At 36.4% G+C, this 57,671-nt stretch carries 54 protein-coding genes (2 of these 54 cut by a window edge); 19 read left to right on the top strand and 35 right to left on the bottom strand.

The features are described 5' to 3' along the window. The 12 genes from GWK10_RS02305 to GWK10_RS02255 all read right to left on the bottom strand — a co-directional run. Nucleotides 1-462 carry the 5' portion of a DUF4199 domain-containing protein gene (locus tag GWK10_RS02305; RefSeq protein WP_204263074.1) on the bottom strand. It extends 18 nt beyond the left edge of the window, so the window shows 462 of its 480 coding nt (coding positions 1-462); it begins with the start codon at nucleotides 460-462; the stop codon falls past the left edge of the window. A gap of 53 nt (nucleotides 463-515) precedes the next feature. After that, a complete protein-coding gene (locus GWK10_RS02300; protein WP_164029279.1) occupies nucleotides 516-947 on the bottom strand; it encodes a hypothetical protein in 432 nt (143 codons plus the stop codon). 40 nt (nucleotides 948-987) lie between these two features. Beyond that, entirely contained in the window at nucleotides 988-2,559 is a 1,572-nt protein-coding gene (locus GWK10_RS02295; RefSeq protein ID WP_164029278.1) for an amidohydrolase family protein, read from the bottom strand. Nucleotides 2,560-2,569: 10 nt separating this feature from the next. Further along, on the bottom strand, nucleotides 2,570-5,101 hold the full coding sequence (locus GWK10_RS02290) for a M14 metallopeptidase family protein (RefSeq protein ID WP_164029277.1): 2,532 nt from the start codon (nucleotides 5,099-5,101) through the stop codon (nucleotides 2,570-2,572). Between the two features lie 63 nt (nucleotides 5,102-5,164). Beyond that, entirely contained in the window at nucleotides 5,165-5,857 is a 693-nt protein-coding gene (locus GWK10_RS02285; RefSeq protein ID WP_164029276.1) for a hypothetical protein, read from the bottom strand. Nucleotides 5,858-5,960: 103 nt separating this feature from the next. Then, nucleotides 5,961-9,317: a preprotein translocase subunit SecA gene (secA, locus tag GWK10_RS02280; RefSeq protein ID WP_164029275.1), complete on the bottom strand. Its 3,357-nt coding sequence runs from the start codon at nucleotides 9,315-9,317 to the stop codon at nucleotides 5,961-5,963. A 103-nt stretch (nucleotides 9,318-9,420) separates the two neighbouring features. Further along, nucleotides 9,421-9,642: a DUF2795 domain-containing protein gene (locus GWK10_RS02275; protein ID WP_164029274.1), complete on the bottom strand. Its 222-nt coding sequence runs from the start codon at nucleotides 9,640-9,642 to the stop codon at nucleotides 9,421-9,423. 162 nt (nucleotides 9,643-9,804) lie between these two features. Beyond that, a complete protein-coding gene (locus GWK10_RS02270) occupies nucleotides 9,805-10,377 on the bottom strand; it encodes a cob(I)yrinic acid a,c-diamide adenosyltransferase (RefSeq protein ID WP_164029273.1) in 573 nt (190 codons plus the stop codon). A gap of 110 nt (nucleotides 10,378-10,487) precedes the next feature. Beyond that, nucleotides 10,488-10,622: a hypothetical protein gene (locus GWK10_RS18540; RefSeq protein WP_262886633.1), complete on the bottom strand. Its 135-nt coding sequence runs from the start codon at nucleotides 10,620-10,622 to the stop codon at nucleotides 10,488-10,490. A 216-nt stretch (nucleotides 10,623-10,838) separates the two neighbouring features. Beyond that, nucleotides 10,839-11,360, bottom strand: coding sequence for a hypothetical protein (locus GWK10_RS02265; protein ID WP_164029272.1), 522 nt, complete (start codon nucleotides 11,358-11,360; stop codon nucleotides 10,839-10,841). Then, nucleotides 11,353-12,126, bottom strand: a complete 774-nt coding sequence (locus GWK10_RS02260) for a glycosyltransferase family 2 protein (RefSeq protein WP_204263073.1) — start codon at nucleotides 12,124-12,126, stop codon at nucleotides 11,353-11,355. Before GWK10_RS02260 ends, GWK10_RS02265 begins: the two co-directional genes overlap by 8 nt. Nucleotides 12,127-12,195: 69 nt before the next feature. Beyond that, nucleotides 12,196-13,011, bottom strand: coding sequence for a 2,3,4,5-tetrahydropyridine-2,6-dicarboxylate N-succinyltransferase (locus tag GWK10_RS02255; RefSeq protein ID WP_164029271.1), 816 nt, complete (start codon nucleotides 13,009-13,011; stop codon nucleotides 12,196-12,198). A gap of 223 nt (nucleotides 13,012-13,234) precedes the next feature. Here GWK10_RS02255 and ruvX point away from each other — a divergent pair, with 223 nt between their 5' ends. The 4 genes from ruvX (at nucleotide 13,235) to mazG (ending at nucleotide 15,665) form a co-directional block, all read left to right on the top strand. Beyond that, entirely contained in the window at nucleotides 13,235-13,660 is a 426-nt protein-coding gene (ruvX, locus tag GWK10_RS02250) for a Holliday junction resolvase RuvX (protein WP_164029270.1), read from the top strand. 13 nt (nucleotides 13,661-13,673) lie between these two features. Then, nucleotides 13,674-14,264 (top strand): peptide deformylase, encoded by a 591-nt coding sequence (gene def, locus GWK10_RS02245; protein WP_164029269.1) that lies wholly within the window; start codon nucleotides 13,674-13,676, stop codon nucleotides 14,262-14,264. Nucleotides 14,265-14,292: 28 nt separating this feature from the next. Further along, complete coding sequence (locus GWK10_RS02240; RefSeq protein WP_164029268.1) at nucleotides 14,293-14,721, top strand: DUF5606 family protein; 429 nt, start codon at nucleotides 14,293-14,295, stop codon at nucleotides 14,719-14,721. A 170-nt stretch (nucleotides 14,722-14,891) separates the two neighbouring features. Next, nucleotides 14,892-15,665 carry a nucleoside triphosphate pyrophosphohydrolase gene (gene mazG / locus GWK10_RS02235; RefSeq protein ID WP_164029267.1) on the top strand — a complete coding sequence of 258 codons (774 nt, stop codon included), beginning with the start codon at nucleotides 14,892-14,894 and terminating at the stop codon, nucleotides 15,663-15,665. Nucleotides 15,666-15,691: 26 nt separating this feature from the next. Here mazG and GWK10_RS02230 read toward each other — a convergent pair whose 3' ends face one another. The 13 genes from GWK10_RS02230 to GWK10_RS02170 all read right to left on the bottom strand — a co-directional run bounded on the left by GWK10_RS02230 (nucleotide 15,692) and on the right by GWK10_RS02170 (nucleotide 32,026). Beyond that, nucleotides 15,692-17,668: a DUF349 domain-containing protein gene (locus tag GWK10_RS02230; protein WP_164029266.1), complete on the bottom strand. Its 1,977-nt coding sequence runs from the start codon at nucleotides 17,666-17,668 to the stop codon at nucleotides 15,692-15,694. A gap of 135 nt (nucleotides 17,669-17,803) precedes the next feature. After that, nucleotides 17,804-18,535 carry a shikimate dehydrogenase family protein gene (locus tag GWK10_RS02225; RefSeq protein ID WP_164029265.1) on the bottom strand — a complete coding sequence of 244 codons (732 nt, stop codon included), beginning with the start codon at nucleotides 18,533-18,535 and terminating at the stop codon, nucleotides 17,804-17,806. Nucleotides 18,536-18,550: 15 nt separating this feature from the next. Further along, nucleotides 18,551-19,576 carry a DUF368 domain-containing protein gene (locus GWK10_RS02220; RefSeq protein WP_164029264.1) on the bottom strand — a complete coding sequence of 342 codons (1,026 nt, stop codon included), beginning with the start codon at nucleotides 19,574-19,576 and terminating at the stop codon, nucleotides 18,551-18,553. 7 nt (nucleotides 19,577-19,583) lie between these two features. Next, nucleotides 19,584-20,549, bottom strand: a complete 966-nt coding sequence (locus GWK10_RS02215) for a DUF368 domain-containing protein (RefSeq protein ID WP_164029263.1) — start codon at nucleotides 20,547-20,549, stop codon at nucleotides 19,584-19,586. A 44-nt stretch (nucleotides 20,550-20,593) separates the two neighbouring features. After that, complete coding sequence (locus GWK10_RS02210) at nucleotides 20,594-21,994, bottom strand: tetratricopeptide repeat protein (protein ID WP_164029547.1); 1,401 nt, start codon at nucleotides 21,992-21,994, stop codon at nucleotides 20,594-20,596. A 152-nt stretch (nucleotides 21,995-22,146) separates the two neighbouring features. After that, entirely contained in the window at nucleotides 22,147-23,322 is a 1,176-nt protein-coding gene (locus GWK10_RS02205; protein ID WP_164029262.1) for an aspartate aminotransferase family protein, read from the bottom strand. Beyond that, nucleotides 23,312-23,845, bottom strand: a complete 534-nt coding sequence (locus tag GWK10_RS02200) for a hypothetical protein (protein ID WP_164029261.1) — start codon at nucleotides 23,843-23,845, stop codon at nucleotides 23,312-23,314. Before GWK10_RS02200 ends, GWK10_RS02205 begins: the two co-directional genes overlap by 11 nt. A gap of 11 nt (nucleotides 23,846-23,856) precedes the next feature. Next, entirely contained in the window at nucleotides 23,857-25,512 is a 1,656-nt protein-coding gene (locus GWK10_RS02195; RefSeq protein ID WP_164029260.1) for an OstA-like protein, read from the bottom strand. Nucleotides 25,513-25,602: 90 nt separating this feature from the next. Beyond that, nucleotides 25,603-26,874 (bottom strand): adenylosuccinate synthase, encoded by a 1,272-nt coding sequence (locus GWK10_RS02190; protein ID WP_164029259.1) that lies wholly within the window; start codon nucleotides 26,872-26,874, stop codon nucleotides 25,603-25,605. Then, nucleotides 26,874-27,329 carry a Fur family transcriptional regulator gene (locus GWK10_RS02185; RefSeq protein ID WP_164029258.1) on the bottom strand — a complete coding sequence of 152 codons (456 nt, stop codon included), beginning with the start codon at nucleotides 27,327-27,329 and terminating at the stop codon, nucleotides 26,874-26,876. Before GWK10_RS02185 ends, GWK10_RS02190 begins: the two co-directional genes overlap by 1 nt. A gap of 251 nt (nucleotides 27,330-27,580) precedes the next feature. Further along, nucleotides 27,581-29,785: a RelA/SpoT family protein gene (locus GWK10_RS02180; RefSeq protein ID WP_164029257.1), complete on the bottom strand. Its 2,205-nt coding sequence runs from the start codon at nucleotides 29,783-29,785 to the stop codon at nucleotides 27,581-27,583. A 156-nt stretch (nucleotides 29,786-29,941) separates the two neighbouring features. Then, the gene (locus tag GWK10_RS02175; RefSeq protein WP_164029256.1) at nucleotides 29,942-31,177 is read right to left on the bottom strand and encodes a M48 family metallopeptidase; all 1,236 of its coding nucleotides are present in this window, start codon (nucleotides 31,175-31,177) and stop codon (nucleotides 29,942-29,944) included. A 51-nt stretch (nucleotides 31,178-31,228) separates the two neighbouring features. Continuing rightward, entirely contained in the window at nucleotides 31,229-32,026 is a 798-nt protein-coding gene (locus GWK10_RS02170; protein ID WP_164029255.1) for a TrmH family RNA methyltransferase, read from the bottom strand. 112 nt (nucleotides 32,027-32,138) lie between these two features. On the opposite strand from GWK10_RS02170, the gene GWK10_RS02165 reads away from it, so the two are divergent. Further along, complete coding sequence (locus GWK10_RS02165; RefSeq protein WP_164029254.1) at nucleotides 32,139-32,939, top strand: DUF6503 family protein; 801 nt, start codon at nucleotides 32,139-32,141, stop codon at nucleotides 32,937-32,939. Nucleotides 32,940-33,013: 74 nt separating this feature from the next. Here the strand turns inward: GWK10_RS02165 and GWK10_RS02160 are convergent, their stop codons facing one another. After that, on the bottom strand, nucleotides 33,014-33,532 hold the full coding sequence (locus GWK10_RS02160) for a fasciclin domain-containing protein (protein WP_164029253.1): 519 nt from the start codon (nucleotides 33,530-33,532) through the stop codon (nucleotides 33,014-33,016). A gap of 203 nt (nucleotides 33,533-33,735) precedes the next feature. On the opposite strand from GWK10_RS02160, the gene GWK10_RS02155 reads away from it, so the two are divergent. The 3 genes from GWK10_RS02155 to GWK10_RS02145 all read left to right on the top strand — a co-directional run bounded on the left by GWK10_RS02155 (nucleotide 33,736) and on the right by GWK10_RS02145 (nucleotide 35,751). Next, nucleotides 33,736-34,293 (top strand): RNA polymerase sigma factor, encoded by a 558-nt coding sequence (locus tag GWK10_RS02155; RefSeq protein ID WP_164029252.1) that lies wholly within the window; start codon nucleotides 33,736-33,738, stop codon nucleotides 34,291-34,293. Then, nucleotides 34,290-35,066 (top strand): anti-sigma factor, encoded by a 777-nt coding sequence (locus tag GWK10_RS02150; RefSeq protein ID WP_164029251.1) that lies wholly within the window; start codon nucleotides 34,290-34,292, stop codon nucleotides 35,064-35,066. Before GWK10_RS02155 ends, GWK10_RS02150 begins: the two co-directional genes overlap by 4 nt. Nucleotides 35,067-35,151: 85 nt before the next feature. Then, nucleotides 35,152-35,751, top strand: a complete 600-nt coding sequence (locus GWK10_RS02145; RefSeq protein ID WP_164029250.1) for an LURP-one-related/scramblase family protein — start codon at nucleotides 35,152-35,154, stop codon at nucleotides 35,749-35,751. Between the two features lie 94 nt (nucleotides 35,752-35,845). Here the strand turns inward: GWK10_RS02145 and GWK10_RS02140 are convergent, their stop codons facing one another. Both GWK10_RS02140 and GWK10_RS02135 read right to left on the bottom strand, forming a co-directional pair. Next, nucleotides 35,846-36,979 carry a fasciclin domain-containing protein gene (locus tag GWK10_RS02140; RefSeq protein ID WP_164029249.1) on the bottom strand — a complete coding sequence of 378 codons (1,134 nt, stop codon included), beginning with the start codon at nucleotides 36,977-36,979 and terminating at the stop codon, nucleotides 35,846-35,848. 163 nt (nucleotides 36,980-37,142) lie between these two features. Next, nucleotides 37,143-38,129: a fasciclin domain-containing protein gene (locus GWK10_RS02135; protein WP_164029248.1), complete on the bottom strand. Its 987-nt coding sequence runs from the start codon at nucleotides 38,127-38,129 to the stop codon at nucleotides 37,143-37,145. A gap of 260 nt (nucleotides 38,130-38,389) precedes the next feature. Here GWK10_RS02135 and GWK10_RS02130 point away from each other — a divergent pair, with 260 nt between their 5' ends. Both GWK10_RS02130 and mnmA read left to right on the top strand, forming a co-directional pair. Further along, nucleotides 38,390-39,082: a toxin-antitoxin system YwqK family antitoxin gene (locus GWK10_RS02130; protein WP_164029247.1), complete on the top strand. Its 693-nt coding sequence runs from the start codon at nucleotides 38,390-38,392 to the stop codon at nucleotides 39,080-39,082. Between the two features lie 62 nt (nucleotides 39,083-39,144). After that, the gene (mnmA, locus tag GWK10_RS02125; protein WP_164029246.1) at nucleotides 39,145-40,332 is read left to right on the top strand and encodes a tRNA 2-thiouridine(34) synthase MnmA; all 1,188 of its coding nucleotides are present in this window, start codon (nucleotides 39,145-39,147) and stop codon (nucleotides 40,330-40,332) included. A 104-nt stretch (nucleotides 40,333-40,436) separates the two neighbouring features. Here mnmA and GWK10_RS02120 read toward each other — a convergent pair whose 3' ends face one another. Then, the gene (locus GWK10_RS02120; RefSeq protein WP_164029245.1) at nucleotides 40,437-41,507 is read right to left on the bottom strand and encodes a hypothetical protein; all 1,071 of its coding nucleotides are present in this window, start codon (nucleotides 41,505-41,507) and stop codon (nucleotides 40,437-40,439) included. A gap of 86 nt (nucleotides 41,508-41,593) precedes the next feature. Between GWK10_RS02120 and GWK10_RS02115 the strand changes: the two genes are divergently transcribed. The 4 genes from GWK10_RS02115 (at nucleotide 41,594) to uvrB (ending at nucleotide 47,559) form a co-directional block, all read left to right on the top strand. Further along, nucleotides 41,594-42,502 (top strand): ABC transporter ATP-binding protein, encoded by a 909-nt coding sequence (locus tag GWK10_RS02115; protein WP_164029244.1) that lies wholly within the window; start codon nucleotides 41,594-41,596, stop codon nucleotides 42,500-42,502. Nucleotides 42,503-42,517: 15 nt separating this feature from the next. Beyond that, on the top strand, nucleotides 42,518-43,351 hold the full coding sequence (locus tag GWK10_RS02110) for an ABC transporter permease (protein WP_164029243.1): 834 nt from the start codon (nucleotides 42,518-42,520) through the stop codon (nucleotides 43,349-43,351). A gap of 68 nt (nucleotides 43,352-43,419) precedes the next feature. After that, complete coding sequence (locus tag GWK10_RS02105) at nucleotides 43,420-45,429, top strand: T9SS type B sorting domain-containing protein (protein ID WP_164029242.1); 2,010 nt, start codon at nucleotides 43,420-43,422, stop codon at nucleotides 45,427-45,429. A gap of 126 nt (nucleotides 45,430-45,555) precedes the next feature. Then, nucleotides 45,556-47,559, top strand: a complete 2,004-nt coding sequence (gene uvrB, locus GWK10_RS02100) for an excinuclease ABC subunit UvrB (RefSeq protein ID WP_164029241.1) — start codon at nucleotides 45,556-45,558, stop codon at nucleotides 47,557-47,559. 4 nt (nucleotides 47,560-47,563) lie between these two features. Here the strand turns inward: uvrB and GWK10_RS02095 are convergent, their stop codons facing one another. From GWK10_RS02095 to GWK10_RS02080, 4 genes are all read right to left on the bottom strand, one after another. Further along, nucleotides 47,564-47,842: a hypothetical protein gene (locus GWK10_RS02095; RefSeq protein ID WP_204263072.1), complete on the bottom strand. Its 279-nt coding sequence runs from the start codon at nucleotides 47,840-47,842 to the stop codon at nucleotides 47,564-47,566. A gap of 244 nt (nucleotides 47,843-48,086) precedes the next feature. After that, a complete protein-coding gene (locus tag GWK10_RS02090) occupies nucleotides 48,087-49,061 on the bottom strand; it encodes a hypothetical protein (RefSeq protein WP_164029239.1) in 975 nt (324 codons plus the stop codon). Nucleotides 49,062-49,254: 193 nt separating this feature from the next. Further along, nucleotides 49,255-49,689 (bottom strand): Hsp20/alpha crystallin family protein, encoded by a 435-nt coding sequence (locus GWK10_RS02085; RefSeq protein ID WP_164029238.1) that lies wholly within the window; start codon nucleotides 49,687-49,689, stop codon nucleotides 49,255-49,257. Nucleotides 49,690-49,891: 202 nt separating this feature from the next. After that, nucleotides 49,892-50,233, bottom strand: a complete 342-nt coding sequence (locus tag GWK10_RS02080) for a hypothetical protein (protein WP_164029237.1) — start codon at nucleotides 50,231-50,233, stop codon at nucleotides 49,892-49,894. Nucleotides 50,234-50,377: 144 nt separating this feature from the next. Here GWK10_RS02080 and GWK10_RS02075 point away from each other — a divergent pair, with 144 nt between their 5' ends. Beyond that, complete coding sequence (locus GWK10_RS02075) at nucleotides 50,378-51,382, top strand: M64 family metallopeptidase (protein WP_164029236.1); 1,005 nt, start codon at nucleotides 50,378-50,380, stop codon at nucleotides 51,380-51,382. 56 nt (nucleotides 51,383-51,438) lie between these two features. Here GWK10_RS02075 and sucC read toward each other — a convergent pair whose 3' ends face one another. Together sucC and GWK10_RS02065 are read right to left on the bottom strand one after the other, a co-directional pair. Then, nucleotides 51,439-52,635 carry an ADP-forming succinate--CoA ligase subunit beta gene (gene sucC, locus GWK10_RS02070; protein ID WP_164029235.1) on the bottom strand — a complete coding sequence of 399 codons (1,197 nt, stop codon included), beginning with the start codon at nucleotides 52,633-52,635 and terminating at the stop codon, nucleotides 51,439-51,441. A gap of 94 nt (nucleotides 52,636-52,729) precedes the next feature. Next, complete coding sequence (locus tag GWK10_RS02065) at nucleotides 52,730-53,374, bottom strand: LON peptidase substrate-binding domain-containing protein (protein ID WP_164029234.1); 645 nt, start codon at nucleotides 53,372-53,374, stop codon at nucleotides 52,730-52,732. A 143-nt stretch (nucleotides 53,375-53,517) separates the two neighbouring features. On the opposite strand from GWK10_RS02065, the gene lysA reads away from it, so the two are divergent. The 4 genes from lysA to GWK10_RS02045 form a co-directional block, all read left to right on the top strand. Next, entirely contained in the window at nucleotides 53,518-54,756 is a 1,239-nt protein-coding gene (gene lysA, locus GWK10_RS02060; RefSeq protein ID WP_164029233.1) for a diaminopimelate decarboxylase, read from the top strand. A 78-nt stretch (nucleotides 54,757-54,834) separates the two neighbouring features. Next, complete coding sequence (locus tag GWK10_RS02055; protein WP_164029232.1) at nucleotides 54,835-55,992, top strand: serine hydrolase; 1,158 nt, start codon at nucleotides 54,835-54,837, stop codon at nucleotides 55,990-55,992. Beyond that, complete coding sequence (locus GWK10_RS02050; protein WP_164029231.1) at nucleotides 55,989-56,504, top strand: SRPBCC family protein; 516 nt, start codon at nucleotides 55,989-55,991, stop codon at nucleotides 56,502-56,504. Before GWK10_RS02055 ends, GWK10_RS02050 begins: the two co-directional genes overlap by 4 nt. A gap of 70 nt (nucleotides 56,505-56,574) precedes the next feature. Next, a protein-coding gene (locus GWK10_RS02045; protein ID WP_164029230.1) for an APC family permease crosses the window boundary here: on the top strand, nucleotides 56,575-57,671 show its 5' portion. It continues 235 nt past the right edge of the window; 1,097 of the gene's 1,332 nt are visible here — the first part of the coding sequence; it begins with the start codon at nucleotides 56,575-56,577; its stop codon lies off the right edge, out of view.

Genomic DNA, 57,671 nt, shown 5'->3' with positions numbered 1-57,671 from the left:
AATCAATCCAAAAATAGTACCAGCAACTACTCCCAATGGAATGGCCACCAATGCGGATTGCTTAATCGCTGATTCTAGTGTGTAAAAACTCTCAGCTGCCTCTTGTTTCATACCGCGTTCAATACCAGCTTTTATGGCATTGCTAAAATAATCTGGAGAGATAAAGTGAAATGTTACATATTGGACCAGCGGTGAAAAAGCTGCAACTACGGTTCCAATAATAGCTCCCGAAACAGCTAATTGTTTCCAATCCATTATACGATTGTAATCGAGGTCTCTTTTCTCTTTTAGAGCGAAGAAATAAACAAGCAGGGCAGGAACTCCAAAAGACATTGAATATATGAGATACATGCTTACTTTTTCATCATGCCAGCCCAGACTCTTTTCTAGGTAACCCCATAAAACAGCAATTACAGAAAGGATTGCTCCCCATTTTATTTCGGTTGATATTCTTTTGATCATTTGTATTTGGGTGAAGGGTTAAAGGTAAAAACTTAAAGTTTTAATGTGTTTTATTAATTATTAAAGAATAATAGGGTGCGTTCACATTCAACATCTTCTTGAAAATAATTCATTTTAAAATTATCATGTGACCATTCGATATCCCAAATAAAGACATCAAAATGTAGATAACCATAAAAAATTGAAATAAGGATAATACTATAAACAAGTATTGATTTGATGTTGTTTACAATTCTGTTGTTTGTTTTTTTGATGAAATATACAAGACTATAAACAAGTACAAACCAAAACGCAAGGTTTCCTAGAAATCCACTTAAGTAAAGGATACCAGAAAATGAAGATACCCAAGTTCCAGTTTCCTGCACAAAAGGGAAACCATAAAACTCAGGACCGTGCTCCTTAAAATCACACGCATACTTGAATCTTATTGGTTGGTAACAGATTAATCCAAATGCGGTAATTAAGGAAAAAAGAATCTTTTTCATACTTCGCGTTGACTCTGAACTCGAAACTCTAAACTCAGAACTAATTCCCAGGTTGTTTCAACTCAAATCCCTCTTTTGCTTTTGCCTCATCTACCATTTTCTTGACATCAGCTAATAAACGTTTTGCATCGTACACAATACCATCTTTAATGGTGTATTTGACACCACCAGCTCGAATGACTTTATTATCTTCTGTTAGTCTGATAGCGCCTGTGCCATATAAAACCTTAAAATTCCTTAGCGGATTTTCATCAACCACAACAAAGTCTGCCATTTTACCAATTTCTATAGATCCAATTTTGTCATCCATTTTCAAAGCCTCTGCACCATTAAGGGTTGCAGCTCGAATAACTTCTAACGGATGAAAACCTGCTTCGCGTAGTAATTCTAATTCACGTATAAATGCAAATCCGTATAATTGAAAGATGAATCCAGAATCGGAACCTGCAGTAACACGACCACCTCGATTCTTGTATTCGTTGATAAAGGTCATCCATAATTTGAAATTACGTTTCCAGGCAATTTCTTGTTCGGTACCCCAATCATGCCAATATGAACCGTGTGATATTTTACTAGGTTGATAGAACTTCCATAAGGAAGGCAATGTATAGTCTTCATGCCATTCCGCTCGTCTGGCTCGATGTAGATCTCTGCTGGCTTCGTAAATGTTGAAAGTAGGGTCTAAGGTAAAATCGAGCTCGATAAGCTCATTCATCACCTTATTCCAATGATCAGAATACGGTTTTGCTGCTTGTTCCCATAGTTTGCCAGCCTCTTCAAAACGATGTTGTTCATTTTGATAGTTATAATCTAAGGGATAGTGTTGAACGGTTCTGTCTTCGAATAGGGCTTCGGGAAGTCCATACCAATGTTCCATACTGGTGAGTCCAGCTCTGGCTGAATTTAAAACATTCCATCTCGCAACGCTCATTTGTGCATGATGACAGGCTGACCCTAATCCTAATTTTTTATTTTCATCCAAAGCGGCGGTCATTATCTCGGGCTCTGCTCCGAAGAATTTGATGCCATCAGCTCCTTTTTTTGCATTGTTTCTTACCCATTCTCTTGCTTGCTCAGCGGTGCTAATCGGATTTTTACTGCCTTGGCCAAATCCAGTGTATGCAATTAATCGAGGAGCGGCAATCTTATTTTGCGCACTTAACTTTTTCAGGTTTAAAGTCCAATCTAATCCGCGGCCACTGGGTTCTCGAACTGTGGTAACGCCATGTGCCATCCATAATTTAAATACATACTCTGAATCTGCTCCTTGGGAAGTCCCGCCAATATGACCGTGCATATCAATAAATCCAGGAAGTACATATTTACCAGTGCAATCTATTTCTTTGCTACCAGCTTTTAGTTGTGGTCTTTTTGAATCATCAATTTTTACACCTGGATATCCGACTGTTTTTATATTTACAATCTTATTTTTTTCAACTACAATATCGACAGGTCCAATGGGTGGTGCTCCGTTTCCGTTTATCAACATCGCTCCGCGGAGGATTAGTTGGTCAAAGGGGCCTTCACCTAAATAAGTGTCTTGAGCTTGTATAAAAGTGAATGATAGCAGTAATACAAGAAAGCTGCAAAATGAGATTTTTTTGGTTGACATAAACATCGAATTAGTTAGAAGGAACATTGATATGATCGCCTAAGAAAATGGCATTTAAAAACAGTCGATTCGTGCCATACCACGATCCTCTGAAATTAGGGTTGTCAGCAAACATTACGACACGTCCACCGCCTAATTTGCTTACGATTAGTGAAGCTGATTTGGCTACGAATTCATCCATATTCTTCTTGGTGATGAATCCATCGATATGGGCATTCTTGCTGTATTTTGACACGGTTCCGTATGCACTTTTACTAGGAGCGAGCCACACTGTATTGTTTTTATAAACCGGTAAGGTTCCACTGGTATATCCAAATCCCAGCGGATGGGTAACATCGATATCGGTATTTAAGATAATGCCACCTACTTGTTCTTTTCCGATGTTTTCACCTGCTTCCATATAAGGCTTTCGTTCTACAACTTTAGTGCTATCTTTTTTAATTTTTATTATACTTTCTTTTACTAATTTTTTATCAATAACCCATTTAGAAGCTCCTGCAATGGTAATTAATGTATTACCTTTTGATACCCAATTTTTAATTTTTTCCTGTTGTTTTTTTCCTAATGTGCTATACGAACCAGATACCATCACCAAAGTGTTATACTTATCTAGATTTCTGCGATTAAAATTGCGCATCGGAATTTTCGTAATTGGCATATGCATACGGGTATCGAGTAAATGCCAAACTTCTCCAGCTTCGTACGATCTTACACCATCACCAATTAGCATCGCTGCTTTCGGTTTCTGTACGGGAGCCATCCATCGGCTTCCTAAATCAACCCCTTTCGTGCTATAACCAGATGAAGCTGAAAACATAGGGACTTCAAATTTCTTCTGAGCTTGTTGTACCACTTTAAAAACGGAATCACTAGAAATGGCTTGTTTGCTAACTGCTACTACTAATGACCCTTGGTTAAATGACCTATTACCTTGATTGGTATTAATACTAAATGGCTTGAATGCAGCCGATACATTAACTCCTTTTTGTAATAAATGATTTAAGACCGCTGGGTTGTTGTAATCATTACCGTCAATAAGATATACGTACGATGACTTATTGATAGGTTGAATATCGATTAGATCATTGGTTGAGTTAATCTGGTTGCCAAGATTAGCAGCTCTCGTAGATGATCTATATTTCATATTATAAAAGTTCGCCACCGACCAAGCTGATGCGTCGTAATAAACGCTATCTCTATATTGTGAATAGGTTTCGAACATGGTTTGCACCATGCGATACTGATCTTGATTTGTGGGAACTATATATTCTCCTTTAGTATTCGATTTGAACACTTTAATGCGATGGAGTAGGAGCTTGTCAATAAAAGCCTTGGTTCTGTTGGCATCTTTTGCATCGCCAAAAGTATACGATCGCACTTTGGAGTTGGCAGCATTTTTAAGACCGCTTTTAAAGAAGTTTTGCTGATATTTATATAAGGTGGCTTTATTTTCTACTGCGGCTTTTACAGTAGTCATACTCGACGTATACTGATTTCTAATAGTGAAGGGAAAGGTTACCTTACCATGACTTGTTTCCTGTACATGACCACGTGAACTTGCTTGTTCAAATAGCAATCCTAATCCACCTTGTAAATCAGGATACGATGAACCGTAGCCAGGATAGGTGCCATCAAAAACCTCTTTGGTGAAGTATAAACTTCCAATTTCATCTAGTGACTTTGCAAAGTAGTTTCCAAACAATTCGTTTAGGTCTTCGTAATTTTCCCTTGGCATAATTGGATCTTTCGAAGCATTTATTTTCATTGGTTCAAAGAAATAACTACTGTTGGTTCCCATTTCATGAAAGTCGGTTACTACATTTGGATACCACTCGTGATACCAATTCAATTTGCCCCGGCTTTCAGGATTAATTCCTAAAAGCCAATCTCTGTTAAGATCAAACCAATAGTGGTTAGTTCTTCCTCCTGGCCAATATTCATTATGTTCTGCATCATAAGGATCGGAAACCAATGGATTTCCTTTATACATATTCGCCCACTGTGTGTGACGATCACGACCATCGGGATTAATTGTAGGATCTACAAAAATTACGGCATCGTCTCTGTATTTTTTAATCTCAGGGTGTTGTGATGCCACTAAAGTGTAAGCGGATAGCATTGCGGCTTCTGAACTCGATGGTTCGTTACCGTGTACATTATATCCTAAATTGACAAAAATAGGAACCGCATCGTAGTTAGTTACATTTTGTGAAGTACTCGTAAATGCTAAGTGTTGTTTTTTGAGTTCATCTAGATTTTGAAGATTGGCTTCGCTGGTAATTGTCAATATCACCAATGATCTTCCTTCATGAGTTTTACCATATTCGTAAATAGACGCTCGATTGCTTATTTCTGCCAACTTTTTCAGATAGCCAACAATCATATCATGTCGCGTATGTTGAAAACCGATGGGATATCCTAAAAATTCTTCAGGAGATGGGATTTCGCTATCAAAAGGAGCATATTTCTTAAAAAAATAATCTTGAGAAAATAGTGTTGTACTTACCAGTAAAAAGAAACTGGCCAAAAAAGTCTTTGACATTGGTGTGGTGGTGTTGATTAATTGGTAGCTTAAAAGTAACGATTTTGATTTTTCTAACTCGAATCAATCAAGTTTAAGTTGATCAAGCGATTCTTGATATCCTATTAGCAATAGCTCGTTATATTGTTTGTATAAGTTAATATCGGTGACAAATACATTCATTGTTTCAATAGCTTCTTTTTGAGAGGTTGACCTTAAAAGGACTTCCAGAAAACCATCAGTTAGTTTAGTGGCTTTGTCTTTAACCTTGTTTTGGAAAGAATATGTTTCTTCTAATGTTTGTACTTTTTTAATCGGAAATTTTTGAAGTTCTCCAATAGCCAGCGCACTATTCCACGCACTTTCCTTTAGCTGACTGTCAAGCATATTGAAATTATAAAATAACTGAATTTCACCTTTGTATTCATATTTGCCGTTTTCAAGGGGAATGGAATCAGAAATCCTAAATAAATCAGAGGTACTTCTCCTAAGAAGATTCATGTCTATTGGTGTGGCAATTATTTTGCTTTCTTCAGAATTGTAAACTCGGTTAAATTGAGTAAATGTGGTTAAATAGGTATCGAGTTTTTCAATAGATTCTTCAAGAATTTCTGCATTTGAACTTAATTCCGATTGAATGTTTTGAATTACCAATTCTTGTTGTTTATTGGATTGATAATCATTCCAAAGATTATTTAAAAGAAAGGCTGCTAAAACGCCAATCATCGATCCAATAGTGGAGCTAAACCAGTCAGATTTAAATATATTTTTTGCCATTATAGTGAGTAAAATACTAAAATAAAGAAAGCCGGCTTTAAACCGGCTTTTCATTTATTAATTAAATGTCTAAATAGGTTTCGACTGCGCTCAACCTGACATTTTACTCGTCGACCATAACCCATTCACCTTTATTGATGAGTGGTTCTGCTTGTTTGTATTTTACAGTTTTCTTTTCACCTGACATTACATGGGCAATTGTCACTCGATCGTTACGCCCAATTTTTGGCTTATCACGAACAATGGTTTCCACCACTTGACGCTGTTGACTTGCACCTTGCCCCGCTTGGCGATTTCTAGCCGCGATTTCATCACTGTTTAATACCTCTTCTTTAGAAGTTTGTACTTTTTCACGACGACGCGTTTGTCTCGCTTCTTGGATGTTATTTGCATCTTGAGTAGGTAATTCACCTTTAAATAAGAATGAAATTACATCTTTATTAACCTTATCAATCATGGCCTTAAACAACTCGAACGACTCGAACTTATATATCAACAATGGATCTTTTTGTTCGTGCACTGCAAGTTGAACTGACTGCTTCAGCTCATCCATTTTACGCAAATGGGTTTTCCAAGCATCATCAATAATAGCCAGCGTGATATTCTTTTCAAAATCAGCAATCAATTGCTTTCCTTTTGAATTGTATGCTTCTTCAAGATTGGTTACTACGTTTAAAGTCTTCACACCATCAGTAAAAGGAACTACAATTCGTTCGTATTTGCTGTTAGGATCCTCATATACATTTTGAATTACAGGAAAAGCTGTTAACGCATTACGCTCCATTTTTTCTTTGTAATGCTCGTAAGCCGCATCATATACTTTAGTGGCAATATCTTGAAGACTTAAATCCTTAAGTTCATCCTCAGTAATTGGAGAACTAATAGAGAAATATCGGATTAATTCGAATTCAAAATTCTTGAAATCGTTTGCTGCTTTGTTGGTATCGGTAATTAACTCTGCAGTATCGTAAGTCATATTTGCGATATCAACGCTCAAACGATCGCCAAATAATGCGTGATGACGACGTTTGTAAATCACTTCTCGTTGTGCATTCATTACATCATCATATTCTAACAATCGCTTACGAATACCAAAGTTATTTTCTTCAACTTTTTTCTGCGCGCGCTCAATAGACTTGGTCATCATTGAGTGCTGAATCACCTCACCATCTTCAAGACCCATGCGGTCCATCATTTTGGCAACACGCTCTGATCCAAAAAGACGCATTAAATTATCTTCTAAAGACACATAAAATTGCGAACTACCAGGATCTCCTTGTCGACCAGCACGACCGCGTAACTGACGGTCAACACGACGTGAATCATGACGTTCAGTACCAATAATGGCTAAACCACCTGCTTCTTTTACAGCATCTGATAATTTAATATCGGTACCACGACCAGCCATATTAGTTGCAATAGTTACCATTCCTGGGTTACCAGCATCGGCAACAATGTCGGCTTCTTTTTTATGCAATTTTGCATTCAGAACATTATGCGGAATTTTACGCATGGCTAGCATACGGCCTAATAATTCTGATATTTCGACGGAAGTTGTTCCAATCAAAACAGGTCTTCCTGCTTTTGAAAGCTCGGTTACTTCGTCGATTACTGCATTATATTTTTCTCGTTTCGTCTTGTAAATCAAGTCTTGACGATCATCTCGAGCAATCGGTCTATTTGTTGGAATTTCAACTACATCTAGCTTATAGATTTCGAAAAATTCTCCAGCTTCTGTTACAGCAGTACCCGTCATACCGGATAGTTTACTGTACATTCTAAAGTAATTTTGAAGCGTAACTGTTGCAAATGTTTGCGTTGCTGCTTCGATCTTTACATTTTCTTTTGCTTCAATCGCCTGGTGAAGTCCGTCACTATAACGACGGCCATCCATAATACGACCCGTAGATTCATCAACGATCTTTACCTTGTTATCCATTACCACATACTCTACATCTTTTTCGAATAGGGTATAGGCCTTTAATAACTGATTCATCGTATGAATACGCTCACTTTTTACAGAGAATTCTTTGAATAATTCTTCTTTAAGCTCGGCTTCTTTCTCAGCTTCTAAACCTTGGTTTTCAATAGCTGCGATTTCTGTACCGATATCTGGCATTACAAAAAAGTCACGATCGTCTTCGCCAGAAAGTACGTCGATTCCTTTATCAGTTAATTCAATTTGATTATTCTTTTCCTCAATCACAAAAAGCAAGGCCTCATCAACCTTTGGCATTTCGCGATTGTTATCTTGCATATAAAAGTTCTCGGTTTTTTGAAGTAGCTGCTTTACACCTTCTTCACTTAAAAACTTGATTAATGCTTTGTTTTTAGGAAGTCCGCGATACACACGAAGTAATTGAAATCCTCCTTCTTTGGTATCACCTTCCTTAATGAGTTTCTTCGCTTCTGCAAGAACGCCTGTTAAATATTGACGCTGTTCCGCTACAATTTTGGCAATACTCGGTTTTAGCTCGTTAAATTCATGGCGATCACCTTGCGGGATAGCACCAGAGATAATTAATGGTGTACGTGCATCATCAATTAATACGGAATCAACTTCATCAACTATTGCATAATTATGTTTGCGCTGCACCAAATCAGTCGGAGCGTGCGACATATTATCTCTTAAATAGTCAAAACCAAATTCATTATTGGTTCCATAGGTAATATCGGCATTATAGGCTTTTCTTCGTTCTTCTGAGTTTGGTTGGTAGTAATCAATACAATCAACACTTAAACCATGAAACTCGAATATAGGCGCCATCCATGCGCTATCACGTTTTGCTAAATAGTCGTTAACAGTTACTAAGTGAACACCATCACCGGTTAGTGCATTTAGATAAACAGGAAGGGTTGCTACTAAGGTCTTACCTTCACCAGTTTGCATCTCAGCGATTTTACCTTGGTGCATTGCAACACCACCAACAAGCTGCACATCGTAGTGCACCATATCCCAGGTAATTGCTTTACCAGCAGCATCCCAACTATTACTCCAAATGGCATTGTCACCATCGATAGTGACATTATCCTTTTTGCCAGAAACCTCACGGTCAAAAGCAGATGCGGTTACTACAAGCTCTTCATTATCCTTAAAGCGTTTTGCTGTTTCTTTTACTACGGCAAATCCTTCTGGTAGTATTTCAAGAAGAACAGCCTCTGAAGCTTCATATGAAAGCTCTTTTAGCTGATCGATCTCTGTATAGATTTCTTCTTTGCGATCAATACTTGCAGTTTCTGATTCTTTTTGAAGTGAATCGATCTGATCATTAAACTCTTTTCTTGCTTCGGTAATCCTGTTTTTAAATTCAGCTGTCTTAGCACGAAGCTCGTCGTGAGATAATGTGGCTATTTCAGATTCTACAGCCTTTATTTTATCAACCAATGGTTGAATTTCTTTTATGTCTTTTTTTGATTTGTCTCCAACAAATACCTTTAAAAGGTTGTTTACAAAACTCATGCTCCTTCGTGTTCTATATAAATAACAAAATGGTTTGTTATCAGGTTTAAAATTAAGCAAAAAAAAAGCCTCAAATGAGACTTTTTCAGCTTTTAGTGTTTATTTAATATTCATCCTCATTCCAAAGATAATCTTCTTCGGTGGGATAATCTGGCCAAATTTCTTGTATCGATTCATACGAATCGCCCTCATCTTCAATTGCCTGTAAATTTTCAACAACTTCTAAAGGAGCTCCTGTTCTAATTGCATAGTCAATTAGCTCGTCTTTAGTTGCCGGCCAAGGGGCATCACTTAAATAAGATGCCAGTTCTAGAGTCCAATACATATAGCGTATTTTTTAAAATTGTTGCAAAAATAAATTTTTATGCGAAAAAGTCAAGTAAAATATACTTAAACTCGTAATTATTTGAATGAACGTACAAAAGAGGTTAATTCAATGCGTATTTGATGCTTAAAATCATCAAAAACTACGAATATGATAATGGTTTTACAGTTTTTCTGGAATCCATTTTACCTCATTTGCGCCCAAATCGTTGGACAATTTCCGTGCCAACACAAATAAGTAGTCAGATAAGCGGTTGATGAATGACAAACTTGAGGTTTCAAATGGTGAAATTTCGTACAGTTGTGTCGCCATACGTTCTGCACGGCGGCATACACAGCGAGCAATATGACAGAATGACACCGTTTGATGCCCACCAGGCAAAATAAAATGTGTCATAGGCGGTAATGACTCATTCATTGAGTCGATTTGTTTTTCTAGGAACTGAATGTCTTCTTCTGTGATCTTAGGAATATTCAGCCGCTCTTTACCGCTTTTAAGGACTGCTTTTTCAGGATCGGTTGCCATAATGGCCCCTACAGTGAACAGTTTATCCTGTATAAACTCTAATACCTTCTTGTGACTTAGATCAATCTCTTGGTCTCTAATAAGTCCTAGGTGGCTGTTAAGTTCGTCTATGGTGCCGTAGGCTTCAATACGTATATGGTGTTTCGGTACGCGAGTTCCGCCGAAAAGTGCGGTTGTGCCTTTGTCACCTGTTTTGGTATATATCTTCATGAGTTGATTTACGTGTTTCGATTTACGATTGATGAGTTAGACTTGTAAGTTCAGAGCTCAGAGCTCAGAGCTCAGAGCTCAGAGTTATGAGTTGTCATTCTGGAAATTCCTTATTCCTGTTTTTTATTCTTGAAATAATCTTCTAAATTCTTTTTTACCTTTTTGTTGCTTCTAAAGACAAAGAACAGTCCGATTATAATGGCAATTAATGTCCAAGGAATATATACAGTTGACTGAAAATTCATAATTTAAAATTTTGGCACATTAACTTTCGACTTTCAACTTATTCTTCTTCGTTCGTTTCTTTTTTGCGTTGATAATAGCTTTTTCGAAAATTACGCCCTTTTCGATCATACAATCGTTTTTGGTTGTTTTTATTATTCTTGATAACCAATATAAAAAGCGGAATTATTAAAAGTGCCCACCACATAAGTCAAATCGTTTTAATAAATATAGGTTTTTTAAAGACGGATAACAAAATGCTGTTTTTGTTGTTCTTTTCTTTTGAATAGGAGGCTTATTTTGTAAAAATCAATACTAGCAGTGATGTCCTCATTTTTTTGATGTGTTTTCCATGCTCGAATCGATTTTCTTTTTCGATACACGTCGACCAACGCAATGCAAACATCGTTTTTTAAAGAGGGTAAAACTTCTTCAACAAGCGCCCGCATATTTTTCGGTTTAAAAATGATAATAAAGTCAGTCTCGTTTGAAATACTATCTAAATCTCCCCATTTATAGTCCTTTTCAATAAGAATAGGCATGCGCTTTAAATCACCATCTGTAGCAATTGTTTGCACATTGAAATATGAAGCTAGACTGCGTAACATTTGAACTTCAGTAGTTCGATAGATACGGCCTCTATTACAATCCCATTTAAAACATTTAGTAATTAGATCATACACAAAAGGGGAGTGTACACCGTGTTTATTTGTTGATCGTAATAAGAATTTATAGTATTGATAGGTACGCGAATTAAACATTAACAGGTTTTTTTCGCTGCAGCTTACTTAATTCTACATACCGTTCTTTAACCCCAAGCGCATTTAGATAACAAATAATATAACCTCTTTTTCCATCTAAAATTCCCAATCGAAATATGTAGTGATTTATAAACTTATAGGCTGGTTTTATAATCCTATGGAACAGTGTTGGCGTTTTTCCTTTGTTATAGAGTTCTTTTGCTCTTAATCGACCATAGCTTAACATCTTGTGTTTATAAGATTCATAATCAGAATAGGAATAATGAATAAGCTTATGTTTTAGTTTACCAATACTTCCATCTACTTTTAAAGTTTCATGCACTAAACGTTCTGCCACATAAGATGCTTTTTCTTTTTTAAAAAGCCTGAATATTTTATCGGTTTGCCAACCGCTAAAATGCAATGGTTTGTTGCAAAACATAAACTTTCTGTAAAAAAAGTAGGCATCATTGGCATCTGGCTTTGCAATCGTTTCGATGATTTCTTTTTCGAGTTTAGGTGTTACCCGTTCATCAGCATCGATAAACAATATCCAATCGTTTGCCGCTTGCTCTATTGCATAATTTCGTTGTGATGTATAATCATCAAAAACACGTTGATACAATTTAATTTCGGGTCGCTTTTTAATTTCTTCGACCGTTCCATCGGTACTAAACGAATCAACCACTACGATTTCATCAGCAAAAGATAAATTATCCAATACATCAGTAATATGGTCAATCTCATTATATACAATGAGTAATGCGGAAAGTTTCTGTTTACTCAATAAGGGATTATTAGTTGTTTGAAAAATAATACAGAATCCGGTCGTTTATTCTATAAAAATAAGAATTCCTTAAACAGCTACATCGTATTCGCGCAAAGCATCGTTTAATGATGTCTTTTTGTTAGTACTTTCTTTGCGTTTTCCGATGATCAATGCACAAGGCACATTATAATCTCCCGCTGGAAATTTCTTGGTATAGCTACCAGGAATAACGACAGATCGTGCAGGAACTAAGCCCTTTCTTTCAACAGGTTTATCACCCGTAACATCAATGATTTTGGTCGATGCGGTAAGCACAACATTCGCTCCTAGTACGGCTTCGGTTTCTATACGCACCCCCTCAACAACGATACAACGTGAACCGATAAATGCATTATCTTCAATAATAACAGGTGCAGCTTGTAAAGGTTCTAACACACCACCAATACCGACACCTCCACTAAGGTGAACATTCTTACCAATTTGAGCACAACTACCAACAGTCGCCCAAGTGTCTACCATAGTGCCTTCATCAACGTACGCACCAATATTGACATAACTAGGCATCATGATTACACCGCTAGAGATATAAGCACCATGTCTTGCAACGGCATTAGGCACTACTCGAATTCCTTTTTCTTGGTAACCTGATTTTAATGGAATTTTATCATGATATTCAAAAATACCCGCCTCCAAGGTTTCCATTTTTTGAATCGGAAAATAAAGCACAACAGCTTTCTTAACCCATTCGTTTACTTGCCAGCCATTGGCAGTAGGTTCTGCTACTCGAAGTGTTCCTGCGTCCAGCAGCGAAACGACTTCTCTAATAGCGTTAATTGTTGTAGTATCAGTAAGCATGCTGCGGTCGTCCCATGCTTTTTCTATGATTGATTGTAATTCGGTCATTAATTGGATATTTTGCGCAAATATAACTGCATTAGTTGGATTGTTAAAGTGGGAAAAAAGTTAGAATAATCTTAAAAGTGCCGTTTGTAACGTAGTTCTTTAGAACGGTGATTTTTATAACGAGCAAATCAGGAATTTGAATCTAGAATTTGTAATTCATAATTCTGAATTAATAAAAACGTATAATCGAAGCTAAAATCCTATTTTTGCCAAAATTTTTGGAATGTCCCGCATTTTGGCAATAGATTATGGAGTGAAGAGAACTGGTATTGCGGTAACAGATGAGTTACAGCTAATAGCTAGCGGGTTGACTACTGTAAACACCAAAGAATTATTGCCTTTTTTGAAACAGTATGTGCTTGACGAATCTGTTGAATTATTTGTGATAGGAGAGCCTAAGCAAATGAATAATACTGCTTCGGAAAGTGAGGTTCATATTCAGGAGTTTATTAAAAAACTAACTGAGGCATTACCCGAAATTAAAATTGCTAGAGTAGATGAGCGATTTACATCTAAAATGGCATTTCAAACCATGATTGATAGTGGTTTAAAAAAGAAACAAAGACAAAACAAGGCGTTGGTTGATGAGATTAGTGCAACGATAATTTTACAATCGTATTTAGAAAGCAACTCCTCATCAATTAACTGATAACTGTATAAGAATGATATTACCTATAGTAGCATACGGCGATCCTGTTTTAAGGAAAATGGCTGCTGATATTGATCAAGAATATCCAAAATTAAATGAGCTTATCGATAATATGTGGGAAACCATGTATGGAGCTTCCGGGGTAGGTTTGGCTGCACCTCAAATTGGGTTGGCTATAAGACTATTCGTAATAGATGCCTCTCCATTTGCTGATGATGAAGAATTGACGGAAGAAGATCGCAAACAACTAGCTGATTTTAAACAAGTATTTATCAATCCAGTGATCGAAGAAGAAACTGGCGATGAATGGCCTTTTAACGAAGGTTGTTTAAGCATTCCAGATGTGCGCGAAGACGTTTCAAGAAATGAGTATATCAAGATCACCTATCTGGACGAAAATTTTAAGGAGCATACCCAGGAGTATTCAGGTATTGCGGCTCGTGTTATTCAACATGAATACGATCATATTGAAGGTATTTTATTTACCGATAAACTTTCTGCTTTAAAGAAGCGTTTACTTAAAGGTAAATTGAGTAATATATCGAAAGGAAAAATTAAAGTTGATTATAGAATGCGTTTCCCCGCTGCAAAAAAAGGCAGATAAACGCTAGATTTATTATATAATAGAACAAATGGCATTAGATAAAATATTAAGTATTACTGGAAAACCTGGATTATTTGAATTAAAAACCCAGACGCGAACCGGTTTTGTAGCAGAGTCATTATTAGACGGAAAACGAATCACCGTTGGAATGCGAAGCAATGTAAGTTTGCTAAGTGAGATTGCAATTTATACTTACAGTGAAGAAGTTCCACTTCGCGAAGTATTCCAAAAAATAATGGACAAGGAAGATGGTAATTCAACTTCAGTTAAGCACAAAGACGACAAAAAGAAGTTAGAAGCTTACTTTAGTGAAGTCCTACCGGAATATGATGAGGACCAAGTCTATACTAGCGATATTAAGAAGGTAATACAGTGGTACAACTTGTTGCAGTCTAAAGGTATGATGGACTTTTCTGAGCCGGAAGAAGAGGAGAAGACTGAAGAAGAGACGAAATAGTAAAAGGTTGGATCCAAGATTGGCTTAAGATGATAATGAGCTACCTTCTCTCGAGGGAAGGGCTTGGGATGGGTGTTTTACTAATCGAGTTTAATTGAGCAAACACCCCTCTAAATCTCCCCCTCAAGGGGAGACATTGTTTTAATATACGAATACTTTAATATTATCTCATGAACTCAAGGCAAGCACAACTTAAAGCCATTGATCGACTGCTCACCATTATGGACGAGCTGCGTGAGCAATGCCCTTGGGATAAAAAGCAAACAATGGAAAGTCTTCGACATCTTACAATCGAAGAGACTTACGAGTTGGGCGACGCCATTTTAGACAATGATCTCGAAGAGGTCAAAAAGGAGTTAGGTGACTTGCTATTGCATATTGTGTTTTACGCAAGAATAGGCAGTGAAACTAAAGACTTCGATATCGCTGATGTTGCCGAAAGTATTTCAGAAAAACTAATTAGTCGTCACCCACATATTTATGGCGATGTTGAGGTTGCAGATGAAGAAGATGTAAAACGCAACTGGGAAAACCTGAAGTTAAAGGAAGGGAAGAAAAGCGTTTTAGAAGGTGTACCTAGAAGCTTGCCTGCCTTGGTAAAAGCCAATCGAATTCAAGATAAAGTAGCTGGTGTGGGTTTTGACTGGGAAGCACCCGAACAAGTATGGGAAAAGCTTGAAGAAGAGCTTTCTGAATTTCAACACGAGGTAAAAGCTGGGAATAAAGAAAAAATGGAAGCTGAGTTTGGAGACGTCTTGTTCTCCATGATTAATTACGCACGTTTTTTGGACATCAACCCGGAAAATGCATTAGAGCGTACCAATAAAAAATTCAGTAAGCGTTTTCAATATCTTGAGTCAAAAGCAAAATCACTTAACAAGGATTTAAAGGACATGACATTAGCCGAAATGGATGTTTTTTGGGAAGAGGCGAAGAGACTTTAGCGACCTTGATCAATAATTTCTCAGTTTCAAATCTCCCTCAAATGCTTCAACTTCGCTTTCCAGATCTCAAGTTCTTGTCTGTGTTTTTCGATGTTTTTATGTACGTCTTTTACTAGTGGATTATCAGAATTACTATTCGCGAAAAACTGTAAATTGTTTTCTAACTGGTGCATTTTACCGGTTATATCGGTAATTTTTTTACGTACAAAATTGCGTTCGTTTTCGATCTTACGACTATCATTACTTCCAGATAGGGCACTAACTTTATTGCTATATTTAATGAGCTCCGCTTCAGTTGGGTCTAGTCCTAGTTTTTTGAAAATACCATCGAGCGCTTTGTTAAATGTATCCTCAATATTCTTTTTATTGAACGGAACACGTCCTATACCTTTCCATTCATCAATATGCTGTTTTACTAGAGCCAGATCTTCCTCTTTGTTACCAGAAAATTCAATAGCTTTCATTTTATCTAGAAAAGCCTTTTTGGTTTCTAAGTTGGCAACCTCCTGTTCGCTAGCCTTATTTTTAGAAGCGTGAAGTCTATCAAAATAGTGATTACAGGCGTCCTTAAATTCCTTCCAGATTTTGTCACTATGTTTTCTTGGTACGTGACCGATGCGTTTCCACTCACTTTGAATTTTTTTCATAAGTGGTGTGGTCATGTCAAAATCTTCACTATCCTTATTAGCTTGCGCCGTTTTTACAAGATCTAACTTCTTATTTAGGTTGACTTGTTGGTCTTTCTTTAGGTCCTTGTAAAAAGCATTTTTATTTCGGTTAAAAGATCGTACCGCCTCCTTAAAAGCAGCCCAGGTTTTCTCGTTTACTTTTAATGGAACTTTTCCAGCATTAAAGAATGACTCTCGAAGTGACTCAATCTCCTTTATTTTTTTCTGCCAAATGTTATGGCTCGTTACTTTTTCGCTTGCCACCTCATTAATCTTGGCAATAATCTCATTTTTCCTGATGAGATTTTGCTCATAAATAGCGTCAATATTTTTTAAATATTCTTGACGTTTATCATGAATAACCTTGGTTGCTTTGCTAAATCGTTCCCAAATATCGTCTCTTAATTCTTTTGCAACTGGGCCGACCTCTTCCTTCCATAGTTTATGAAGTGATTGTAGTTTTCTAAAAGCCGTATTGGCATCATTTTCATCAGCTAATGCTTCCGCTTGAGCGATAATGTGTTCTTTTTCTTCAAGATTTCGTTTAAAATCTAAGTCACGCAGATCTCGGTTTAAATGTAAAAAGTCATAAAACCTTTCAATATGATGGTGATAGGTTTTCCAAACGTTGTTGTATTCTGCTCTTGGGATAGGACCTGCATAACGCCATTGGTCTTGTAAAGATTTGAAGTGTTTGTAGGTATCATTAATGTTTTCTTCAACATTTATGAGCCCTTTTAACTCTTCTATAATTGCCAGTCGCTTTTTTAAATTTTCCTTTAGGTTCTGCTCGAGATTCTGGTAATAAGCGTTCCTTTTGTCTTTATATTCACCGTAAACGGTATTGAAATCTGTCTTAACCGTAGAGGTATAGCGAAAATCAATAATATTACCGCCATCGGCTAAGAACTCTTCCTTTTTCTGTTCTATCAGTTCACCATATTTTTGATTGAACTCGGTTTTTATCTGATCGATATGGTCTTTGATTGCCTGTATCTTCTCATTTTTAACAAGCTTTCCAAATTCCTTTACCAAATTTTCCATGCTCATCGAGTGATAATCGAGCATAGGAATTTCATGTCGTTTGGTAGCAGATTCATCTTCTGAATCTTCCGCGACATTCTCTTCTAATTCATCAACTGCTTGTTGTGTTTCATTTGTCGACTCTTCAGCTTTTGAGTCATCATCTGTTTGCTCGGCTTCGGGTGTTGGTTCCTCAACTTTTACTTCATCAACATCAGTGGTATTCTCTTTGGTATCGGCTTTTACTTCTTCAGTTTTCTGGTCATCATTAACCTCTTCTGAAGTAGTAGGCTCTTGTTTTTCGTCTAACATTATTAAAATGTTTAAAGTTCATCATTGCTTTCAACATGAAAGATACTAACTTATCTTTTATATCCCTAATATTTTGGCAGGGTAGAAAGCTAAATGAAGAAACTAAAGATTTAAGGTTGAAACTTGACTACTGGTTCAATTATTCCAGATTTCCCAAGCTTTTTCGGCTTGAAATTCTAGCATTTTTAGTCCGTTGGTGATAACTGCACCTCGTTGTTCGCCATTGGTAAGGAACAAGGAACGTTTTGGGTTGTAAACCAAGTCGTATAGCAAGTGATTTTCAGAAATATATTCATATGGAATATTAGGGCATTCGTCTATTTTAGGAAAGGTACCTAATGGTGTACAGTTGATAATAATTTGATGTTGAGTGATGATCTTTTCATTTAGATCATCGTAAGAAAGGTTAGATTTAACTGGAGATCTTGAAACATACTTGTACTTAATGCCTAATTCTTTTAGGCTAAATGCAATAGCTTTAGAGGCGCCGCCAGTCCCCAATATCAATGCCTTTTTATGGTGTTTTTTGATGAAAGGCTCTATGGATTTTTTAAAGCCATAGCAGTCAGTATTGTACCCTTTTAATCCGCCATTTTTTAAAAATTTAATGGTGTTAACTGCACCTATTTTTTCTGCTTTTTTACTTAATTTATTTAGAAATGGAATTACCGATTCTTTATACGGAATCGTCACATTAAGACCTTTTAATTCAGGATAGTCTTTTAAAACTTGAGGCAAGGCTTCAATATCTTCAAGATCGAAATTATCATACCGATTAGCCGGTAATTTTAGTTGCTTGAACTTATTACTGAAATAAGCCTGAGAAAATGAATACGATATGTTTTTTCCGATGAGTCCGAAACGCATTGGTTGCAAATTGGTTTAGTTTTCTAATTTTTTCCTTTTTATTTGACCGTACCAATCTAACGATAAAACGATCAGGATGCCTAAGATCATGAAAAAAACAGCAATCCATGTTTCTATATCCGAAAGATCTGGTGCAAACCGATGATAGTTCAAAATTACTGGTTGACCTGACGAATCTAACATTAGTTCGCCAGTAGATTCTGTTCTAAAAATAGTTTCTTTCCATGGCCAGACCGTTCCTAAGCTTCCAGTTATAAACCCGATAATAACGGCAATGGTGATGTGTTTGAAGTTTTTCAACACGTAATTTAGTAGATGAGATAAGGTCACTAAACCGGTAAATGAACCACTTGCAAATACTACCAATACTTTTAAAAGACGCATGCGTTCAGAATTATCTGTAAATGAGAAATCACCAGCGACAATTTCGGATAGAGTGTCGTATAGCGCGTTCACGGAATCGACTAGCAGCAATACATAATTACCCAATAAAATTAGTAAAAACGATCCCGACAGTCCTGGTAATGTCATACCAGAAACACCAATTATTCCGCAAACAAAAACAAACAATAAATGATCATTTTCTTGAGCGGGGTCTAGAAAACTAATTGAAATTCCTATCGCCATCCCAATGATCAGTGATGTGATTGTTCGTTTAGTCCAATGTTTAAAATCTTTTGATATATAATAGATTGAACCCAGAATCATCCCGAAAAATGCCGACCAGACATAAAGTTCTTTCTGCTGAATGAAATAGTCTAATATCTTAGAAACGCTGAAATAGCTAATGAGCATTCCGAGAATGAGGAGGCCTAAAAACCTACCATTAATGTATCTAAAAAAGCTACTGAATCTGCCTGTAAATAGCAGCTTAAATGCCGTTTTATTGATGCGCTGTAAAGAATGGATGAATTCCTCATAAAAACCAGCTACAAAGGCCACAACACCGCCAGAAACTCCAGGAACTTTGTTTGCTGCACCCATTGCTAATCCTTTCAATACAAGAAAAATCTTGTCTTGTACAGATCTAGCAGGTTGCATTTGCATATTAGTTAGCGGATTGGTTAGCGATTTTTTCTAGAATAAAAATAGTTAAAAAACCTACGACCATGAGACCTACGGCAAATAGTATTTTCGGATCACCGTCAAAGGCTTGCGGACTTATGCTTTTTTGAAGTAGGGGAACAGTTTCTCCATGAGAATTGATACGTGTGCTTAGGGTTTCTTTCCAAGGCCAGATTTTGTTTAGTGACCCGATCATAAAACCGGTAAGTATGGCCAGAGTGAGATCTTTTTGCTTTTCGAACATCCACGTTAGTGCTTTAGAAAAAAGCTTTAAGCCAATAATACCGCCTAAAGCGAGGACTAAAAATCGGATAAACGCGCTACCAAATTTGTCCATATCACCTTCAAAAAGTCCTTCTCTTAAATTATTTATTGTCCCTAATGCCACTTCATAAGCGCCTAATAAAATAAGAATGAAAGAACCTGATATGCCGGGTAAGATCATTGCTATGACTGCAATAGCCCCACAAAAGAATAAGTAAAAGTTATTTTCAGAATCTCCTAAGGGTTCAGAAATTGTAATAAAATAAGATAGTACTAAGCCTACAATGCAAGCAAGAATGACTTTTACATCCCATTTTAATATTTGTTTTCCTACATAAATTGCACTCGCTACAATTAGACCAAAAAAGAAAGACCATAATAAAATAGGTTTATTTACCAATAGCCATTTCAATCCTTTTGCTAATGAAAATATACTGATAGCAATTCCTGTAAAAAGCGCTAGTAAAAAATTACCATTAATCGCTTGCCAAGTAGCTTTTAAACCGTTTTTACGAAGCCCTTTTAGTTTGGCTAGATCAATACCGTTAATAGACGATAGCAATTCCTCATAAATCCCAGAAATAAATGCTATAGTACCTCCTGAAACTCCCGGCACTACATCGGCCGCACCCATGGCAAGCCCCTTTAGGGTAATTATAAAATAGTCGCTAACCGATCTTGGCATAGAATTCGTTTTTAAGCTAGCAAATATAACTATTTATTAAGCGCTTAAAATGATGCTTTTTTGTAGGTAAGGATGATGCTTTTTAGCGATGCCTTATCGAATGTATTTGGAAACAATTCTTCAACAATATTCAAATATTCCGCATCAATAATCAAGGCGTTTTTTAAATAATATTGTGCTTTTGTGGTATTCGATAGCATCATATGAACGCCAGCTAGTCGATATTCGATTTCAGCATGCTCAGGGTAAAATTCAGCGGCCTGATACAAGGTTTGCACGGCAGAACTATATTCGCCTAGATGCAATAGAATATCGGTCCAGGAAATCCATGTAGAGAGTTCGTAATTGCCTAGCTCAATTGTTTTTTGATATGCGATGTCAGCTTCTTCGTAAAAGTGAAGTTTTTTATTCAGTTCGGCATTCCGTTTCCAATACATTACATTTTTGTCATCGATAGCGATGGCTTTATTGATGTAATCTAATGCCTTTGTATAATCCTTTTTACGATAATAAAAGTCTGTTATGGCAGTCCATCCTTTGTCTAAAAGTGGATCTTCATGAACGGTTTTATAATAAAAATCGACAGCCAGGGTGTCGTTTCCTAATTTTTCGTGGCATTGTCCCATTCGCAAATAGGCAAATGATGTAGGATCGTCTAAGTGAAGCGTGATCTCGTAATTTTCTATCGCTTCATTTAAGCGCCCAAGCTTTTCAAGTACCTTTCCTTTTTCAAAATAGGCTCCAATAAAGGTATCATCAGCAATTACCGCAAAATCGAATGCAGTAAGGGCTTCTTGATACATTTTCTTGGTATAGTATTGCTTTCCTAACTGATGCCATCCGACTTCACTGTAGGGATTACTATCTAAAAATATATTCAGATATTCTATGGCACCGTCATAATCTTCTAGGAATTCAAAGCAATAAATGACATTGTAAAGTGCAGCATAATCTTGTTGATCTATTTCAAGGCACTTCATGAAATATTCTTTTGATGCCTGATAATCTTCCACAAAAAGATATTCCATTCCTATTAATGAAAATACATCAGCTTCATCTTCAGCATAACTCAATGCCATTTTTAAAAGATCAATAGCCTTATAATGTTCATCTTTCTTAGAGTAGATATTGGCCTTTTGAATGTAGATTTCCTCATTTGAAGATTCTAAAGCGAATAATTCGTCTAGCAATTGTTCGGCCAGATCGAGCTTATTTTCAAATACCATTAATTCCACTTTTGCAAGCTTAAGATTAATGGCGTCGGGATGCTGTTCTAAACCTATTTTGATGGCCTTTTTTGCCAAGCCTATTTTACCAGTGTCAAGATAGTAGTGTATGATATCTTCAAATTCTAATGAATCAAAGAAAAAAACAGTGTTAGTTTTTAGCATGGACTCGAACTTCGATAAGGAAATGTTATGATCTTCGTTCGGACTAAATTGCATATGCGCTGGGTTAGGCTTTTCTACAATTATAAATGTAGTATTCAATACGCCTGTATCAGATTTCCGAATTCGTAGTTTTTAACAAATTAATTAACATGACCATTGAAAATAACCATTGTTGGTAACAAATGAAATGCCATAAATAGTAGGTTTTACAGCTTGTCAAGGGTGCTGAGAATTATCTGACAGCCTTCGATTATTTCATCATTGGAAATGGTTAAAGGAGGTGAAATACGCACTGCTTTTGGTTCAAAAAGCAACCAAAACAAGATTAGACCTTTGTCTTGACACTTTAAAATAAGTTGGTTTACTTGTTCTGGTGACTCTAAAATGAGTGCGAGCATTAAACCTTTACCTCTTATTTCTTTAATAAGTGGGTGTTTAAGTTTTTTGCGAATGAGTTGTTCTTTAATGATTGTTTCTTCAATTAAATTAGAAGAGGTAATTTCTTGTAGTGTTGCAAGCCCCGCTGCTGCAATTACAGGATGCCCACCAAAGGTTGTAATATGTCCTAGTTTGGGATTGTCTGAAAGGCTATCCATGATATCCTCTGAAGCGATGAATGCCCCAACTGGCATTCCACCAGCTAGTCCTTTTCCAATCACTAAAATATCCGGTATTATCCCATAATGTTCAAAACCAAAAAGAGTTCCAGTGCGTCCCATTCCAGGTTGAATTTCGTCAAGGACTAAAAGGGCACCTACTTCTTCACAACGTTCTTTGGCCTTTTTTAAATATCCAGGGAGAGGTTCAATAAATCCGGCACCCCCTTGAATAGTTTCTAGGAAGACGGCAGCTGTTTTTGTGCTTATTTTTTGAATATCATTCCAGCAATTAAAACGAATGTGTCCAATATCACCAACCATTGGTTGAAAGGGTGCTGTACGGTCCTTATGAGTCATTAAACTGAGTGCGCCGTACGAATTACCATGGTAGGCATTTTTTGCAGCTAGAATCTCCGTTCTGCCTGTAAAACGGCGCGCTAATTTCATAGCACCATCAATCGCTTCAGTACCACTATTTACCAAATAGGTTTTATTTAGATTATCTGGCAGTATTTCGGCGAGTAATTTTGAAAGATCGACTGCTGGTTGTTGCACATACTCGCCATAGACCATTACGTGCATATATTTATCTAGCTGATTTTTTATAGCAGCTATTACTTTTGGGTGCGAATGACCCAGACTACTGGCCGATACCCCGGCTACAAAATCGAGATATTTGTTTTGGTTGGTGTCGAATATATAAGAACCCTTGGCATGACTAATTTCCATCGCAAGTGGATGCGGGGTGGTCTGTGCTTGATATTTTAGGAAATCACTTTTCAATTTGAGTTGTCTCTAGCCTATGCTGTGGTGTTTTTCTCTTCAAAAGTCGATAAATTATCCTTAGCATTGCCATGCTTAAAATCGAAAAAAAGATTCCCATGCCAATTCTGTAGATAGATTGAGATATTAAATGGGTAATACAAGCTATAACAAAAATGACCGTAGCTGGAATAAAAACAATCAATTTTCTGCTAAGGTCTATGTTATTCTCTATTCTTATTTTTTCATTTGTCTTGACAAGAATCTCTTTTGATAATTCAAGACCACGTGCATTAAAGTGCTGAATGATTTGTGCGACTGACTCGCCATATTTTAGTCGATTTTTCACTTCGGTTGCTAAATCGTCTGTGGTCCTCTTACTACTTTGTTGAAGGGTTTTGAGCTCTAACCCTCTCTTTTGAAAGACGATTTCGGCATAAGCAATCGCTTCCTTTTTATAAAGGCCACGCTCTACGGTAAGCAGATTAAATAATGCTTCATCTGATCGTTGGTCAATAATATCTGAAAATGAAACATTTGCCATGTCGGACCTGATTATTTTTTCTTTTTCGGCTTACTTTTCTTTGGGATTTCTTCCTCTTCTTCACCGGGTAGTTCTAGATCGATATCAACCCGTTCTTCAAGACCTCTGATCTTAACTAGTTCTATATTATTATCGTCCTCATCGAAAATATCGTCTTTCTTTTTAATCCACTCATCTTCACGCCAAATAAAGCCTTTAAGCTTGCGTGCATTAGGTGGTAGGTCTGCTTCAGGATACATATCACCGTCGACATCAGTAAAAAATGTAATGTCAGTTATCTGATTTTCTTCCAGTATTAAATTGATTTTTGTGCTACAAATAGTTTTATCAATGCCAACCAATTCACCACTTTCTTCTCGCATATAATATACGATTTCGGTATTCTTTACAACATCGACATCTCTTAAAGCATTGTCGATAAATTTGCCATATAAATTTACTCCTTGAACTTGGTTAAAAGCATCGTTGCTCAAAGTGTCTTTTTGAACTATAAATGCGTTGTTAATAATCTTTAATGAGTCCAGTTTTTCTGTTTCCAGATTCGATAAAATATAGATAGAATCCCCAGTCATTTGACTTTCACCTGACCACATAATTGGATCTCTAATTAATTGAGTAATTCCCGTTTTGTTATCAACATGAATAGAGTCGGCTTTACCGCTCATATCCGATTTAAAAAATTTAGCATTATAGAAACCTCTTATAATACGATGATCAGGTTTTCCTGTAACCATTAAGGTGTCTGCATGAATATAAACGCTGTCCTTCTCAACAAGGTTAATGGCGACTGCTCTTTTAGTGATAAAAACGGAATCTTTTTCTTTGAATACCTCGGCATAATGACCGCGTACAATACCATCATTAATGGTATCGGTTACCTGAATATTGTTCGTTGCTGATGCGAATTTTCTAATATTATCAAAGTACAGACTGTCTCCTTCAATGATTCGATTATTGTAGTCGATTCTTGAATTTTTAATGAAATATCCATTGTCATTCGTAGTATCAAAAAAGCCGCGTTCGCAATAAATTTTGTACTCTTCTCCAGTTATAGTCGATGGACCATAGAGGTAAGCATTGCCAGCATCTGTATAATAATCGAGTTGTGCAGAATTCAATACATAGTCAGGATGGGTAATCACCACATCACTCACAAATTGATATTTTTTTTGAGCTAGAAAATAACGTCCTTTATCACTAGTCAAAACATTGGCAGAGTCCTTAACGGTGCCGAAACTTCGATAATACGCTACCTCACGTTCCCGATCGAAGTAAAGCGTATCCGTTTCTAAAGTTTGCTCTGGTGTGGTAAGTTTTACGTCAGTGTGAGATTTGGCGAGTTTAGTATTTCCGTTGTATTCAATATATCCACTTGTTTGTTTAATGGTATCGCCTTGTTGGAAAATAACTTGCCCCCAGGCCTTTAGATTGTTGCTTTTTTTATAAAATACTGCTCGATCACAAAATAACTCAGCACCTTCATGAACAAACTTTACCCGTTTGGTGGCATCTTTAGAAAAAATGCTTGCGCCTGGGAATTTATCTTCATCAACATCGAAGGAACCAGCATACTCAATCCTGATTTTGGCAGGTTCTTTTTCTTGGGCATTCATTGAGAATGCCAAAAGTGAGCAGAAGAGCATTAAAAGAAATGGGTGTTGTTTCATCTTATTTAAAACGGGTATTCGAATTCAAAAGTAATGAAAACAACCACCCATGCTAGGCGATTAGGAAATATTTAGCATTACTAGCGATACTTACCGATGAATTGTCTGCGTGCGATCAGGACCTACAGATACTATTTTAATAGGTACTTCTAATTCCTTTTCTAGAAAAGCGATATAGTCGTTTAGGGCATTTGGTAATTGATCTGCTGATGTCATTTTGGTAAGATCCTCAGCCCAACCTGCCATTTCGGTGTAGATCGGTTTTACGTTTTCTTCTTCAATATTATAAGGAAGGTGCTTGATCTTTTTACCTTTATATTCGTATGCAGTACATACTTTTAAGGTTTTAAAACCAGAAAGTACATCACCTTTCATCATCATTAGTTGGGTTACACCATTAACCTGAACGGCATATTTAAGTGCAACAAGATCTAACCAACCACAACGTCTAGGTCGACCTGTGGTAGCGCCAAATTCATTGCCGACTTTTGCCATCGTCTTCCCATCTTCATCAAAAAGTTCTGTTGGAAATGGTCCGCTACCTACACGAGTGGTGTACGCTTTGAAGATTCCAAATACCTCTTTAATGTGATTAGGTGCTACACCAAGTCCAGTACAAGCACCAGCTGCTGTAGTATTTGATGAAGTGACAAACGGGTATGTCCCGAAGTCAATATCTAATAAAGAACCTTGAGCTCCTTCGGCTAAAATGGTTTTGCCACTTTTCTCTGCTTGATGTATGTATTCTTCACTATCAATAAACTGTAGATTCTTAAGTATTTGAATCGCCGCAAAAAACTCTTCTTCTAATTCTTTAAGATCATATTGAATGTCGACATCGTAAAAGTCGATCATCGCTTCGTGCTTATTTGCTAGCGTACGATATCTTGTTTTCCAATCGCTCAACTCAAGGTCACCTACCCGAATTCCATTTCGACCAGTCTTGTCCATATAAGTCGGGCCAATACCTTTTAAAGTAGATCCTATTTTGGCCTTGCCTTTCGAGGCTTCGGATGCTGCATCTAACAATCGATGTGTTGGCAGAATAAGATGTGCTTTTCTAGAGATTAGTAACTTTTTTTGAATGTCGATATCAAACTTTTGCAAGTTGTCAAGCTCTTTCTTAAAAATTACGGGATCGATCACGACACCATTACCTACGAGGTTAATGGCGCTTTCATGAAAAATACCCGAGGGTATTGTATGAAGTACATGTTTTATTCCGTCAAATTCTAAAGTGTGTCCTGCGTTTGGACCTCCTTGAAAGCGTGCTATGATATTGTAATTTGCTGTAAGAACGTCAACAATTTTACCTTTTCCTTCATCTCCCCACTGTAATCCTAGTAGTAAATCTACCGCCATTATGTAGTCTGTTTGTTAGTCGATTTTTTAGTGCCGTAAAAGTATAAAGAATGATTGTGAATATCGATATCAAATATCTCTTCAATTGTTTTTTTTATGGTCTGAATTCTAGGATCGCAAAATTCTTTTACCTCGCCAGTGTCGGTTAGTATAATGTGATCGTGTTGCTTGTCGAAATACGATTTTTCGTAATGTGCTTGATTATGACCAAATTGGTGTTTTCTAACCAAATTACATTCCAATAATAGCTCGATCGTATTATACAATGTTGCACGACTAACACGATAGTTTTTATTTTTCATTTTGATATACAATGATTCAATGTCAAAATGCTCCTCACTATCATATATTTCTTGAAGAATAGCAAAACGCTCAGGAGTTTTACGATGGCTTTTATCCTCTAAAAACTTCGTAAATACGTTTTTTACAATTTCTTGATTTTTGTTTTCGACCATAATACGTGCACTAAGTGACAAATGTACATTATAATTACATAATTAAGATGTGTCTATATGCTAACTTAAACCTAATACCATTTTAACTTTGAGATAACCCTAATAAATTGTTTCTTTTTTAGCTATTCTTCGTTAAAAAATATAACCGTAACTAATGCTATGCTTAGATTTTTCGCCTTGAATAACTAAAAAATAATTCAATTTCTATACCTGTCATTTCAAAGTTAAAGTGGTATAACTTTTGAACAGGATTATTCACGGATTACTTTTTCTATACCTACTATTTTCTTAAGGTTTTGTGTTAGCTTTTTAAGTTCAGTATTCGATTTTACCACAACTGTTATTTTACCTGAAAATACACCATCATCAGATGTGAAGTTGATGTTTTTCATATTCACATGCATATTACTCGATATTACCTTGGTTACTTGATTTACTAAACCGAGGTCATCGATACCAGAAATTCTTAAAACTGCCGTATACTCTTGCTGCGAAGAATCGATCCATTTTGCTTGAATAATACGATAGGCATATTTTGATTGTAAGCCCAACGCATTCGGGCAATTCTTTTTATGAATTTTTATTCCATCGTTGACAGAAACAAAGCCAAAAACATCATCTCCGGGAATGGCATTGCAACAATTGCTTAATTTGTAACTCAGTTTTTCCTCTTCCTTACCAAAAACGAGCATGTCATATTTAGCAGTGATCTCTTCTTTGTCAATGTCCTGACTTTGGGTGCCACGGCGTATTCTGTTTTTAAAGAAATTTACGAAAGCATTATTTCTACTTGCAGCAAACTCTTTAATTTTCGTGTTATCTATGGTACCAATTCCCGCACGATAAAAAAGATCTAAACTAGTTTTTAACTTAAAAAATGTCACCATCTCATTAATCGACCTTTCATTTAAAGTGATCTTAAGTTGTTTTAGTTTACGTCGCAACAACTCCCTTCCTTCTGCTGCGATTTCTTTTTTCTCTGCATTTAGAACGCTTTTAATTTTTGAACGTGCTCTTGCGGTATGGGCATAATCTAGCCAATTCGAATTCGGTTTTTGATTTTTGGAGGTAATAATTTCTACTTGATCTCCACTATTTAGTGTATGACTTAATGGAACGAGCTTACCGTTTACTTTTGCACCTCGGGTTTGCATACCAACTTCCGTATGAATACTAAATGCAAAGTCTAGGGGAGTGGCTCCCTTCGGAAGTGATTTTAGTTCACCTTTTGGGGTGAATACAAAAATCTCTTTCGCATATAAATTAAGTTTGAATTCTTCTACAAAATCAACGGCATTTGATTCTGGATCCTCTAGCGCTTCTTGCAAACGATTTAGCCACTCGTCTAGGCCTTGTTCGTTTTGAGCACCTTGTTTATATTTAAAATGTGCGGCATAGCCTTTTTCGGCTATTTCATGCATACGTTCAGATCTTATTTGTACTTCGACCCACCGACCTTTAGGTCCCATTACGGTAATGTGTAATGCTTCATATCCAGTAGATTTTGGCGACGAGATCCAATCGCGAAGTCGCACGGGATTTGGTCTAAAGTGGTCTGTAACGATGGAGTAGATCTTCCAAGCCAGGAATTTTTCGTTAGCTCTATCAGATCGATATATGATTCTAATCGCAAACTTGTCATAGACTTCGTCAAAAGAGACATTTTGCTTGACCATTTTTTGCCGAATACTGAAAACGGATTTTGGTCTGCCTTTTATTTGATAGTTGAGCCCTTCACGCTCTAAGGAATCATGAATTACTGCAGTGAACGAATCGATATATTCCTGCTGCGCTTCTTTACTATCCTCCATTTTCCCGAGGATGTCCTTAAAAACATTGGGTTCTGTATATTTTAATCCGAGGTCCTCTAATTCAGTTTTAATATTGTAGAGCCCAATTCGGTGTGCTAAAGGTGCATATATATATAAGGTCTCTGATGCAATTTTTACCTGTTTATGCTCTGGCATAGATGCCATAGTTTGCATATTATGTAAACGGTCGGCTATTTTTATAATAATCACCCGAACGTCGTCGTGCAAAGTGAGAAGCATTTTTCTAAAGTTCTCTGCTTGCATCGATACATCTTTGTCTTTTTTAAGATGCGATATTTTGGTGAGTCCATCGACAATACGTGCCACCGTTTCACCAAACATATGTTCAATATCAGCTAGTGTATAGGGAGTATCTTCAACGACATCATGAAGTAAGGCCGCCGCGATTGAGGTAGCGTCCAAACCAATTTCGGAAGCAACAATTTTGGCCACTGCAATGGGATGGAAAATATATGCTTCGCCCGATTTACGGCGCTGCTCACTATGCGCATCAACAGCGATATCAAAAGCATTACGAATTAGTTTTTTATCAGCATCAGTTAAAGTCTGATAACTAATTCGGAGAAGCTCTTTATACTGTTTGGCAATTTCTTTGTTTTCTTTTTCAACATCAACTTCAACCATATATTAAATATAATGATTTTAGATGTACTACTTGCGATTTATTGAAGTGTAATAAGTGAAATGGGTGAAAGGCAAAAGTTAATGGATAAAAGGTGAATTTGCAGGATAAAATTTTGAATTGATTTATTAGTTCGAATCCAATACCGTTCGAAAATATTATGAGTTTCTCAAATTGCGAACTCGTTGTAATAAGGTCGGATGGGAGTAATTCATGAACACATAACTAGGATGTGGAGTGAGATTACTTAAGCTGTTTTTTGATAGTTTTTTAAGCGAAGTAATTAAAGGCTCAGGTTGATAAGTCTCTTTTGCATAATCGTCCGCTTGATATTCAAACATGCGAGAAACATAGTTCATTACAATTCCCGTAATTTCTGAAATCGGGCTATATAAAATACCAAATGCCACAAGACCTATATGAAAACTCGGAATACTTACCCCAAGAGCTTCTGATAATAATGGGCTATTAATGAATAGCGACAAAATGTAAAAAGTAAGGCCCGTTAACAAGGTAGAAATAACCATATTATAAATGATATGTCTCCTTTTATAATGACCTACTTCATGTGCAAGCACCGCGACAATTTCATCAGTATCTAAGTCATTGATTAAGGTGTCGTATAAAGTGATACGTTTTTCTCGACCAAATCCCGAAAAATAAGCATTCGCCTTTGTAGATCGCTTGCTGCCATCAATAACGAAAATGTTTTTCAGTTTAAATCCGACTTTTTTTGCATAATCAGATATGGCGGCTTTTAATTCACCATCTTCCAAAGGGGTTTGTTTGTTGAAAATTGGTACAACTAAGCGCGCATAAAACATATTCATAAATAAGCTGAATACTGTTACGAAAAGCCAGGTGTAAATCCAGAAATTTTCCTTGGTAAGCTGATAAAACCAAACTATCAATGCTAATATTCCGCCACCAATAAATGCCATAAGAAGCCAACCTTTTAATTTGTCAATTAAAAAGGTGGCTTTAGTCATTTTGTTAAAACCAAAACGCTCTTCAATAACAAAGGTGTGGTAGTAGTTAAACGGGGTGCTTATAATATCACTTGCAAACACTAAAATTCCGAAAAAAGTGAGGGCTATTACAATTTCATTATTTGAAAAACCTCTAGCAATCCCATCGACTATGGCGAACCCGTCAAAAAAGAAAAATAGTAACAGTCCAATAAAAGATATTGAAGAAACTATTAATGAAAAGCGGTAGTTTGTTTTTTTGTAACGCTGAGATTTTTCATATTCAGTCTGATCATAGACATCATTTATTTCTCCCGGTAAAGCGTCCTCGAAATGTTGGGCATTAACGGCATTAATCACTTTATCAATCAAAAAGTTGATGATAAGGATGCCAATAATCAAATAAAATAGATAGGTAGCAGTCATATCATATTGGGTAGGTTAGGTATAGCTAGTTGTTTGGGGGCGAGAGCTAACTTATTGAAAGTTACGCTGTCGCTTGGCTTCAAAGATAACAATAGCTGCCGAAACTGACACATTCATACTATCAATTTCTCCTTGCATCGGTATAATGATGTTTTTTTCGGTGTGTTGTAAGAATTCTTCACTTAATCCCGAAGCTTCTGTACCCACAACAATTGCGGTAGATTTCCTAAAATCAATCGTATGGTATGGTACTGAAGCAGTTAACGCTGCTCCATACATCGGGATTTGCTTTTCTTTTATAAAATTAATTACTTCAGCGGTGCTTGCAGTCGCAATTTGATTGGTAAATACGCAGCCAACACTCGAGCGTATAATATTCGGGTTATACAAGTCAGTTTTTGGGTTAGCTATTATGACCGCATCGATATTGGCAGCGTCCGCCGTGCGCAATAAGGCACCAATATTTCCAGGTTTTTCAGGTGCTTCTGCAATTAGTATTAAGGCATTTTCTTTTGGAATTGATAAGTTGCTTAAACTGTGTTCTTTGGATTTAGCAATAGCTAAAATACCCTCTGTACTTTCTCTGTAGGCTATTTTTTGATAGACCTCTTTTGATATTTCAATAAGTTCGACATCTTGTTTGTCAATTGCTTCAAATTCGTCTTCGTAGCTTAATTCTGGACAATAAAAAAGCGTTTCAAGCTGATAGTTACCCTTTTGCGCCAGTATTATCTCGCGACTTCCTTCAATAAGAAAGGTTCCCGTTTTTTTTCGTGTCCGAGATTTTTCTTTTAAAGTTACCACCTCTTTAATGGTGGAATTTTGTAGGCTTTCTATCCGTTTGATCATATTATTAAATAATATCACAAAATAACGGTATTTTACCGTAATGCATTGGTGTATATTTCGACTTAATTGCGGTTAGCAATTAAATAATAACGAACCAATTAATTAGCACCACATGAAAAATACCATTTTAGTAGCGGCTTTGCTATTGATGTTTACCGCCTGTAAACAAGAGCAAAAGGAATCTTCAACAGTTGAAACTGCAGTCGCGGAAAAAGTAAAACCTTCAAAAGTCTATCCAGCCGATGTAGCTGCGATTTTTAATGCTCATGGTGGACTTGAAACATGGAAAAAAATGAATTCTATGTCTTTTGAGATCGTAAAAGAAGATGGGAATGAAAAACAGACCATTGACCTGAAAAGCAGAAATGATTTAATCGAAACACCATCACATACGATTGGCTTTGACGGCACAAAGTCCTGGTTGTTAGAAAAAGAAGCAGGAACCTATAAAGGGAACGCTCGTTTTTACCATAATTTGATGTTTTACTTTTATGCCATGCCTTTTGTATTGGCAGATGATGGGATTAATTTTGAAAAAGCTGATCCTATTACTTTTGAAGAAAAGATTTATCCAGGAATTAAGGTCTCCTATAATGCCCATATAGGTGATTCACCAAATGACAATTACTTTCTGTACTATGATGAAGCTACTAAGCAAATGCAATGGTTAGGTTATACGGTTACTTTTGGGAAAGACGATACCAGCACAAATGTTAAATACATCCGATATAGTGATTGGGGAGATCATGGTGGACTAATTTTACCAAATTCTATGACTTGGCATAAAGTTGAAGAAGGAGCTATAAAAGAAGCCGTTTCTACAAGAACGTTTGCGAATATTAATGTTTCAAAAGAAACTGTTGATGCGAAAATTTTTGAAGTTCCAGAAGGAGCTGTTGTTCCTGAGCAGTAGCATAATCAATAGGAATAAAAAACAAAAAGCCCTGACATAATCATCAGGGCTTTTTCAATCAACCATAACAAGCCTTACTGAGGCATCACTACACTTTCGATAATGTGAATTACTCCGTTACTTCCGGCGACATCGGTTTTAGCGATCTTGCTGTAATTGCCGTTAGCATCTTTTAAGTAGATACCACCATCTTTAGATATTGCAGTTAGTTTTCCACCACTTAAAGTAGTTAGTTCTACACTGCCTTTTCCTTTCTTTAAGGCCGCAGCCACATCACTGGCCATTAACTTTCCTGAAACCACATGATATGTCAAAATACCCGCTAAGGTCGATTTGTTTTTTGGTTCTAATAATGAATTCAAAGTTTTACTATCAATTTTTCCGAATGCATCATTGGTTGGTGCAAAAACGGTAAATGGTCCATCACCCTTTAAAGCACCTACTAGGTCGGCTGCTTTTAAGGCAGTTACTAAGGTGGAAAAGTCATCTACTGATACTGCAATATCTACGATGTCTTTTTTAGCTTGAGCCTGAGTTTGATTAAAAACAGCTGTGAATGCTATTAATGCGAATGTTACGATAATTTTTTTCATGATTTTGTTTTTCTAATGTTTATTAAAATGAATGTTAAGCGCTTTCAATTTTATAAACACCAAAAAGAGATTGATGGATGAGTAATAATTTTTTTTGTGAAACTTTTAACTAAATTTATTAAACAAAATATAGAATAGGGTCAGGCATTTATTAATGTGTTTATTGAACAATTATTCCTTAATTTTGATTTATTACATCTTTTATGGAAGAAGATCTTAGCTTAATTAAACGATTGCAAGAAAAAGACGCCACCGCGCTTTCATTATTGTATGACCAATATGCTCCAGCCCTAAATGGTGTAATTGTCAGAATATGTAGAGATGAGGTTTTGGCTGAGGAATTGCTTCAGGAAACTTTCATGAAAATTTGGGATAAAGCCGCAATATATGACCCTAAAAAAGGGCGATTTTATACTTGGGCATATCGTGTTGCAAAAAATACTGCATTAAATGGTATAAGAAATTCGAAAAAGCTCATCCAAACGGAAGATATGGGTGTATATACAAATAAAGCTGCTGCAGAACCCATAGACGATTATAGCGAGTTGAAAGGTTCTATACATCAACTAGACCAACACCATAGGGAAGCCATTGAATTGGTTTACTTTAAAGGATTGACACACAGAGAAGCTCATGAAGAAATGGGAGTTCCTTTAGGCACCTTTAAGTCCTATGTCAGCCAAGCTTTAAAAAAGTTGAGAGCGACCTACCAAAAACAACTACTGTTGTTTATTAGTTTAATTGAAATGGTTGTATCATGAAGAAGAGAAATATTTTGGAAGAAGAAGGGATTTTGGAGCGATACGTACTTGGTGAACTTTCTAAGGATGAAAGAGATCAAGTCAGATCTTTATTGTCTGAAAATGAGGAACTACAAAGGAAAGTTGAGCAAATCGAAAAAGATCTTGAAAAATTAGCATTTGAAAATGCTGTGGCGCCGTCATCAGCGATAAAAAAGAACCTTCTAAGATCGATTGAAGCTACTAGGGAAGAAGAGACAAAAAGCATCCCCTTAAAGAAAAAATCATATTATTTATCTATTGCTGCAAGTATTGCTTTTATAGCAATTGCGTTGGCTGGATATCTATTTACACAGTGGCAGAACACTAAAAAACAGCTTATAGAAAGTCAAAATGAAGCCGTTGTCTTGTCGAATCAATTAAATGAGATTGAGGGCAAATTAAATCAGACACAACAGCAATACAATGTGGTTAACAACCCTCGGGTAATACCATTGCGCTTGTTGGGCAATCAAAAGATGCCGCAGGCGGTAGCATTAGTCTATTTAAACCATGAGGAGATGGAAGTGGTCATTAACTCGCAAGGAATGCCGGCATTGCCTAAAGATAAAGACTATCAACTCTGGGCCGATGTTGATGGTGAAATGATTAATATGGGTGTAGTACCAGCCGAACAACAATTGGTGAGAATGAAATACATTCCTAATGCCGCATCCATCAATATTACCATTGAACCAGCTGGTGGTAATGATCATGCTACAGTAGAGCAATTGGTTTCCAATATCATCTTATAGAAGTTATTGTCAATAGGTCTTATGACATTAGCGAATAAAATTCTTTTAGTTACATTTAGCTCTATAACTATAAATAACCTGTTACATGAACGAACTTAAGTTTCCAATTAACTTCGATTTTAAAATTTCAACACTTTCTAACGATTTTACAGCTACTGATGCAAATGGCAATACTATTGCATATGTGCGTCAAAAGATGTTTAAGTTAAAAGAGGCGATTACCATATATAATAATGATACGAAATCGCATGAGCTATATAAGATAAACGCTGATAAATGGCTCGATTTTTCTACCGCTTATAAGTTTACTGATGTTTCTAATGGTGCGAACTTGGGAAAGGTTGCTCGTAAAGGTTGGAAATCGATTTGGAAAGCTAACTATGAAGTGATTGATCAAAACGAAAAGCTGCAGTACCGCATTCAGGAAGAAAATGCTTGGGTAAAAGTGCTTGATGGCGTTTTGGGAGAAATTCCTATTTTGAATTTTTTCACGGGATATTTTGCAAACCCTGCTTACATCGTGTCGGATACGAGGGACCAAAAAGTAATGAAGTTGAAAAAACAACCTTCTTTCTTCGGTAGAAAATTTCAAATTACCGCCTTAAAACAGACAGATGCCGATGATGATCATCGCTTGATGTTAAGTTTAATGATGCTTGTGCTATTAGAACGAAAAAGAGGGTAGTGTCATCTAGAAATTATATAAAAAGCTCTAAAGAATATTGACAATCTTTGGAGCTTTTCTCTTATATCTTGATTTTTTTCTTGAGCGAAACGATCTATATACTATCGGGTAATAGAACACCATCTACCATATGTACAACGCCATTCCACGCTTGAATATCAAGGGTGCTTAGCGTATTAGTATTCATTTTTTCATCAGTAATACTAATATCATTTCCTACTTTGCTTACTGTTAAGACACCTGTTTCCTGAGTGGTAATACTCATTCCGTCCATTAATCTGGCAGAGATCAATATTTTTTGACCACCGGTGGCAACTATTGTGTGATAATTTAAAATACTTACCACTTGTTCGCTTGTGAACCCGCTAAGATCTGTCCCGTTAATCGCTTGATTGGTTGGTGCAAAAATGGTGAAATCAGTATCAAGATCAGATAAAGCTGCATTAATATCATCAGTTACAATACTTTTTAAAGAGGACATTTGGGGATCAGCATTTATAAAATCGGATACAGCGGGAAGTTTTAAAACTTCAGTTACTTTATGAATGGTTCCGTTAGTTGCAGCAATATCGGCCTGCTCAATCATAACCGTACCGTTTATGGTAATACTTGAACCCGTTTGTATATACAGATCAATATCTTGGTTATTGCTAGGTTCTTTCGCAAGAGTACTAACATAGCCATTCATGAAATCTCCACTCGCTGTTGCTCCACTTTTTAAGTGATAGTTTATAATGGCAGTTAAAAGGTTAGCTTGAATATTGTCGAGTGTAATATCAATTCCCAGAGTAGCAAAATATCGATCGAAAGCATCGTTATCAGGAATAAAAATTGTGAAACTTCCGGTATCGTTGTTTAGGGCATTGGTTAACCCAACACGATCAAGGGCATCTTTAAAGGTGCTATAATTGGCGTCTGCAATGATGTATTGAATGATGTTTTGTGTGGCATTGTCATTACCACCATCATTATTTCCGTCGCCAGAACCGTCGTTACCTCCATCTGATCCATCACTGTTGCCGTCAGAACCATCTCCTTGACCTGATCCGTCATTTGAGTCATCATTGTCACCTTCGCTTTGTTGATCACCTTCCGTATCATCGTCGGCGTTGTTTTGAATATCTTCTAGAAGCTGTTCCAATTCAGGATCTAACGTCTGAACTTCACATCCAAAAAATAAAAAGGAGAAAGCTAGCAGGTACGCAGTACTTTTAATTAATTTGTGCATGGCATTTAGTTTGCCATTGAACGGAAACAGTATAAATTATTGTTTCCAACAAATAAAGTACATATTTATTCGATTAACGTCTTGATATGGTATAAAAAAGGCTAGTCTGATTTAACATCAAGCTAGCCTTTTCAACTATATAATCAATATAGATGTCTGGGAGTTAGTTACTTGGCGCTGGTGGCAAAATAACTTTGTCAACAGCATGTATTACACCATTGGTTGCTTGCACATCCGCTGCAATTACATTACTTACTCTACTACGAGCATCGGTAATGCTTACAGGATCAATATTTGCCGTTACGTCCCCACCAAGAGTCGCTACGGTCATACCATCCATTATTTGACCGGACTGCACATTGGCACCAGCAACAACATGGTGATTTAATGTCGCTACTAAGGTTGCAGTATCAATATCACTTAGTTCGCTAACTCCTAGTTCTCCTAGTAAATCGGTAAACGCTGTATCTATAGGTGCGAAAACTGTAAAAGGAGAATTGGTTGTGCCAGCTAAGGTGGTTACATAATTCTGGTCAGCGACATCACTTCTTGTTAAAGCACTAACTAACACAGAAAAATTGGGATCGGCGGTCGCAAAAGTCACGATATTGGGTCTAGCGATTACTTTATCTACAATGTGAACAATCCCATTAGAAGCGTCAACGTCTGCAGTTGATACCGTAGATATACCATTAAATTTTACTCCTTCACTTGTATTGTAATAAATACTCAAGTTCGTATCATTAGGCCCTGTTGATAGTGTGTTTGTATATCCGGCACCATTACTCGTTAATACTGCAGAGCGTATTTTACCTTCGATTACATGATTTAATAAAATTTGAGCTAAAACGTCTGTAGGAACATCTCCTAAAGAAGCAAAATTGTTTTCACTAAGGAAGGTCGAGAAAGCAGCGTTGGTGGGAGCTAAGACCGTATAATTTGTACTACCGCTTAATGTAGTTACTAAGTCACCATCTGCCGCTTGTAAAGCTGCAACTAGACTGCTTAAATCGGCAGTTGCTTGGGCAGTTTCAACAATATTTAACGTTGCTGGTGGATCACCACCATCATCGTCATCACTACATGAAAAAGCAAATACTGCTGTAAATGCCAATAATAAGACTTGGGTTTTTTTGAAGATAGATTTCATAATGTTTAATTTGATTTTTGTTTAAGATATTTTACATTTTATTAAACAACATTAAGTTGCGCATTATTGCAAATGGTTGCTTACGTTCATCGGTTTTAATAAAAGTTTAACAATCAGCGATAACTGATTTTTAGGAAGTATTGGTCTTAACGGAGGGTTTGGCAGTATTTTTGAAATACTAGCGATGTCTTAGATACGTTATTGTGATGCGTATTGGATGTTTATTACTAAGTAAAAAAAATAAAGAAGTATTTTAAAAAATGAAATCACTCGTAGTTTTTCTTTTGTTATTCGCTCAATCAATGGTTGCACAGAGTATTAATCAGTTTGATGAGAATAACGAGCGTCATGGTATCTGGAAAAAGTATTTCGATGGAACCAAACAGCTTCGTTATGAAGGTCAGTTTGAGCACGGCAAAGAAGTGGGGCTTTTTAAGTTTTACACAAGGAAAAGTAAGGATCAACCAGTTGCAACTCGGTTTTTTAAGAGTGGAAGCACAGAGGTAGAAGTTAAATTTTTTGCGCTTTCTGGAAGATTGATCAGCAAAGGAATACTCGTAGATAAAAAACGCGAAGGTGTTTGGGAACTCTTTCAAAAAGACGGAAAAACCTTGTTGTCTAAAGAGAGTTATAAAAGTGGCGAGCTTGACGGTTTATATGAGATATACTATAAAAATGGGAAGTTGTCAGAAACATTTCAATACAAATTTGGACTGAAAGATGGCCCTTCAAAAAAATATGCACCCAATCAAACCATTATTCACGAAGTGGTATATGTTGATGGTAAATTACGCGGTCCAGCTACTTATTATGACATAAAAGGCAGTGTTATTATAAAAGGCGAATACGCCGCCGATAGAAAGGCTGGGTTATGGAAATACTATGAAGGAGATAAGCTGGTGAAAGAAGTTGATTACAAGAACTGGAATAAGCCAGTAACTATTGAATATTAAACAGGTTGTTGTAATTTTGCAGATCAAATAGCGACAGCTGTTTGGTAAGTGAAAAATGCAAAATGAAACGAGTAATAGTTGGACTTTCTGGTGGAGTAGATAGTAGTGTAACCGCATATCTTTTAAAAGAGCAAGGATATGAGGTGATTGGCCTGTTTATGAAGAATTGGCATGACGATTCTGTTACTATTTCAGATGAATGCCCGTGGCTCGAAGACAGTAACGATGCATTAATTGTTGCCGAGAAACTCGGAATCCCTTTTCAAACAGTTGATTTAAGTAAAGAATATAAGGAGCGTATCGTTGACTATATGTTCAATGAATACGAGCGCGGTCGTACACCAAATCCTGATGTACTTTGTAATCGTGAGATAAAGTTTGATGTATTCTTAAAAATCGCTTTGAGTTTGGGTGCAGACTATGTCGCTACAGGGCATTATTGCCAAAAAGATACTATTCAAGTTGAAGGAAAGCCAGTTCATCGGTTATTAGCCGGAGCAGATGGCAACAAAGATCAATCTTATTTTTTGTGTCAGCTTTCGCAGGAGCAATTATCAAAAACCTTGTTTCCGATAGGGCATTTGACCAAACCTGAAGTGCGTGAAATTGCAAAAGAACAAGACTTAATTACCGCAGGGAAAAAAGATTCTCAAGGTTTGTGTTTTATAGGAAAGGTGAAGCTACCGGACTTTTTGCAACAGCAATTACAACCTAAAGAAGGTGTTATTGTTGAAATTCCAGAGGATCAATCGTTTTATCAAAAATCAATCCCAGATTTTGATTCAAAAGAAGATGAACTAGCGTTTTTCTCAAATAAAATTGACTATTCGGTAGATCAAGGTAATGTAGTGGGTAAACATCAAGGCGCACATTATTTTACTATCGGTCAACGAAAAGGATTGGCTGTTGGCGGAACTGCTGAACCATTATTCGTTATTGATACTGATGTCAATGAAAATGTCATTTATACTGGGCAAGGAAAAGCACATCCTGGTCTCTATCGACGTACGCTTTTTGTAAATCAAGATGAAGTGCATTGGGTTCGTGAAGATATGCGATTAAATATAGATGAAACCATGCGTGTGGAGGCGAGAATTCGCTACCGCCAACCACTTCAAACAGCTACACTATATCAAGTAGATTCAGGTTTATATGTCGATTTTGATGAGCCACAGTCTGCCATTACTGCTGGGCAATTTGTTGCTTGGTATGTAGGGGATGAGTTAGTGGGTTCTGGAGTTATTGGCTGATTCTTTTAAGTTCAGAGTGACGAGTTCAATGTTTTATTGTTTGATATCCTATAGGTGTTCCTTGTTGAAATTTGGATTTTGTTTTTTGGAATTTAAAGAGGTACTCATTCCATCATCAATCTTCGCATATTCACATTTTCATAGTTTCTTCTTACAAAGTCCAGTGCAGCTTTCATGACTTCGCCCATGTTGGAGCTTTTTTTGAATTCGATATCTCCGGTTAGATTGAAAATTTCCGTTTTTAATTGGTTGATATGATCGATTAATGATATTTCATCATTTAGCATGCACAATAACAGATCTTCAAGTTGATTTTCTGTGGCTAACATTCTCCTTGCAACAATTGAGCGTTCTTCAATCTTGTATTGATCGACAGATCGCTTTTGTAGTTTTTCTTGAACCAGCTCTACCATTTTATTATTCTCTTTAAAAAACTGAGGTCGGTAGACTTTTAATTTACCTTCAAAACATTGTTGGTCAAAATCAATTGCTCGAATACGATATACTACATGATCAAAATCATGTACAGGAACAATAACGTAGTTATATGACCGCATATCGCCTAGCAGACGAATCATACAACGTTCGTTAAACTTAACGAACTCTTTTGCGATTTGTGATTTGGCACTTTCTGTAACCTTTGGAAGTTCTTCTTTTATAAAAACATCACCAGGAATTCCAGCAATATGCTCCTCAATTAAAGTGTCTTTATAAACTAAAAAGTTCAGGTTATGGGGCGATAGCATATGCTCTAACTCTAAACCGTAAATTCGAGAAGCATCAGCTTTTTTGACGTAGAAATAAGTGTAATTATCATTCAGGACATTTCGAATCTTAACGCGAAAAGGCTTTGAATTTCCGAAGGTGCAATAATCAATCGCATCGACATTTAAAAAAGGGATTGTTTCCTCATTACCATCGGAATGTAAAATGGTGTATACTTTCTTTAAACTAAGGTCTATTTCTTCCCGCTCAAATTCAGAATAATACACCCGCACCCATAAGGTATCTTGATCATTTTTGTCATATACCACAATAGATCCCGAAAAGCGTAGCAAATCATCATAAAAAATGGGAATTTTAATATTCCTATTGTATTCATTTAGATACAGATGAAGCTGCTTGTTAACCGGATAAGACGGTTTTTTCTTCGACATTAGTTTTTCTTCACTCATTAAGAGGCTTTTGGGTAAAGTTAGCATCTTTCTTGTAACAAAACTGTATTTTGGTCGTCATACACACATAATCAATCAAACCAAACATGAGTTCAGAAACTATTTTGACCATTAATAACCTGACTAAAAAGTACGGGCATATTACTGCGGTCAAAGATCTTTCATTTACCATAGAAAAAGGCAATGTTTATGGCATTTTAGGCCCCAACGGAAGTGGAAAAAGTACCACCCTAGGTATTGTTTTAAATGTGGTAAATAAAACCCTTGGAGATTTCCATTGGTTCGACGGAAACGTATCAACCCACGAAGCTTTAAAAAGGGTAGGCGCAATCATCGAGCGACCTAATTTTTATCCGTATATGACTGCGATACAGAACCTGAAATTGGTCTGTAAAATTAAAGGCGTTTCTCAGGATAAAATAGAAGAAAAGCTTAAGATAGTAGGACTGTTAGAGCGCAAAAATAGCAAGTTTCGCACCTATAGTTTAGGTATGAAACAACGTTTAGCTATTGCATCAGCTTTATTAAATGATCCTGAGATATTGATATTGGACGAACCTACAAACGGACTAGATCCTGAAGGAATTCATTCAATACGGGAAATAATTAAGAAAATTGCAAGTCAGGGTACTACGATTTTGCTGGCGTCTCATTTATTAGATGAGGTAGAGAAGGTATGTAGCCATGTGGTAATTCTTCGTAAAGGAGAAAAATTATACGGCGGCCGAGTAGATGAGATGGTTGCGAGTCACGGTTTCTTCGAGTTAAAAAGTGAAGCAAACGGCGAATTGGTGCAGCTCTTAGAATCTCATAATGCTTTCGGAAAAATCACAACGGAAGGCGACTTAATCACCGCTTTCTTGAACCAGCCATTAAAATCAAATGAGCTGAATAAATTGCTATTTGAAAAAGGCATTGTCCTTTCTCATTTAGTACAAAGAAAAGAGAGTCTCGAGGAGCAGTTCTTAACCATCACTCAAAATCAATCAAACTAAAACAGCAATCAAAAAATGGTACGATTACTTCAAATAGAATGGATAAAGCTTTGGAATAATAGAGCGAGCAAGGTATTAATAGTTGCTTATTTTGTCCTACTAACATTAATATCATTGGTGGCGGCTATCAAGTTTGATATAGGGCCAATTAAATTTCATTTAGCTGAACTAGGTATATTTAACTTTCCCTATGTATGGCATTTTAATACGTTTATTGCTGCTTTCTTTAAGCTGTTTTTAGCCGTGGTCATTGTGTCTATGATGGCAAATGAATACAGCAATAAAACCATCAAGCAAAATTTGATCGATGGGTTTAGTAAATGGGAATTTGTTTACTCTAAATTTTTAACGGTACTGGCTTTTGCGGCAGTATCGACTGTATTTATTTTTGTTGTTTCTCTGTTGCTAGGTCTCGGATATTCTGATTACAATGAAATAGGAATAATTTTTTCCGATTTGGAATTCATTCTTGCCTTTTTTATAAAGTTGGTCGGTTTCTTTTCTTTCTGTTTATTTCTCGGAATATTGGTGAAGCGCTCGGCTTTTGCATTAGGCTTTTTAATATTGTGGACTATCATCGAGCAGTTGCTATTTGGATTAATAGGATGGAAGTTGACCACCTGGGATACGGCAAAACAGATCAAGAATTTCTTTCCTTTAGAATCAATGGCGAATTTGATTAACGAGCCTTTTAGTAGATTGTCTGCAGTGCAAAACCTAGGACAGCAAATAGGTGAAGATCTAAAATTTGATTATGCTGTACATTGGTATGAGATATTAATCGTATTGGTGTGGAGCTCACTTTTTATATACTGGTCATACGCTTTATTAAAACGTAGAGATTTATAATATTTTGTCATTTTTTAAGTTATTCTAGAAGACCTTAACCCATTACGTTTTCTATTGTAATCTTAATTATGACTACCAACCGAATCTCCGCTTTCTTTCTAGTTGTATTTTTATTTTTCTATGTAGAACAAAATCAGGCTTTTAGCGAAGTTTTTGTTCCTCCTGGATGTGTCGATTTAACAGCGCCAATTAATGGAGCTGTTGGCGTAGCCATTGATACAAATATCACTTGGGAGCAAGAAGACGATGCTTTGGGATATAGAATTACTGTTAGTACCGTTACTCCTACCGCTGGAAATATTGCTAATAATGTTGATGTTGGAAATCAATTATTTTATGATCCAGCGGCTGATCTACCGGCAAATACGATCATTTTTATACAGATAATACCTTACAATCTTGATGGGCCAGCAGATCCAGCATGTAAGTTTCAATTTTTTAGCACGGGAACGGGAAGTGTTACAGCGGGTGTAACGGATTTAGTTGAATGCGAAGGACAACAAAATTTTGATGGGTTAACAGTGTTCGATCTTACTGAAAAAAATGATGAGATTTCTCAGGGCGATCCTAATATTGCGATCTTTTATTACTTAACAGAACAAGATGCAATCGACGCGACTAATCTGATCGTCGATCCTGAGAATTTTTCCAATACTATTAATCCGCAAGAAATTTGGTATCGAGCACAAGATATTACAGATCCATTGGTATTTACCACGGGCCCCTTCAATCTGGTGGTTGAGACTGGGGTTAATGCCAATAATGTGAGTGTTTTGACACTTCCAGATACCAATGCAAACGGTATTAATACATTCGATCTTACTTCAGCTTATAATCAAATAACCAATACAACTCCCGGATTAACATTACAGTTTTTTGAAGATATTGATGATGCTCAGAATAACTCAATTACTGATGAGATTCCGAATCCGACTGCTTATGATAATATTGCGAATCCGCAAGAAGTATATGTGCGGGTTAGCAATGCCGCAGGTTGTGATGAGGTTGTAAGATTACGGTTAAGAGTAGGTTGCGATTTCGATAGTGCTACTACGCCAGTTTTAAATAGTATTCCACCTTTAGCTGTCTGTGATGATTCCAACGGAGTCGATAGAGATGATATAGGTCTTTTTGACCTAGAACGTAAACGAAATCAGATTTATACTGAAATTGGTTTAGCTCCAGATGTAACCATCACATTTCACAGAACACTGGCAGAAGCTCAAAACAACCAAAATCCCGTTACCGGGGATTTGGTAACAGGTCCAGATTTTTTATACGTTCGCGTAGACGGAGGTTCTCAGGGCTGTAGTGCTCAAATTACAGAACTTACTTTATTAGTAATTCCGTTGCCTGTTATTGTAATGCCTTCTGAATTCATTCTGTGTTTAAATAATCTTCCTGAACCACTGCGTATTAATGCTCCTTTTGGTTTCGATGGCTATGAATGGAGAAGGGTAGGAGATAATACTGTTATAGAAACTGATTCTCAAATTGCCATTACTGAAGCTGGAATGTACAATCTTACAGTATTTGAAAACAGTCCATTTGGCCCGCGATGTGAAGATGATATGGATTTTGAAGTAATTGCTTCAAATATTGCAACAGTTACAGATGTTGACGTTCAAGATATCATGGATAACAATACATTAGAAGTATTTGTTGAGGGAGAAGGCGACTATGAATATGTGTTAGATAATCCTGAAGGAACGTATCAGGACAGTAATTTTTTCGATAATGTAAGACCTGGTTTTAGGACAATTTATATAAGAGATAAAAATGGCTGTGGTATTACTGAATTTGAGGTGGCAGTTATCGGATACCCGAGATACTTTACACCTAATGCCGATGGCTTTCATGATACTTGGCAAATAAAAGGAATAGACAATTCTATACCCACCGATACCAAGATTTATATCTTCGATAGGTTTGGCAAATTTATAAAACAAATACGAACAGATAGCCCGGGTTGGGATGGTTTGGTCGACGGTAAGCCATATCCTTCTACTGATTATTGGTTTACAGTTGAACTGGAAGATGGGCGTAACTTCAAAGGGCATTTTGCACTAAAAAGATGATGATTAACTAGGGTAGGCTCAATGATTGTTAGTAGTGAGTAATGATTTTGACTCGGCGCCGTTTCAGAAAGCTTTTTTAGCGAACTTTGAATTCAGATTCGCATCATAAATCCGTAATTTTACAAGATGCAATTCAAGCTAGAATCAGAATTCGATCCGACTGGTGACCAGCCAGAAGCCATAAGTCAATTAGTGAATGGTATTACCTCTGGAGAGCGTTATCAAACCTTATTAGGGGTAACGGGTTCAGGTAAAACCTTTACCGTTGCAAATGTTGTGAAAGAAGTGCAGCGACCAACTTTGGTATTAGCACATAACAAAACATTAGCCGCCCAATTGTATTCGGAATTTAAGCAGTTTTTTCCGGATAATGCGGTTGAGTATTTTGTGTCCTATTATGACTACTATCAGCCAGAAGCATATATTCCTGTAACTGGGACATATATTGAAAAAGATCTATCTATTAATGAAGATATTGAGAAGCTGCGATTAAGCACAACGTCCTCTTTACTATCGGGTAGAAGAGATGTTCTTGTTGTCGCATCAGTTTCTTGTTTGTACGGTATAGGAAACCCGATTGAGTTTCAAAAGAATGTAGTCAAGATTAAAAGAGATCAAATAATCTCAAGAACTAAATTACTACATCAGCTAGTACAAAGTTTATATTCAAGAACAGAGGCGGAATTTAAACGCGGTAATTTTAGAATTAAAGGAGATACGGTTGATATTTTTCCGAGCTATGCAGATATCGCATTTCGCATCCATTTTTTTGGTGATGAAATTGAAGAGATAGAAGCATTTGATCCAGAAACCAATGCCATTTTAGAAAAATATGATAGACTGAATATCTATCCAGCAAATATGTTTGTGACCTCGCAAGATGTGTTGCAAAATGCCATTTATCAAATTCAGGATGATCTTGTAAAACAGGTGGATTACTTTAAAGATATTGGTAAACATTTGGAAGCAAAACGCCTTGAGGAACGCACTAATTTTGATTTGGAGATGATCCGGGAATTAGGATATTGCTCAGGAATTGAGAATTATTCGCGCTATTTGGATGGTAGAGCGGCTGGTACAAGGCCTTTTTGTTTGCTAGATTACTTTCCGGATGATTATTTGATGGTGGTAGATGAAAGTCATGTAACGATTTCACAAGTACATGCCATGTATGGCGGTGACCGAAGCCGAAAAGAGAACCTTGTTGATTATGGATTTCGATTACCTGCAGCAATGGACAACCGGCCATTAAAATTCGATGAGTTTGAAGCACTACAAAACCAAGTTGTATATGTAAGTGCCACACCCGCGGATTATGAAATGCAGAAGACAGAAGGAATGTATGTCGAGCAGGTAATTCGGCCCACCGGACTGCTCGATCCTATTATTGAAGTGCGCCCGAGCTTAAATCAAATTGATGATTTAATTGAAGAAATTCAAGTAAGAGTCGAACGAGATGAACGTACTTTGGTTACGACACTTACTAAGCGGATGGCAGAAGAGTTGGCAAAGTATCTAACGCGTATTCAAGTTCGCTGTCGATATATCCATAGTGACGTTGATACACTAGAGCGTGTAGAGATTATGCAAGATTTGAGAAAAGGTATTTTTGACGTTCTTATTGGGGTGAATCTGCTTCGTGAAGGATTGGATTTACCTGAGGTATCTTTAGTTGCTATTTTAGATGCCGATAAAGAAGGCTTTTTGCGAAGCAACCGATCGCTAACTCAAACGGTAGGACGTGCTGCACGAAACCTAAACGGTATGGCAATTATGTATGCTGATAAGATTACCAATAGTATGCAAAAAACAATTGATGAAACGACCTATCGTCGTGAAAAGCAGATTGCATACAACAATAAAAATAACATTACTCCAAAAGCTTTAAAGAAAAGCATTGATAGCGCATTGGCAGGCAAAGCCTTTAGCCCATATCGCTTTGATGAGGAGATGCCGCAAGTTGCAGCGGAACCTGAAAGCGAATATTTAACCAAACCGCAATTAGAAAAGAAAATTCGCGAGAAGCGCAAAGCTATGGAAAAAGCAGCTAAGGATCTTGACTTTATGCAAGCCGCTAAACTTCGTGATGAGATTAAAGTTGCCCAGGATAAAATAAAGGAACTAGCCTAGGGGGCTAGTTTCTTGCAAATATTGCTATAATTTTAATGATAGCTAAAATACCCACAACCACAGCCCAAATACTTGATCCTGTTGATGATTTTTCAGTATTAGCCGTGTAGGCTGCTTCTTTAATACGATCAGCTTGCTTCTGTACTTCTTTGGGGTCCGCAACATAGGTAGCGCAGTTATCAATAAAATCAGGTTTACGTTGTGTAAGTGAGCAGACCATTCCGATATTACGATCGAATGATCTTTTTTGACATTGCTTACAAAAGGCTAATTTTTGATCCATGTTCATGGTGTGTAGTATTTGGGTTTACTGTTATAGAACAATTTAAATCCTAAATACCCTACTGTCGCGTGAAAATATGATTGTATGTTTAGAGTGGGATCTTTTTTTTAGCACTATAAACAAAAAACTTTTATGATTGTCTTTTTTATAGTTTACTAAATTATACTATTGCTAACTTGAATGTTGTGCAATAAAAAAGTCCACTATAACTAGCGGACTTTTCGATATTTAAGGAATTTGTTTTCTAAAATGGTTCGAACGACACTGGGCATAATGAATCTCCAGCAGTGGTTTTTCCACTAATCACTTCAAACGATCCTTTTGTTAATTCAGGCCCTATTCTTCTTGAGCAATCTGTATACATAACGGCATCATACTCAAAATTAAGGTAGAATTCTAAGAGAGATCCAAAGGAGCCATCGACCATCGCACCGTTTATTTCAATAATCTGACCAGGCTGTACTGTTTCATCAAATAAGGCATCTCCCACTTCTGGGAATATGATTAGATTGGTTGCAGTTGAGCCAGTATATTTTAGGATTAGATTGCTTACACCATTATTACATGTTACACAATTTTCTTCTGGTGTAGGCTCATCGACTGGTTCGTCTACAGGTTGATCATCAATCGGGTCCTCAATTACATCTAAAGGTACTTCACAAGCCACAGCATGTGCAATCATGTATATTTTATTTTCTTTTACATCTGTAATGTTATACTCGTCATTTTTCCGATTTATGGGATTGGCATGTTGGTAAGGGTATTTACCCGGAGCAACTGTCGCTTTTGCTCTTTTTCCTTTTTTAATCATAGGATATGGAGTGCTACCAATGTATAAATGTGTTTCAGTAAATTCGAATCCGTTATTAGCAACGTAGGCTACATCAACCGTATCGCTCGATCCGTCGAAGCTCACATTAAGAGTCCCCGCTAAGGCACCTTTTTCAATATCGCATCTACCTGCGCCTGCATAAATAGGAAATGAATAATCTCCGGGTGTTAATGGACCAATCGTCCAACCCCATCTTCTAAAACCATCTTTTAGAAAACATGTTGAGACGGTATCATCTCCTTTGACAAAAGCAGTATTGCAGTCTGATCCAGATTTGGTAGTTGCGAATTGAGCATTTAGTAATTCCTCTTGTTCTTGAGTTGATTCTTTAGAGCAAGAACCAAATAATAGCACAAATGAAAGTGCCAATAGGTGTAGGTATTTCATAATAATGGTGGTTTTGGGGTTATTACCGTAATTATAACAACTCTTAGGTCATTAACCCTACTTGTTAAATTGTAAGAAATAGATTTCTAGGGTGTTGTATAAAAAAAGCGTCCCGTAAAATCACGGGACGCTTTCAAACTAACTAACCAAACTTCCAGCATCCTAGCAAACACTGGAAAATCTTTATACCCTATTATGCGATCGATATTTCGCGTTTCGCAGGTACTTTTGCTTCTTCTTTTTTAGGAAGTGTAATTACTAAAATTCCATTTTCATATACAGCGTTAATGTCTTCGCTGTTTACAGTTTCTGGAATTGTAAAAGAACGTTTGAACTCAACATAATTAAATTCCCGTCTTGTATAATTACCTTCTTTTTCTGTTGTTTCGTCTTTTCTATTAGATGCAATACTCAACACATCGTTGTCTAATGCAATGTTAAAATCTTCTTTTTTTAGCCCTGGTGCTGCAACTTCTAAAGTGAAATTAGCATCAGATTCTATAATGTTCACCGATGGGGTGCTATTTTTAAATGATTTTAATGCTGTATTGCCTAAAAAATCATTTCCTAAAACATCTTCTAATAAAGAAGGAAACCAAATATCATTTTTTCTTTTAACTAAACCCATTGTCTTATATTTTTAAGTTTGATTGAATATTAACTTTCAAATTCAATGAATACTAGTCAAATTATATACCAGTTAATAAAAACTGCCGTTCTGTCATCTTTGGAATAAAAAACAATGTCAAAATGACACTTTTTTGTTTTATATAATAAGAACCCGACTTTGAACCTGTCAAAATCGGATTCTTTCTCCTAAGGTTTGTTTGTTATTTACTTTTCTTAATAGTTACAGGAAGTTTGAATTCTGGTAAGTCTTCCTTGTTAACTTTAGTGTCAAGTTTTTTATAGTTTAAGCTAGATTTTATATAGCTTCTTACACGCTGATCTTTAGAGTCGATTGATAAAACGACAATTTCATTTTCGTCATTTAATGTAAATTTTACTAAGGTTCTTACATCCTCATTTAAATCAAATTCTGGGGTTTTTAAGAGCTTAGTCATTTCGGCAGAAATGGCTGCGTTGTTAATTGTTTTTGGTTCTGTTTCGTTCGCGAGAACACTTCCTACGGCAAAAACGGTTGCCAATAAGAAAACACTGATTTTTTTCATAATGTTCTATTTAATGATTGATACTATAAAGACGGTCAAACAATAAGAAGTGTTACAAGCCGTTTTACCTTTTAACGTACTTTAACGTTGATTGGCAATTTGTTAACGCTGTTTCAATGTGGAGCGAATAACTATTCTTAGTGTATGAAGTATGTGATATTGGTTCTCACAATTCTGCTAGTATCCTGTTCTGGTTATGAAGACTCGCGAATTGATCCGAGCTTTCAACCAGAGATAGAAGAATCTGACCTCCATAAGGACGGAGAGGTTGAAACGCTATTTGCCAATAATTCGAAAGGGGTAAATATTGTGATTATGGGGGACGGCTTTGTTAGAAATGATCTACAAATTAACGGGGCCTATGAGCAAGAAGTGAAGGAACAGATTGATTTTTTATTTACGATTCCACCATTCAAAGGACGAGAGCAGTTTTTTAATGTTCATATAGTTTATACTGAATCTCAGGAGACAGGAGTCGATGGCTTTAATGATACAACGTACGATACGGCATTGGACCTCAGGCTTTCTGAAAACAATTTTTTTAATGCACCAAGAGCAATTGTATTTGTTAATGATGAGGAAGTAGTTTATAAATATGCCGAAAGAGCGGTGCCAGCCCGAGAAAACATTCATTTAATTATGATTGTATCAAAGGGAAGTTTTATTAACGGAGCGGCCAATGGAATAATGGCAATTGCTAGTGAGAATAATTTAGAAACAATGGTTCATGAGGTGGGTCATGCTTTAGGTGGCTTGGCGGATGAATATTTTTTTGAAGAAAATCGAGATGAGAATTATGATGCATCCTTCGTTAATAACCTAGATAATACAAATGATCTAACGGCTATAAAATGGAATTACATTGCAGCCCATCCAAACTATTCTGATTTTGTTGGAGCCTATGAAGGTGGGGGTTATGTGCCAAATAATGTCTGGCGACCGGAACAGGAAAGTTTAATGAAAGGAGGATGGAGGTTCTTCAATACACCGTCAAGGGAGCAAATAGTAAAACGAATTCATGAAATAAACGAATTACCTTATTCTTTTGAAGATGATTTTATCAATAATGATGAGTTTGTAAGATCATCGAAGCAAGGAACCTCAAAACTTTATTTACCTCTTCAAGGTTGTGTGTCGACAAAAAAATAAGAGGAAGAAAAAATCTCCCTCTTATTTCTAAATATTATTTATCTGATTAAGATAATTTATCCGATAACAGCCTGTACTTTGTCAGCTGCTTCTTGAAACTGTACAGCCGATTGTACATCCAGTCCTGAATTGTCAATTAATTCTTTTGCGATATCTGCATTTGTACCTTGCAATCTTACGATGATTGGCACTTTAATAGCATCACCCATATTCTTATAAGCATCAACAACACCTTGTGCTACACGATCACAACGAACGATACCACCAAAAATGTTGATTAAGATTGCTTTTACATTAGGGTCTTTTAGAATGATACGGAAGGCTTCCTCAACGCGCTTCGCATCAGCAGTACCACCAACATCTAAAAAGTTTGCAGGTTCACCTCCAGCTTGCTTGATAAGGTCCATAGTTGCCATAGCGAGGCCAGCACCATTTACCATACAGCCAACATTTCCGTCAAGATCTACGTAGTTTAATCCAACTTCTTTGGCTTCAACTTCAATAGGATTCTCCTCACGAAGATCGCGCATATCAACATAGTCTCTATGTCTGTACAATGCGTTATCATCTATCGTTACCTTGGCATCGACAGCCATGATTTTATCATCAGTTGTTTTTAAAACAGGATTAATCTCAAATAATGAAGCGTCTGAACTAACATAGGCCTTATATAAAGCTGATACGAATTTGGTCATATCTTTAAATGCAGCTCCACTTAAACCTAGGTTAAATGCAACCCTTCTTGCTTGAAACGGCATTAATCCTACAGATGGATCGATCTCTTCGGTAAAAATTAAATGCGGCGTTTCTTCTGCAACAGTCTCAATGTCCATACCACCTTCGGTACTGTACATGATCATATTCCGACCGCTAGAACGGTTTAATAAAACTGACATATAAAACTCTTTTGTTTCACCACCTTCAGTAGGATAGTAAACATCTTCAGCAACCAATACTTGATGTACTTTTTTACCTTCAGCAGATGTTTGCGGAGTGATCAAGTTCATCCCGATAATCTGTCCAGCAATTTCTTCTACTTGTTCAAGGTTTTTGGCAAGTTTAACGCCACCACCTTTACCACGACCACCTGCATGAACTTGGGCTTTTATTACATGCCACCCTGTTCCTGTTTCAGCGGTTAGTTGCTTTGCAGCAGCTACTGCTTCATTTTTATTTTGAGCTACGATACCGCGTTGTATGCGAACACCGAAACTGTTTAATATTTCTTTTCCTTGATATTCGTGTAAATTCATCTTGGTTGAATGCTATTATGCTTTATACGATTGCAAAAATAGGAAACCATTTAGAGAATTTCGATATAATTAGTGGCAACTTTACAAAAAGGAATTAGACAGAGAAGTCTTTAAAATCTAGTGGGTCGTAGTTGCGAAAATGACCATTCATTTGGATGATGGATTTTGTTCGATTCACCTCGTCGAGCACCGGAATGATTTCACGAATATGATCGATCATAAATTGTAACCTTTCCTGTTCACTGGTAAGACCAAGAAGGTCATGTTCTTGCTTAATGCTCATCCCAATTCTATGGGCGTATTGATAGCTGTTGGTTACCGTGTCAATATCTTTAGGAAGATCGGTATCTATAAGATCGTACAATTTATTAATTAGTTGAAAGAGAAGGTTACGTTGTGCTTCAGTACCATCATCAATATCACTAATCCAGGTAACGCGACCACCGGCATATAGTTTGTCTTCAAGCGGATTGATAAAATCATCTATCTTAAAAACCCGACCCGCTACGCAAATAATATCAGAAGCTCCATTCTCATATCGGTTTACTACGGAATCCAATTTTATTTCGGTGCCATATTTTAGTTGATCATCAACAACAGCTGGAATGCCAAAAGTGATGTCCAGTTCTTCACAATCTTGAATCAATTGCTGGTACCGGTCTTCAAAAATATGTAGCGGAATACGCTCGCCAGGATAAGCAACTAGTTGTAGGGGGAATAGTGGCAGGATTTCAGACATTTTTTCTTTTTCATTTTAAATGTACGAAAATATCAATAATTTATATTTGTTATAAATACAACATTTTGTTGTAAATTTATAAAAATCAATATTGGAATTTGTTTCAGAAAAACATCATTACTAGTTTTATCAAAAATTAGAACATGAATACGACCGATCTTTTAAATGTGGCGTCTGAATTTGGCAGCCCATTATATGTATATGACTCCGACACTATTGTCAATCAATACAATCGACTTAATAATGCATTTGGCGCTGTACCAAATTTAAGACTTAATTACGCTTGTAAAGCGCTCAGCAATATCTCTATTTTAAAATTGATGAACCAATTAGGAGCTGGTCTTGATACTGTTTCTATTCAAGAGGTGAAACTTGGTTTGGCAGCTGGCTTTGCTGCCGAGCGAATTATTTTTACTCCAAACGGTGTCTCGCTGCAAGAAATAGAAGAAGTTACTTCACTAGGAGCTCAAATAAATATTGATAATCTTTCAATTCTCGAACAGTTCGGTACCAGACATCCGGACGTTCCTGTTTGTATTAGAATTAATCCGCATGTAATGGCAGGAGGGAATACCAATATTTCGGTAGGTCATATCGATTCCAAATTCGGAATAAGCATCCACCAAATTCCACATTTGTTGCGCATTGTTGAAAATACGGGAATGAACATTAACGGTATTCACATGCACACAGGAAGTGATATTTTAGATATCGATGTATTCCTGTATGCTTCTGAAATCTTGTTTGAGACCGCCAAGAATTTTAAAGATCTAGAATTTATCGATTTTGGTAGCGGATTTAAAGTGCCCTATAAAGCTGGCGATATAGAAACAAATATAGAAGAGCTAGGAGAAAAATTGTCAACTAGATTTAATGAGTTCTGTACCGAATATGGTCGAGATCTCACCCTAGCTTTTGAACCAGGTAAATTTTTGGTAAGTGAAGCAGGATATTTTCTTGCCAAGGTAAATGTGGTAAAACAAACCACATCAACCGTTTTTGCGCAGGTAGATTCTGGTTTTAATCATTTAATCCGTCCGATGTTGTATGGTTCGCAGCATGAAATAGAAAATATATCCAATCCAAAAGGACGTGAGCGTTTTTATTCAGTGGTTGGTTATATCTGTGAAACGGATACGTTTGCTAACAATCGTCGTATTAATGAAATATCAGAAGGCGATATTCTCTGCTTCAAAAATGCTGGTGCTTATTGCATGACCATGGCATCTAATTACAATTCACGATACCGTCCTGCCGAAGTCCTATGGCATCAAAATAAAGCCCACTTAATTCGTAAGAGGGAAACCTTTGACGATCTACTTCATAATCAAGTTGATGTTGATTTATCAATAGCATTGAATAAAGAAGTGTTGGTTAAATAGACATATCTAAGTTTAATACACAAGCCTTAACATTATTGTTAGGGCTTTTTTTATCTTTAAAAGATAAACAGCCAATCCATGAGCCGACTGACCATTCTTTTTGCGATACTATTTATGGTGTCTTGTAAAAAAGATCAAACACCGATTGAAAAGATTTTGGATGCAGATAATCCTATTCTTAAAAAAGTAATGAATGATCTTGAAGGTCATGAGGTGCAAATACTGTACACCCAGATTGATCGAGATAGTGTTGGCAAGCCTTACTTTACAGATCACAGTTTTCAGCTAGATAATAATCAATACTTCTATCCTGCTAGTACTGTAAAAATGCCAATTGCCTTTCTTGCTTTAGAGAAATTGAAGGCAATGCAGCAGAACAATATCAATGTAAATAGAAATACACCTTATCAATTCGAAGGCGACAGCATTCAACATACCATATCAAAAGATATCATCGAAATTTTCGCTGTAAGCGATAATGCCGCTTTTAACCGATTGTATGAATTTTTAGGCCGAGATTATATCAATCAAAAAATGGAAGAAAAAGGTCTAGTGCCTTCGCGATTGGCACACCGATTATCTATTCCTAATTCTGCAAAAAATGAAACCAAAACAATGATGTTTTTCATAGGGGATAGTTTAGCGCATCGACAAGAAAGTATCAAGAATCAGGTAGTTATGCCAATAGCCATTACTAAAGTTAGTAAAGGAAAAGGATATAAAGAAGGAGGTAAGCTAATAGAAAAACCTATGGATTTTTCTGAAAAGAATTATTATTCACTAAGCGCCATGCACAATAGCATGAAGCAGTTAGTGATTCCTAATTTGTTCGACGAACAGAAGCGTTTTGATATCAGTAAAGTAGATAGAGAGTTTCTCATTGTGGCGATGTCAACGTTACCAAAGGATGTAAAGTTCAAAAAATATGATCCCGAGACCTACTATGATAGTTACGTTAAGTTTTTCATGTACGGCGATAAAAAAGACCCGATTCCTGCTAATGTTTCAGTTTATAACAAGGTGGGGTATGCTTATGGATATTTAACGGACTGTGCTTACATTACTGATTATGAAAATAAGATCGCTTTTATTCTGACAGCCACAATTCATGTCAATGAAAATCAAATTTTTAATGATGATACCTATGAATATGATGAGGTTGGAATTCCTTTTTTAGCTGAATTAGGACGTCAGGTATATCAATATGAACTAAATAGAAAAACGCAAGACCAATGAAAAAGTTAGGTTTCGATTCGTTCACTAAAAAGATTTACATTAAAACAACACTCGAAAAATTGTATTGGTGTTGGGGCACTGCTGATGGCATTGCTTCATGGTTTCTTCGTAATGCTGAGTATATTTCTGATTCTGGTAGCGTGCGAGTACCAGGAGAATTTATTCAAGAAGGAGATTCATATACTTGGATGTGGCATAATTGGGATACTGCAGAAAAAGGAAAAGTAATGGCTGCAAATGGAAAAGATAGTATAGCTTGGAGTTTTGCTGGTGATTGTAAAGTTGAAGTAAACATGTATCAAAAAGGAGATGCAGTTTTGCTAGAGCTTATACAATCTAACATACCGACTGATGATAAAAACAAACTCGATATTCATTATGGTTGTAGTAATGGCTGGACCTTTTGGCTCGCTAATTTAAAAGCATATTTAGAGCATGGTGTTCTGCTTAATGAAACGGAGGTTGATCTTCGTAACGAACCATTAGCGGGTTATGAATTTGTTAATATGTAAAATAGATGTCTCCTTTATTAGGTGTAACGAATTCAAGCAACCATTATATTTACAGTACTAAACAACTTTTATGAGTACCGACTACACTAAAACTTCCTTCAAAAAATTACTGGAAAAATTACAGGAAGAAAGCTGGCAATTAGAACTTATTATTTCTGGTTTTGCCATTTTCGGATTATTCACTGCTTTAGACCCAATTGGTATTGCAGCTACGGAGGCAAGAAATGTAGAGAATCCTGCAGGGTATATCACATTAAACATTGCTCTTATTTCATGTTTTATTTTATTATTCAATTTACTTCTGCATGTTATTTTAAGAGGTTTGTGGATTGGTGCCTTAGGACTACGCTATGTTTCCGGGGACATAGATTATGAGGCTTTGAACTACTCTCCAAAATTCACAAAATACCTTCAGAAGAAAATAGGATCTTTTGATCGATACATAGGAACGCTTGAAAATTATTGTAGTGTCATTTTTGCTATTTCTTTCTTACTCATTTTTTATGTTTTTTCGTTTACACTTATTATACTTTGTATTTTTCTGGTAGCCAATTACATAATTAGCAGCGATGATCTACCAGGCTACATTTCTAATGGATTAGGTATTCCTTTGTTGCTTTTCATTGTCTTTGGTATGTTACTAACTTTTTTTGATTTTATTACACAAGGTTGGTTAAAAAAGAAACAGTGGATTTCTAAAATATACTTTCCCGTTTATTGGGTTTTCAGTTTCATTACATTATCATTTCTATACCGGCCCCTTGTCTACAATTTTCTAGATCACAAGTTTGGTAAGCGTTTGAGTTTTATTCTCGTGCCTTTGTATATAATTATATTATTTGCTAGCTCCTTATATTTCAAAAATTCAAATTATTTCGAGACTTCTGATGTGTCGAACTCGATTTATGCTAACAATAGGAATTATGAGAATCTTCTTGAAGACAAAGACGATGTTTTTATTAATCGTGCGGCAATACCATCTAAAGTAATAACAAAGCCTTACTTACAAGTATTCATTGTTTATGATGATGGTCTAGAAGATGCTGTTTTCGATTTTAATCAAGGTATTGAGCCCGAAGAAGATGATCGAGGTTTACATTTTGATTTACAATTTAATAATGGTAATAATACGCCCAGGCGAAACCGGGACAGTATTAAATTAGAATA

Source organism: Spongiivirga citrea (assembly GCF_010671565.1).
Classification (GTDB): Bacteria; Bacteroidota; Bacteroidia; order Flavobacteriales; family Flavobacteriaceae; genus Spongiivirga; species Spongiivirga citrea.
Note: the sequence above shows the minus strand (reverse complement) of the source record. Positions and strands in the feature narration are given on the sequence as shown.

Coding starts and splice junctions, on each gene's coding strand:
- GWK10_RS02225 (WP_164029265.1), bottom strand. CDS start 18,535: ATGCGTTTCGGACTCATCGGAAAAAACATATCGTATTCATTTTCTCAG.
- GWK10_RS02170 (WP_164029255.1), bottom strand. CDS start 32,026: ATGATCAAACGGATAGAAAGCCTACAAAATTCCACCATTAAAGAGGTG.
- GWK10_RS02275 (WP_164029274.1), bottom strand. CDS start 9,642: ATGTATTGGACTCTAGAACTGGCATCTTATTTAAGTGATGCCCCTTGG.
- GWK10_RS02055 (WP_164029232.1), top strand. CDS start 54,835: ATGAGCCGACTGACCATTCTTTTTGCGATACTATTTATGGTGTCTTGT.
- GWK10_RS02160 (WP_164029253.1), bottom strand. CDS start 33,532: ATGAAAAAAATTATCGTAACATTCGCATTAATAGCATTCACAGCTGTT.
- GWK10_RS02210 (WP_164029547.1), bottom strand. CDS start 21,994: ATGCAATTTAGTCCGAACGAAGATCATAACATTTCCTTATCGAAGTTC.
- GWK10_RS18540 (WP_262886633.1), bottom strand. CDS start 10,622: ATGAATTTTCAGTCAACTGTATATATTCCTTGGACATTAATTGCCATT.
- GWK10_RS02270 (WP_164029273.1), bottom strand. CDS start 10,377: ATGAAGATATATACCAAAACAGGTGACAAAGGCACAACCGCACTTTTC.
- GWK10_RS02300 (WP_164029279.1), bottom strand. CDS start 947: ATGAAAAAGATTCTTTTTTCCTTAATTACCGCATTTGGATTAATCTGT.
- GWK10_RS02075 (WP_164029236.1), top strand. CDS start 50,378: ATGAAGTATGTGATATTGGTTCTCACAATTCTGCTAGTATCCTGTTCT.
- GWK10_RS02165 (WP_164029254.1), top strand. CDS start 32,139: ATGAAAAATACCATTTTAGTAGCGGCTTTGCTATTGATGTTTACCGCC.
- GWK10_RS02185 (WP_164029258.1), bottom strand. CDS start 27,329: ATGGTCGAAAACAAAAATCAAGAAATTGTAAAAAACGTATTTACGAAG.
- GWK10_RS02190 (WP_164029259.1), bottom strand. CDS start 26,874: ATGGCGGTAGATTTACTACTAGGATTACAGTGGGGAGATGAAGGAAAA.
- GWK10_RS02255 (WP_164029271.1), bottom strand. CDS start 13,011: ATGACCGAATTACAATCAATCATAGAAAAAGCATGGGACGACCGCAGC.
- GWK10_RS02095 (WP_204263072.1), bottom strand. CDS start 47,842: ATGGATCAAAAATTAGCCTTTTGTAAGCAATGTCAAAAAAGATCATTC.
- GWK10_RS02175 (WP_164029256.1), bottom strand. CDS start 31,177: ATGACTGCTACCTATCTATTTTATTTGATTATTGGCATCCTTATCATC.
- GWK10_RS02285 (WP_164029276.1), bottom strand. CDS start 5,857: ATGGCAAAAAATATATTTAAATCTGACTGGTTTAGCTCCACTATTGGA.
- GWK10_RS02050 (WP_164029231.1), top strand. CDS start 55,989: ATGAAAAAGTTAGGTTTCGATTCGTTCACTAAAAAGATTTACATTAAA.
- GWK10_RS02110 (WP_164029243.1), top strand. CDS start 42,518: ATGGTACGATTACTTCAAATAGAATGGATAAAGCTTTGGAATAATAGA.
- ruvX (WP_164029270.1), top strand. CDS start 13,235: ATGTCCCGCATTTTGGCAATAGATTATGGAGTGAAGAGAACTGGTATT.
- mnmA (WP_164029246.1), top strand. CDS start 39,145: ATGAAACGAGTAATAGTTGGACTTTCTGGTGGAGTAGATAGTAGTGTA.
- GWK10_RS02135 (WP_164029248.1), bottom strand. CDS start 38,129: ATGAAATCTATCTTCAAAAAAACCCAAGTCTTATTATTGGCATTTACA.
- uvrB (WP_164029241.1), top strand. CDS start 45,556: ATGCAATTCAAGCTAGAATCAGAATTCGATCCGACTGGTGACCAGCCA.
- GWK10_RS02115 (WP_164029244.1), top strand. CDS start 41,594: ATGAGTTCAGAAACTATTTTGACCATTAATAACCTGACTAAAAAGTAC.
- GWK10_RS02290 (WP_164029277.1), bottom strand. CDS start 5,101: ATGTCAAAGACTTTTTTGGCCAGTTTCTTTTTACTGGTAAGTACAACA.
- GWK10_RS02065 (WP_164029234.1), bottom strand. CDS start 53,374: ATGTCTGAAATCCTGCCACTATTCCCCCTACAACTAGTTGCTTATCCT.
- secA (WP_164029275.1), bottom strand. CDS start 9,317: ATGAGTTTTGTAAACAACCTTTTAAAGGTATTTGTTGGAGACAAATCA.
- GWK10_RS02105 (WP_164029242.1), top strand. CDS start 43,420: ATGACTACCAACCGAATCTCCGCTTTCTTTCTAGTTGTATTTTTATTT.
- GWK10_RS02180 (WP_164029257.1), bottom strand. CDS start 29,785: ATGGTTGAAGTTGATGTTGAAAAAGAAAACAAAGAAATTGCCAAACAG.
- GWK10_RS02130 (WP_164029247.1), top strand. CDS start 38,390: ATGAAATCACTCGTAGTTTTTCTTTTGTTATTCGCTCAATCAATGGTT.
- GWK10_RS02150 (WP_164029251.1), top strand. CDS start 34,290: ATGAAGAAGAGAAATATTTTGGAAGAAGAAGGGATTTTGGAGCGATAC.
- GWK10_RS02140 (WP_164029249.1), bottom strand. CDS start 36,979: ATGCACAAATTAATTAAAAGTACTGCGTACCTGCTAGCTTTCTCCTTT.
- GWK10_RS02145 (WP_164029250.1), top strand. CDS start 35,152: ATGAACGAACTTAAGTTTCCAATTAACTTCGATTTTAAAATTTCAACA.
- GWK10_RS02080 (WP_164029237.1), bottom strand. CDS start 50,233: ATGAAAAAAATCAGTGTTTTCTTATTGGCAACCGTTTTTGCCGTAGGA.
- GWK10_RS02295 (WP_164029278.1), bottom strand. CDS start 2,559: ATGTCAACCAAAAAAATCTCATTTTGCAGCTTTCTTGTATTACTGCTA.
- GWK10_RS02240 (WP_164029268.1), top strand. CDS start 14,293: ATGGCATTAGATAAAATATTAAGTATTACTGGAAAACCTGGATTATTT.
- sucC (WP_164029235.1), bottom strand. CDS start 52,635: ATGAATTTACACGAATATCAAGGAAAAGAAATATTAAACAGTTTCGGT.
- GWK10_RS02220 (WP_164029264.1), bottom strand. CDS start 19,576: ATGCAACCTGCTAGATCTGTACAAGACAAGATTTTTCTTGTATTGAAA.
- GWK10_RS02090 (WP_164029239.1), bottom strand. CDS start 49,061: ATGAAATACCTACACCTATTGGCACTTTCATTTGTGCTATTATTTGGT.
- GWK10_RS02195 (WP_164029260.1), bottom strand. CDS start 25,512: ATGAAACAACACCCATTTCTTTTAATGCTCTTCTGCTCACTTTTGGCA.
- GWK10_RS02230 (WP_164029266.1), bottom strand. CDS start 17,668: ATGTTAGACGAAAAACAAGAGCCTACTACTTCAGAAGAGGTTAATGAT.
- GWK10_RS02120 (WP_164029245.1), bottom strand. CDS start 41,507: ATGAGTGAAGAAAAACTAATGTCGAAGAAAAAACCGTCTTATCCGGTT.
- mazG (WP_164029267.1), top strand. CDS start 14,892: ATGAACTCAAGGCAAGCACAACTTAAAGCCATTGATCGACTGCTCACC.
- GWK10_RS02265 (WP_164029272.1), bottom strand. CDS start 11,360: ATGTTTAATTCGCGTACCTATCAATACTATAAATTCTTATTACGATCA.
- GWK10_RS02085 (WP_164029238.1), bottom strand. CDS start 49,689: ATGGGTTTAGTTAAAAGAAAAAATGATATTTGGTTTCCTTCTTTATTA.
- GWK10_RS02155 (WP_164029252.1), top strand. CDS start 33,736: ATGGAAGAAGATCTTAGCTTAATTAAACGATTGCAAGAAAAAGACGCC.
- lysA (WP_164029233.1), top strand. CDS start 53,518: ATGAATACGACCGATCTTTTAAATGTGGCGTCTGAATTTGGCAGCCCA.
- def (WP_164029269.1), top strand. CDS start 13,674: ATGATATTACCTATAGTAGCATACGGCGATCCTGTTTTAAGGAAAATG.
- GWK10_RS02200 (WP_164029261.1), bottom strand. CDS start 23,845: ATGGCAAATGTTTCATTTTCAGATATTATTGACCAACGATCAGATGAA.
- GWK10_RS02215 (WP_164029263.1), bottom strand. CDS start 20,549: ATGCCAAGATCGGTTAGCGACTATTTTATAATTACCCTAAAGGGGCTT.